Here is a 56,661-nt window from a genome sequence, read left to right on the forward strand (position 1 = left end):
TGACTTCACCGCCATGACCGAGGCCGACTGGGCCCTTCGGGCCGACGATTTCCGGATGCTGCCCGGTGAGACGTTGGCGGGTGTGCTGGACAACTACGCCGAGGTGGCCCGTCGGACCGACGAACTGGTCGCCACCCTGCCCGATCTGGACGCCACCCAGCAGCTGCCCAAGGCGCCCTGGTTCGAGTCCGAGGAGCGGTGGTCTGCGCGCCGGGTGCTGATGCACATCATGTCCGAAACCGCCCAGCACTCCGGCCACGCCGACATCATCCGCGAGTCCCTGGACGGCGCCAAGAGCATGGGCTGACCAACGGCACGGGGAAGCCGGCCGGAGCGACCGGTCAGGTGAGGTCCCACAGGCGCCGGTAGAAGTCGGTGCGTTCCGGGTCGGGAGTGATGCCGTAGGCGTCGAGGAGGGCGTCCTCCCAGCCCGGGCCGTAGTTCCACTCGGTGCTCCAGGTGGCGACGGCGAGGTCGGCCCAGCGGTCACCGACGCCGAGCGCGCCCAGGTCCACATGACCGGACCAGGAACCGTCCTCGCCCAGCAGCGTGTTCGGTGCGCAGGCATCTCCGTGGCATACGACGAGGCGGTCGACCGGCGGCGCCGGCAGCCCCGCCGGGACGTCGCATCCCGCGCTCCGGGCCCGTTCCAGGCGGTCGGCGACCGACCAGCTGAAGGGGCAGTCGGCCACGGGCAGCCGCTCGTGCAGGGCACGCAGCCCCGACCCCAGCGCCCGTACGGCCGTGCCGGGATCGGCCGTCCAGCGAGGGCTGACGGCGTTCTCACCGGGCAGCCCGCGGGTGACGAGCCAGGCCCCGCGCTCGTCGGCTCCGTATTCCAGGACGCGGGGCACGGGTGTGAAGCGGCCGGCCCAGTTCAGGCGAGTGACCTCGGCGGCGATGTCCAGTCCGGAGCCTGCCGGTGCCCACTTGGCGAACAGTCGGGCATCTCCGGTGCCGATCCGGAAGGTCAGGCCGCCGAGCTCGTTCTGCCAGACGGGCAGCAGCGGCCTGTCTCCGGCCACGGCGGCGATCGGGGCGGGGACGCGCACCTCGCAGGTGGGCGGTCCGGAAAGGCTCATCCGCTCATGCTGCTCCTCCGGTGGCGCCCGGGGCGAGAGGTTTTCGGCGAACCGGAGCTCTGGCTCCACCGGACCGCACTCGGGGCCTCACTGCCCCAGGCAGCTCAGCGCCTGCATGGCCGCGCGCTCCATGCGGGAAAGGTCGCCGAGGACGGTGCCTGCCCGTACGAGGCGCTGTGCATCGCCTGCTTCACCGGCCTCTGTGACCAGGGCGGCGACCTCCGTCCACAGGGTGGCCGCCTCGGCGTACAACCGATGGCCGGTGCGCAGGTGGCCGCTGTCGAGCAGCTGGGTGCATTCGGCGAGGAAGTCGCGGTAGAGGTTACGGAACAGGGCGCCTCCGGTGCCGGCCTGCTCCATCAAGAGGGCGGCCCGCGGCAGGTCCCGCTGCGGGTTGTCCGTGCGCTGGAGCCAGGTGGGCACCAGCTTGCCGGCCTTCTCGATGCCCCGGTGACCGAGGTTGGCGATGGGCGGGCTGAGGAAGGCGTCGGCGCAGGCGGTGATGGCGGCAACGATCCGGCCCTGTGGGGAGGGCAGGTTATTCGGAGCGGTCTTCGGGGCGGTGAGGGTGAAGGACCGGTGCTTGGCGGTCATCGGGCCGCGCGCGGCCCTGGCCCGGGCGAGGCCGGTCAGGCTGGTGGATACCGCTCCGCCCTGCTGGTCGGTGTCCACCAGGTAGGCGTCGTGGTCGTCGTAGCCGTACATGGCGACGATATGACCGCCGAAGTGCACCTTCGACCCGAAGTAGTCGAGGTGGTGGCTGTCGAGCTGCAGCCCGACGGGGTGACCGGCGGCGAGGGCGGCCGCCACGTTCTCCCATGCCCTGCGGGGGGAGGCGGTCTCCTGGACCAGGAGCTCCAGCCCGAGTCCGGTGGCCAGGTTTCTCGTGAGCTCGAACGGCTTGACCCGCCCCCCGAGGAAGGGGAAGCCCATGTTCTTGCTGTCCCAGTAGATGAAGGACAGCCCGGAGCCGAGGCCGAAGAGCATGGGCTCGGTCAGATCGATTCCCTCGTGCCGCAGCAGCACCCCCAGAGCCGTCGTCTCGCAGTGCTGCGTACCGCGGGCATCGATGTCCGGCACCTTCGTCATGCCATGCTCTCCTGAACGGGAATGATCAGACGGGTCATCAGTTCCTCTCGCGGTGCCTCTGCCGGCCCGACGAGATAGGCCTCACGAACGGGCGCCAGCGGGCGCAGTCCGCGCTCGTGGACGGCGGCGAAGAGCGCGTTGTAGGCCAAGGGCAGCTGGGCATAGGGCCCGATGTGCACGGTCTCGGCAACCGGCCCGCCGGCCAGCGCCTCGAACTCCAGGCCGGCTGCCCCTCCTCCCTCCCCTGTTTCCACGCCGACGGCGATGGTCATCCGCTCGTCCAGATCCAGCGGGTACAGCGCCCACAGCGGCGGCTCCGCTGCGATTCCCGCCTTCCCGATCACGGGCAGCAGCCGGCCCACGCACTCCTGGACCTTCTCCCCGATCTCCGCACGGCTGCAGACCGCTCGCACCACTGACAGCCGGCGCTCCGGCTCGCTGCCCATCGTCACCTCATAGCCGGGCAGGCCGCCCTCGGCCAGCCGCTCCAGCATCTCCAGCCGTTCCTGATCCCTGCGGATCCGCTCGGCCAGCCGGTCCCGCTCAGCGCGCAGGAGCTGTGCCCTGGACTCGGGCTCGGCAGCCAGCGCCCGGGCGATCACCGCCAGCGGAAGATCCATCTCGCGGAGCAGGGCGATGGTCAAGGCATCGCGTGCCTGCCCAGGCGCGTAATAGCGGTACCCGGAGCCGGCGTCCACGCGGACCGGAGCCAACAGCCCCAACTCGTCGTAGTGCCGTAGCTGCTTGACGCTGAGCCGGCACAGGCGGGCGAAGCGCCCGATGGTCAGAAGTTCGCCTTGCACACCGTCATGGTGGACCCTCCCACGGTGGGAGAGTCCACCGCTTCCCGAATGAGCCCCAACGCACTCCGCGACGCATCTGATCGGTCATCTGCGCCCGAGGGCACGGCTCCTGGACGTCGGCCGCGCCGGGCCGGCCCGACGGCGCGGGGCCGCTCGTCAGCGGCCGCCGCCACGCCATGGCAACCGCCTGGTGGACCTGGGCGTCTACCCGGCTGACCGCAATGATCACGAGACGTACCGGGGGACCGAGGATCCCATCACGCTGGCCGAGGAGATCATGCTGCTCTCCCTGAACGATGAGTCCGGCGTGCCGGAGCAGCGCCAGGCGGCGGGCTGGGCCGCCGCGGGCGGGATCCTGCTGGAGCTGGTTCTCGCCGGAAGGGCATCCGTCGAGGGCAAGTACCTCAAACTGACGGACCGGACGCCGACCGGTGAGCGATTGCTCGATGACCGAATGGCGCTGCTCGACGCCTGGCTGCGCGGTCGCGAAAAGCGTCGAGTGACGGAGTGGCTGACAAAGGACCAGGGCAAGGCCGGCAACGCGGCGGTGGAAAGCCTGTGTGCGCGCGGCGTGGTCGTCGAGCGGCAGCACAGGGCCCTCGGCCTCTTCCCGACGCGCCGCTACCCCGAGGCCGACGGTGCGCCCGAGACGGAGCTGCGCCGGCGGCTCCAGGCCGTCGTCCTGGGCGGCGTCGCCCCGGACGAGCGCACGGCGGGCCTCATCGCCCTGATCCACGCAGCCAAGCTGCACCGCCTGGCGTTCCCCGATGTCCCGCGCAAGCCGGTGGCCGACCGGATGGCAGGGGTCGCGTCCGGCCAGTGGGCGGCCGAGAGCGTGCGTGCCGCGATCGCCGACATGCAGGCGGCCATGGCCGCGGTCGTCGTCGTCACGGCCGCAAGCTAGGGCCCCAACCCGGCCCACCGGCCGTGAGAACCGCCGGACCGGACCGGTGGGCCGTCATCCCCCTGCCGTCGTGGCCCCCGGGTTGTGGCCCCGGGGTGTGGCCCCGGCGACTGTGCATTCATTTCTCCTCGAGTCATCCGCGATTTTCCGCGGTTCTCCCCGGGTCATCCGCGATCTTCCGCATTCAGCGCTGATGAGCGCTCTCGCCCGCTTCGGCTGCGTGTGAAGTCGGCCTCATGGAATTGCGCCTCGGTTTTCTGTTATCCGGCCGGGGCGGAAGGATCCCCAGGCATAGAACGACCGATTGCACAGCGAGGAAGGAAGCCGGAACGTGAACCCACATCCTGGAACAGCGACTGTGGTGGCCGCGCGCGCTGGGGATCAGCAGGCGCAGGACGAGCTTGTGGCCGGCTTTCTGCCGTTGGTCTACAACATCGTGGGCCGGGCACTTCGCGGCCACGCCGATGTCGACGACGTGGTGCAGGAGTCCATGCTCCGCATGCTTCAGGGGCTCGACGGGCTGCGCGATCCCGAACGGTTCCGCTCATGGCTGGTGGCCGTGACGATGAACGAGATACGCCGGCACTGGCGCAGGCGACAGGCGTCGCCGGCCGATACCCGGGTGGACGACGTCACCGACCTCGCCGATCCCGCGACCGACTTCGTCGATTTGGCCATCCTCCGCCTGGGCCTTGCCGGCCAGCGCAAAGAGGTCGCCGAGGCGACCCGGTGGCTGGACGAAGACGACCGCGCACTGCTGTCGCTGTGGTGGCTGGAGGCCGCGGGCGAACTCACCCGTGAAGAGGTGGCCGCCGCCCTGGAGCTGTCCCCGCAGCACACGGCGGTACAGGTGCAGCGGATGAAGATCCAGCTGGAGACGGCCAGGGTCGTCGTGCGTGCGCTGTCGGCGGAGCCGCGCTGCGGGGAACTGCTGGCGATGGTGGCCCACTGGGACGGCGTCCCCTCCGCGCTGTGGCGTAAGCGAATAGCCCGGCACGCGCGTGGCTGCTCGGCGTGTTCGGGGTACTGGATCGGCCTGGTGCCGGCGGAAGGGCTTCTCGTCGGCCTCGGCCTGGTGCCGCCGGCGGCCGGGCTGGCCTGGCTGATATCCGGCAGCCACAGCGCGTCCGTCGTCAACCTCGCCTCCCATCAGGCCATTTCCGGCAACGGCGGCCAGCAGGTGGCCAGGGCGGCGGTGCGGCGCGGAGCGCATCGCGCGCACAAGCCGGGCGGGGGTGTCCGCCGCATCCTCCAGGCCCGCCCCCGGGGCATGACCGCGGTCGCCGGAGGCGCCGCGGCGACCGCCACCGCCGCCGCCTTGTCCCTCGCTCTCGTCTCCTCCGGTGGCGGCCACGACACCACGAGCGCGGCGGCTGCGCCCCGGCAGGCGCCGACGGCATCGTCGAGCGCGCCCAGCCCGACGCCCTCGGTCCGCCGTCCCACCAGCACGCCTTCGCCGCACCCCACGGCTGCGCCGAGCCGCAAGGCGACCACCGCGGCGAGCCGGGACGAACGGCCCGCCCGCCCGCCGCTGACCGCGTCGCCGACGCAGACGCCCCGGCCGAGCCGTACGGCCGACGCTGTCCAGCAGGTCCTCGCCGTGATCAACAAGGCGCGTGCCGACAACGGTCTGCCGCCCTACACCCTCACCTCAGGACTCACCCGCAGCGCAGAGTCCCACAACACCGTGATGGCCGGCGGATGCGGCCTGTCCCACCAGTGCTCTGGTGAAGCGCAGCTGGGGGATCGGGTGACGGCTCAGGGCGTCCATTGGGGAGCGGTCGGAGAAAACATCGGGCAGGCATCAGCGGGGCCGGATCCTCAGCAGATCGCTTCCGCCGCCGTTGGCCTGACGCAGTCCATGCTGAACGAGAAGCCGCCCAACGACGGGCACCGGCAAAACATTCTCAGCACGGCGTTCCGCCATGTCGGCATAGGCGTCCACCGGGACGCCACGGGCAATGTCTGGCTCACTCAGGACTTCTCCGACTGAGTGCTTGGACCGACGATCCACCGGCAGCCGACCACCCAACTTGCCGGCGCCTAGCCGGAGTTACCTGCCCATTGCCAGGAATTGGCATGCCGGTGCATTTCGCCGTGTGGCCCTTGCTGGGGTGCAGCGAAAACCGCGCCGATTTCCTGTTATCCGTCGCGACCCGAGGGATCTCCCAAGGCGGAGGCGTCATCCAGCCCCGCGGAAAAGGGCGTTGCGGAGCGAAGACGCCGACCCCCCCCGGCGGCCCGGCTCACACCCGGGCCGCCGTAATCCCATCCCTGTCAGGTCCCTGACAGCACTTCCCCTCGAAGGAATGAGGACATCGATGAGTCACGGTTCGCACCGGTGGAAGGCGATGAGCGGCAGGACGCGTGCGGTGATTGCGCTTGCCTCGGCAGGCGTGGTCGGCGCCGTCGCCGTCGGCGTCTCCTCGGCGGCCTCCCTGACGACCGCCGGCCACCCCGCGGCAACCGACCGGGCCTCGCAGATACCGCGTACGGCGGCCGAAAAGCCGAAACGCTTCGCCACCGGCGCGGTGCCGTCCCGGGAGAACGGGCGGACGACAGTGCTCGGCAAGGCCCTCACCCCCAGGCTGGCGGCGCTCGCACCCGGCGGGACGGTCGGCGCGAAGCCTTCGGCGAGGCAGATCACCCTGCCCGAAAGCGTCGACCTGAGTAAGTACGCGCCCGCCCCCGGCAACCAGGGGCAGGTCGGCTCCTGCGCCGCATGGGCCGTCGACTACACGGCCTACGGCCTCCTGGAGCGCGAGCAGAAGATCTCCGGCGGGCCCCAGGCGCCCATGTTCACCTACGCGCAGGTCGTCAAGGGGCAGCAGCGGGGGACCTCCTTGGCCGATCACTTCAGGATCGCCATGAAGCAGGGCGTCGATTCGAAGTCCCACTACTGGCAGGGGGACTTCGACTACACCACCCAGCCGACCGCCGGCGAGACGAGAAACGCGGCGAAGTGGAAGCTGTCCGGCTACACCCCGCTGCACACCGGAAGCCGGATGAAGGACGAGGTGAAGGCGGCGCTCGCCAAGGGCCTGCCGGTCGCCGTCGCGATGCCGGTACACAACAGCTTCTTCGGCGTCACGCCCCGGGCGGCCGCCTCCTACAGCTACTCCCCGACGGCCGGTGACCCCATGGCCGGTGGTCACGCGATGGCCATCGTCGGCTACAACAGCAAGGGAGTACGGGTGGAGAACTCCTGGGGCTCCGGCTGGGGCGACCACGGATTCATCAACCTCTCCTGGAAGTTCCTGACCGACCAGGCATGGGAGGCCGACGCGGTCGGCAAACTCATCAAGCGCTGAGCCCCACGAGCCGACGACCCCGACGCCGTCGGCCTCCTCCGGCACGGTGCGTGGGGCCGCAGGCCGCACTGCCCGTGCCGGTGCGGCCCCACGCAAGCGGGTACTCAGGCGCTGCCGGCGAGCCGGCGGCGGTGAACCCGACGGCCTGCTGGAGCTGTTCGTCCGGCATCGCCTCCAGCGCATCGGCTCCCAGGGCCGGCATCGTCAGGTGCTCGGCCGGCGGCAGTTCGCGGTTGCGTGACTCGGCCGGCCTGCGCCAGATCGGCAGGGCCGCTCAGGCGGGGAGGGCGGGGTAGTCGGTGTAGCCGCGGTGGTCGCCGCCGTAGAACGTGGCCTTGTCGGGGGTGTTGAAGGGACCACCGGAGGCGAGACGCCGGGGCAGGTCGGGGTTGGCCAGGAACAGCGCGCCGTAGGCGACCATGTCCGCGCTCCCGTCCTCGATCAGCCCCAGCGCATCGGGGCCGGTGACGTCGGGGTAGGTGAACGGGTTGACGACGAACGTGCCGGGCCACACCTTGCGCAGCCGCGGGGTCAGGTCGCGGTTCGGCCCCTCCATCAGGTGCAGATAGGCCAGGTCCAGGCCGGCGAGCCGGTCCAGCAGGGCGAGGTAGACCTCGTCCGGGCTGTCCTCGGAGATGTCGTTGAACTGGTTCCCGGGCGAGATCCGCAGCCCCACCCGGTCGCTGCCGATCGCCTCGGCCACGGCCGTGGTGACCTCGACGGCGAAGCGGATGCGGCCCTCGGTGCCGCCGCCCCAGGCGTCGGTGCGGTGGTTGGTGTTGGGCGCGAGGAACTGATGGATCAGGTAGCCGTTGGCGCCGTGGAGCTCCACGCCGTCGAACCCGGCCGCGACCGCGTTACGGGCTGCCTCGGTGAAGTCGGCGATGGTCTGCCGGATCTCCGCCTCGGTCAGCTCCTTCGGCGTGACGAACTCCTTCGGCCCCTCGTGGGTGAAGACCTGGCCCTTGGCGGTCACCGCCGACGGTCCCACCGGGACCAGTCCGTCGGGCAGCAGGCTGGGGTGGCCGATGCGGCCGGTGTGCATCAGCTGCGCGTAGATCGCACCGCCCTCGCGGTGCACGGCGTCGGTCACCGTCCGCCATGCCCGCACCTGCCCGGCCGTGTGCAGACCGGGGGTGTCGGGGTAGCCCTGGCCGAGCGGCGAGGGCTGGATGCCCTCGGTGACGATCAGCCCGGCGCCGGCGCGCTGCGCGTAGTACGTCGCCATCAGCTCGGTCGGCTCGGCGCCCGGCCCGTAGGCGCGGCTGCGGGTCATCGGCGCCATCACGAGGCGGTTCGCCAGGTGCTTGCCGCCCAGGACGATCGGATCGAAAGCAGTGGTCATGGTCTTCTTCCTCGGGAGATGTGAGGTGTCGCGGGCACGGGCTCGCGGGAGCCCGGGCCGGCAGATGCCTGTCCGAACAAGTAAATCAAATCACCTGTCCGAACAGGTAATGCTCGAGGATTCATTCCCGCTGCCCAATGTGAAGCACGTAACACACACCTACCTGCCCGTATGTGCCTCGGGGGCGGCGTGGACGCTTCGAGGTACGGGGCTGGGCGGTAGGCTTAACCTGCCCAAACAGGAAAGCGAGATGCAGATGACGCAGTCCACGCCGGAACAGGGGAAGGGCTCCACAGGGGCGGGGCAGGAGGCCACCGTTCCGGTGCCGGCCGCGGCCGGCGGCGGACCGGTCAGCCACGCGATCTTCCGCCTGGCCCGTCTGCACCGCATGTTCGCCGGACAGCTCCTGCGCCGGATCGGCCTGCACCCGGGTCAGGAGCTGGTCATGATGCACCTGTGGGAACTCGGCCCCCAGCGGCAGGCCGACCTGGTGCGCCTGATGGACTCCGACGCCGCCACCATGACCCGCACCGTCCGGCGCCTGGAGCAGGCCGGCTTCGTCCGCCGCCGCCCCTCGCCCACCGACAAACGCGCCTCACTCATCGAGCCGACGACGGCCAGCCACGCCCTGCGCCGCGAGGTCGAGCAGGTCTGGAGCCAGCTCGAGGACCTCTCGACGGCGGGCCTCTCGGACGACGAGCGGACCGCGACCCTGCACACCCTGGAACGCCTGGAACAGAACCTCGTCCAGGCCGCGACCGATGCGACCGATGCGACCGATACCGCGGGCCTGAGCGGGGACGACTAGAGCCTCGCCGGCAGGAGAAGGACCACCGGGGCTCCCGCTTCGCGTGGGCCGGCCCATCTGTGAACGCGTCGCCGAAGCTGGACGAGCAGGGGCGGGGTGCTGGCCTCGGGGTGCGGTCAGTCTCCGGTCAACTACCGCTCTCCGAGGTCTTCGATGCCTCACGGACGGCTTGAAGCTACCCAGCCCGGGCTGCGAGCGTGCCCACCTTTCCTCACGCGACGGCGGCGAAGGGATCCAGGCGGCCCGATGGGACGTTGGTCGGCTGGGACGAGCAGACCAAATCCACCGCACCGGCTGCTCCGACCCGATCCACCTCACCGGCTGGACCCTCACCAAGGACCGCACCTCCGGCGAGACCCTGCACCACTACTCGACCGCGACCGAACCCGGCGGACGCCTACGCCTCGCCTGCGGCAACCGCCGCGCCTCCCGCTGCCCCTCCTGCGCCTGGATCTACGCCGGGGACACCTACCGCCTCATCCGCGCCGGCCTGGCCGGAGACGACCGCCGCGACATCCCTGCCACCGTCCGAGACCACCCCCGCGTCTTCACCACCCTCACCGCGCCGTCCTTCGGCCCCGTGCACAACCGGCCCGACCGAGGCATCTGCCGCTGCGGCACACAGCACCGCACGGATCCGGCGCTCGGCACCGCCCTGGCACCCGAGACGTACGACTACGCCGCGCCCTCCACTTCCATGCGCTGATCCGCATCGACGGACCGGACGGGCCCGGAACACCACCTCCGTCCTGGGCGAGCGTCGACCTACTGACGGATGCGATCCGCGCCGCCGCCGCGCACTCCTACACCTCGGTCACGGCCCCGGCCGCCGGGGAACAGCCCGCCCGCACCTTCCGCTGGGGCAAGCAGTTGGACGTACGGCCGGTCCAGGCGTTCGGCGACGGCTCCGACATCACCGAGCAGGCGGTGGCCTCCTACGTGGCGAAGTACGCGACCAAGGCCGCCGAGACCACCGGCACTCTGGACCGGCGCATCGGCGAACTCGCCGAGCTGGACCGCCACCAGGTCCCCGAACGCACCCGCCACCTGATCACCGCGTGCAAAACCCTGGACCCGCTCTACCCGGACCGCCGTCTCTGGGCCTGGGCCCACATGCTCGGCTTCCGCGGCCACTTCTCGCCCAAGTCCCGCCGCTACTCGGCCACCCTCAGCGAACTCCGCACGGCCCGCGTCGACTTCCGCGCCGCCCAGGAGCGCAAAGGCCTCGGCCTTGACGCCCCGGAGCCGGGCACCGTCCTCGTCCTGGCCGACTGGGACTACGCCGGTCACAGCCACACGCCCAAGGGTCTCGATTGGTTGGCCGGCAAGCTTGGCCCAGGGGTCTGGCTAACCGGGCGGGGTGACCGTGCAAGCGTCGCGACTGCTTCCCCGCTAGTCGAATGAGGGGGGCTGGTGCGGATCTGGTGCGCGACGCCTGAACTGGTCCAGACAACAAACAAGGCCCAGGTCGCTGACCTGGGCCTCAACTATGGAGCGGGTGACGGGAATCGAACCCGCGCTCTGAGCTTGGGAAGCTCATGTTCTACCATTAAACTACACCCGCGTGACTCGCTCGGATTTGAGCGGAGCATCGTCGCACACTCTACCCCATAGCCGCCCGTCGGTGCGTTTGCCCTTTGCGGGGTGCGTGGGAAGGGTGCGGTCGGGGGTCGCGCAGGGTGGTGTGGGACACGGTCGCCGGGGTGGGATGCGGCTGCGGGGCGCGGGAGTTGGGGCGTACGGTTGGGGCTCGGAGTGCCGCGTGTGAGGGCGCCCAGTTCATCCCCTAATGTGGCTTTTGTTGTCCACGCAGTTGGGAGAGGGACTTGATGGAGCGCACCGTCGTACGTTGTGCCGAGGGCCACGTGTTCAGCACCGCTTCGTTCCCCATGCAGACCACCGACCGGCTCGGTCCCGGGCGGTTGCTGCGTTGCCCGCGCTGCGCTCGGCTGCGGCAGTCGGTGCCCGTGGGGTACGCCAAGCGGTAGCGACGGAGCAGATGTAGCGGGAGCAGTACGGAAGCAGTAGGGGAGAGAAGTGAGACGGGCCCGGTCCCTTCGGGGGGCCGGGCCCTCGCCGTGCGGCGGCGGTGGTGCGGGCGCGTATCCTCGTCTGCGTGCTTCTCTCAGACAAGGACATCCGGGCCGAGATCGACGCTGGTCGGGTGCGCATCGACCCCTATGACGAGTCGATGGTGCAGCCGTCCAGTATCGATGTGCGCCTCGACCGTTATTTCCGGGTGTTCGAGAATCACCGCTACCCGCACATCGACCCCGCCGTCGAGCAGGCCGACCTGACCCGGGAGGTCGTTCCGGAGGGGGACGAGGCGTTCATCCTGCACCCGGGCGAGTTCGTGCTGGCCTCGACGTACGAGGTCATCACCCTGCCGGACGACCTCGCGTCGCGGCTGGAAGGGAAGTCCAGCCTCGGCCGGCTGGGACTGCTGACGCATTCGACCGCCGGGTTCATCGACCCGGGGTTCAGCGGGCACGTGACGCTCGAGCTGAGCAACGTCGCGACGCTGCCGATCAAGCTGTGGCCCGGCATGAAGATCGGGCAGCTGTGCATGTTCCGGCTGACCTCGCCGACCGAGCACCCGTACGGCAGTGAGCGGTACGGCTCGCGCTACCAGGGGCAGCGCGGCCCGACCCCGTCCCGGTCGTTCATGAACTTTCACCGTACGCAGGTCTGACTGAGCCGCGGCCGCGAGAGACGACGGAAGGTCTGAGAGAAATCGTGAGTGACGTGCGGGAGAACCTGACCTACGAGCGGTTCGGCGGGGCGATCCGCGAGCTGGCGCAGACGATCGCCGATGACGGGTACGAGCCCGATGTCGTGCTCTCGATCGCGCGCGGTGGGGTGTTTGTCGCGGGTGGCCTGGCGTACGCGCTGGACTGCAAGAACATCCACCTGGTGAATGTGGAGTTCTACACCGGGGTGGGGACCACCCTGGAGATGCCGGTCATGCTGGCGCCGGTGCCGAATGTGATCGACTTCTCGCAGAAGAAGGTGCTGATCGCCGACGATGTGGCGGACACGGGAAAGACCCTGAAGCTGGTGCACGACTTCTGCCAGGGGACGGTCGCTGAGGTCCGTAGCGCGGTGATCTATGAGAAGTCGCACTCGCTGGTGAAGTGCGAGTACGTGTGGAAGCGCACGGACGAGTGGATCAACTTCCCGTGGTCCGTGCTGCCGCCGTGCCGTAAGTCCGGGACGCCGATCACTCCGTCCAAGGATGCGCTGTAGGGCCTGGGCCGTTCTGGTCTCGTCTGGCTTGCCGGACCTTGCCGGACCTTGCCGGACCTTGCCGGACCTTGCCGGGCCTCGTCGGACCTTGCCGGGCCTCGTCGGACCTCGTCTGATCTGGAATTTCTTTGGCGCTGCGGGGCGGGGTCCGTTGTGCCCCGGCCTCCGTGCCCGGGGCGCTGCGTCGCCTCCCGGTAATGCTCCTTCCTGCCCAGCCGGGCATCGGCCCGGTATGCCTCCGGGCAGCGGCCGGCTTCGCAAACGGTCGCTGCCCGGAGGCCCTACCGGAGACCTTCACCCTCGCGCCAAGTCGGACGTCCCGCACCCCATGACCCGCCATCCGGGCCTGCGCCGCGTGAAAAGCGTCAGTCGCGCCCGTCAGCGCGTACGCCCCGGGTGCGCGCCCGGTGACCCTTGATGTCGGGGTGCCCGATGTGGCCCGGCTCCCGTTCCACCTCGCCGAGCCACAGGTGCGCGGCGTAGTGCCGGACGGCCGCGACGAGGGGTTCGCGGTCGACGCCCCTGGCAGGGAGTCGGTAGCGCAGGCGCGGCAGGGACGGGTGAAGGGGTTCCTCGTCGCGGACGAGGTTCCACACGACCGGGTGGTCGCGGTCTATCGGGCCGTTCGGGCACAGCTCGATCGAATATTGCTTCGGGGCGCCCCGCTTCACCCCCTTGCTCCAGTACAGGCCGACGCCGGCGAGGCCGTCCCAGGGGATGACCTTGTTGCCCTTCGGGTTGCTGATCCAGAGGCCGACGTGGTCGACGCAGATGACGGCGTGCCGCGCGTCCCAGAAGCCCTTCAGGATCGTCACGCCGAAGAAACCGGCCACCAGGCCGAAGAAGACCCCCACGAAAGCCCCGGGTTCGGGCTCCTTGCCGATGAGGCCGAAAGCCGCCGCGAGGCTGCCCGCGATGACGATCAGGCCGCCCCCTGCGCATCCGATCCCGGCAGAGAAGCCGCCTTTCAACTGGTTCCGGCCGGTCTTGATCAGCGTCGCGTCGGGCGCGGGGCCCTGCGGAGAGGAGCTCGTCATGGACATGGAGTGTAGGTAAGGGAGCCGAGACACCGGCCCCGCCGGTCCCGCCCCGGCGCGGTCCAGTTCACCGGGAGGCGGCCTCAGGGGTTCTGCTCCATGGGCACGTGGAGGATCCGTATCCGCAACAGGCTCATCAGGAAAACGAGTTGGACATCGACCGCCGGAGGATGGGAAGGCCGGTTCGCCGTTGCCGCGACGGTGGAATCGGGCTCTTGGCGTCTTGGTGATACCCGACTCCGGTGTTTTGTAAGGGAGTTGACAGGCGCGATGCCTGCCGCCGCGGCCGGTTGCGCGGCTTTCGGCCAATACCGTTCCGGGTGTTCCACCGGTGACTACCTCCGAGTAGAAACCGGCGGTAACAGCAGACCGGAGGGGAGGCCCAATGGTGCGTGCGGGATGGTCGAGTTCTTCGGGAGCGGCGGGTACGCCGAGACGGGTGAGACGGGCGGGCAGGCCCAGATGGCTGGCCTTGTGGGCGGCGGTCGGTGCGGCGGGCCTGGTGGTGAGCGGGGCCGGCGGTGCCACGGCGGCCGGTGCCGGTCCGGCGGTCCATTCGGCCACCGTGGCCGGGAAGCCGTTGCCGCCCGAGTTGGAGAAGATCCGGGCCGAGGAGGCCACCAAGCTGTACGGCGACCCGGCGGAGCGGCCGGTCGGGGAGCGGAAGACCTCGTTGATCTCGCTGGGCGACAGTGAGATCTCGGGGGAGGGCGTCGGGACGTACGAGCCGGGGACCGATGGGCCCAGCAATTGGTGTCACCGGTCGCCGGATTCCGCGATTCACCGGACGGGCATTGCGGCGGATGTGACCTACAACGTCGCCTGTTCCGGGGCGTACAGCGGGAATATCCGGATCGGCGGGAGCAAGCAGTACGCGGATGAGCTGGTGCAGAGCGACAGCCTGGCGATCAAGGCGCGTAATACGCGGCTGAAGATGGTGTTGCTGGTCGCCGGGGCCAATGATGACCTGCAGTTCGGGCCGGTGATGACGGACTGCGTCGAGCGCTGGTTCCTGTTGCAGGGGACCTGCGAGCCGAAATACCAGCCGGGGTGGCAGGCGCGGGTCGACGGACTGGTGCCGAAGGTCGAGCAGACGGTGAACGATCTGCGGACCGTGATGCGGGACGCGGGATACGCGGACGGCGACTACAAGCTCGTGGTCATGTCGTATCCGAGTCCGATCGGCCCGGATGTGGAGGACAATCCGCATTTCCCCGGGAAGATACCGGGCGGCTGTACGGGATACACGTCGGACGCGGGGTGGGGCCGTAATGCCGCGGTGCCCGCATTCGAGGCGGGAACGCGGAAGGCCGCGCGGGATACCGGGGCGGTTTATCTCGATGCCTCGCGGCTCTTCCACGGGCACGAGGTGTGCATGGAGGACGCCTGGGCCCGGGGGCTGTACGTCAACATCTCCAACCCCTTCCCGCCGGACTCGAATTCGGTGCGGCAGTCGTTCCATCCGAACGTGCGCGGGCACGGCGCGTTCGCCTCGTGTCTGACGCAGCTGTACGCGGCGTCCGGGCTGCGGGAGGCGTCGTGCGCGGATCCGGCGAGCACCGGGCAGCCGAAGCTGTACCCGGGGGCCTGGGACGACGCGTACCGGCCGCTGAAGAATGCCGGTACGGGCAGCTGTGTGGATGCCACGGGCGCGTCGAGCCGTAATGGGACGGCGGTCGGTGGCTGGGACTGCAACGGGCAGCGGAACCAGAGCTGGTGGTACGACCCGGACCCCGGCCAGAAGTCGGTGCACGTGGGGCTGACACAGGACCGGTGCCTGGACGTGCCCGGCGGGAAGTACGAGCCGGGTGCCGCACTGGTGCTCTGGAACTGTTCGGGCGCGGCCAACCAGCAGTTCGTGCGGGAGACGGGTGGCACCGGATCCATCCGGCCGGCCGCGGCCACCTCGCTGTGCCTGACGCTGGGCGGGGCGAAGGAGCCGCTGCGGTTGCGGGCGTGTGACGGGTCGGCGGGGCAGCGGTTCGCCTGACGGCTCCCCTCCGTCTGACGGCTCCGGCCTGACGGCTGCGGTACGCGAAGGGCCCGCTACGGGATTCCGTAGCGGGCCCTTCGGTGTGCGTGCGGCCGGGGGAGGGCGGCGGTCAGAGCGTGCCGAGCTTCAGCAGGCCCAGCAGCGCGACCAGCTGGATGGCGGAGGCGCCGAGCGCCTTGGGCCAGGGCAGGTCGTGCGACTTGTTGACCATGGAGGTGAGCAGGAAGCCGGTCGCGAGCCAGGTCAGCCAGCCCAGGACCTGGACGAGGGTGCTGTCGCCGCCGAGGAACATGGCGAAAAGCAGCCGGGGCGCGTCCGAAATCGTCATGATCAGCATGGCCATGCCGATGGTCGGCGCCCAGGCGCCGTCGCCACCGAGCTGGCGGGCCAGGGTGTGCGTGACCGTGCCCAGGATCAGGCTGCCGATGATGAACATCACGGCCGTGATCCCCACCCAGGGGATGCTGTTGGAGAGGGTGGCGTTGAGCACGTCCTCGCGGGCCTTGTCGAAGCCGAAGACCGCGAGCAGGCCGTAGATGAACGTGACGGTCAGCGCCGGGCCCCACATCGTGTGGTCGCGCATCTGCCAGAACGTGGGCGCGGGACGCAGCACGATGCCGGGCAGCAGCTGCTTCCAGTGCAGCCGGGGACCGGCCGGCGGCGCGGTGGTCTGGCCGGCGCGGTACGTGCCGCCGTCGTCGTACTGGCCGTCGGGGCCGCGACCGGGGCCGTCGTCGTACTGATCGGGGTAGGGGCCGTAGGCGTCCGGGCCGTGCGCGTCCGGGGCCTCGCCGATGCTGAACTGGCGGGTGCTGCCCGGGTTGTTGTCCTGGGAGTACGGGGCGTGTGCCGCCTGCTGGGGGTCGTAGCCGCCGTCGCCGAAGTACTCGGGCTCGCCGCCTCCGCCCTGGGGCCGCCCCTGGGGGCCGCCGCCGTACTGCTGCTGCGGCGCCGCCTGCCACTGCCCGTGCGGAGGCGGAGGCTGCTGCCCGTACGGCCCTTGTTGCCCGTACGGAGCCTGCTGCCCCTGTTGCGCCTGCTGCTGTCCGTCCTGTGCGGAGCGGGGATCCCGTCCGCGACCCATCCTGAATCCAGCCACGCCTTCGAAAGTACCTGGTCCGCGGGGATTCGGTGGCCGAGCACGGAGAGTGGGCGGGGGTTTGCTGCTGAGCTGTGACATCCCCTAGGGGAAGTCTCAGGGGGATCCCGGAGAAGAGGACGGGGCCGGGGTCCACCGGAGGGTCAGTTCCGGGAGGTTTTCCATGTTGTCGCTGCCGTCGCCGGTGGCGATGACCGTGAAGCCGTGGTGGGCGTAGAAGGCACGGGCATCGGTGTTGAGCTGGAAGACGTGGAGGGTCAGGCCGTTGGGGCTCAGCCGCTGGGCTTCGGCGAGGAGGCGCGTGCCGATGCCGCCGCGGCGGACGTCAGGGCGGAGATAGAGCTGGTCGAGGAGGTCGTCCTGTACGGCCGCGTAGCCGACGGTCTCCGGGCCGCGGACCGCCACCAGGGCGCGTGACTGCGGCAGCACGATCTCGCGGATCCAGCGGGTGACCTCGTCGTGGGTGCGCCGCTGGGGCGGGAGGTACGGCATGGTGGCGCGGCGCGAGGCCAGGTGGATGGCGGCGATGTCAGGGGCGTCGGTGGGGCGGGCGGGGCGGATGTGCAGGGGTGGGGCGGGGTTTACGGGGGTGTCGTCGGCCATACGGTCATGGTTGGGGCGGGGGTGAGTGGGGGGCAACCGGATTCTGGCGGCCGGGCCCCCTCCGGCTAGTTCCCCTCGGCCCCGCTGCGGCACGCCGGGTGCCCCCAGCCGTCGGTGTTCTTCGCGATGGGCTCGCCCGCCGCGTAGGACCGGCCGCAGCGGCAGCGGCCCGGGAACTTCGCGTCGAGGGTCCGCGACGAGGCCCCCGAGGTGCGCCGCCGGGCCGCCGACGCCCCGGCCTTCGCGGATGCCCCGGCCTTCGCGGACGGGCCGTCGGCACGGCGCCGGGCGCCGCCGGTCCGGGGGGTGTCGGGCGAGGGCGGCGGCACCGGGGAGCCCAGCTCGCTGCCGGCGGGCTCCTGGAGGACGGCGGCCTGGCTCGCGGCGCGGTCGGCGAAGTCGTTGAGCGGGTCGCCGTCCACCTGGTGCGCGGGCACGTACCGGAATTCCACGGAGCGCCCCGTGAGCAGCGCATCGATACGCATGACGAGGTCCTGGTTGGCGACCGGCTTGCCCGCCGCGGTCTTCCATCCCTTGCGCTTCCAGCCGGGCAACCAGGTGGTGACCGCCTTCATCGCGTACTGCGAGTCCATCCGGATCTCCATCGGCACGGCCGGGTCGGTGGTCGCCAACAGGCGCTCCAGCGCCGTGAGTTCGGCGACATTGTTGGTCGCGGTCCCCAGGGGTCCGGCCTCCCAGCGGTCCGCCGTGCCCCCGTCATCGCCGATGACCCAGGCCCAGCCCGCGGGTCCGGGGTTTCCCTTCGAGGCACCGTCACATGCGGCGATCACGCGTTCAGCCATGCGGGCGATGATGTCAGGTGGCGGGCGGGTGGGCGAAACCGTGCCGCGGCGGCTCGCGGCACCAGTGGATGCGGAGTTCGCCTGACGTCGTGCGCGCGTCGCGGCGAGGATGCCAGCCATGACCTTCAAGTTCGCGCCTGTCATCGCCGCGGGGAGCCTCCGCGGCTCCGTTCAGCCCTCGCTGCCGTCGCAGGACGGGGAGTTGGTGCTGCGGCCGTGGAGCGAGGCGGACGCCGACGCGGTGTGCCGGGCCTACGAGGACCCGGTGCTCCGGCGGTGGCAGTCGCGGCATCTGGGGACGCCGGAGGAAGCGCGGGAGTGGATCGCGGCCTGCGGGCGGGGCTGGCGGGAGGAGCGGGCGGCCCAGTGGGCGGTGACGGAGGCCGTCGGGGGCGAGGTCCTGGGGCGGATGGCGCTGCGCCGGATGGATCTTCAGTGCGGGCTCGCGGAGTGTGCGTACTGGGTGGTGCCGCAGGCGCGGGGGAAGGGTGTGGCCTCGCGTGCCCTGGCCACGCTCGCGGACTGGGCGCTGCACGAGGTGGGGTTCCACCGGCTGGAGCTGGTGCACTCGGACCGTAACGAGGCGTCCTGCCGGGCGGCGCACAGGGCCGGCTTCGCGGCGGAGGGCGTACGGCGGAGCGCGCAACTGCTCGAGGACGGGTGGCACGACATGCATCAGCACGCCCGGGTGCAGGGCGACGGCTGAACCGCGCCCGGCGCCGCCTCAGCCCTGTACGGTGCGGCCGCCCCGCCCCCGTACCGCCCGTTCGTACAGCGCCCGCGCCCGCCGGTCGAAGAGCACCGCGACCGACTCGTGGTCGGTGTCGCCGCCGCTCAGGACGCCGATGAGCCGGCCGGGCCGGGCCGCGTCGCGGTGGTCCGCGAGCCAGGGGCCGCCACTGGTGCCGGGCCAGAAGCCGGGGCATTCCATGTGGATCATGTAGGGCTCGTCGGGGTCGCGGCGGGTGCGGGTGGTGCAGGAGACGGGGCGGTTGCGGGGGTTGTGGTCCTCGTTGGGGTAGCCGACGACGGTGACGCGGCGGCGCGGGGGCGAGGACCAGTCGGGGGCGGCGGCGCCGACGACGTCCTGGAGGCGGCGGCCGTGCTTGTCGGGGGCGACGGTCAGGAAGGCGTAGTCGCCCCGGTCGTCGTTGTCGTCCGTCCACAGGGTGGGGATGTGGAGGGACGTGACCTTCCAGGTGCCGTACGGGTGGCGGGCGGCGCGGGAGGCGGAGCCGGCTCCGGAGAACCCGGGGGCGAAGCGCAGATCGCCCTTGAACGGGCCCGGGTCGTAGCCGTCCGCTTCATCGTCCTCGTGGAAGTAGACGCAGTGGGCGGCGGTGGCGAGCAGGCTGCGGCCGGGGCTGTCGATGACGCTCGCCGTGCACCAGTGGTCGTTGTCGCTGGTGAGGACGCCGACGAAGGGGAGCGGGCCATCTGCCCGGGGTGGCGCCGGGGCGGCGCAGCCCGCGAGGAGGGCGGCCAGGAGGGGGAGGGCCAGGAGGCGGGCGCGCGGCGGGGCGGTGTGGTGCGTAGGCATGACGTGCGGCAAGAGGGCGAAGCGGCGCCGCGGGTTCCGCCCGCCGGGGCGGGAAACGCCGACGGCCGGCCCCGCAGCGAGCGGGACCGGCCGTAGGTCGAAGGGCGAGCGGCGCTACTTCACCGGCTCGGGCTCCGGCGCGTCCTCGGACTCCGCGTCGCCCGACGGGTCGACCGGGGTCTTGACGGAGTCCAGCAGGAGCTGGGCGACGTCGACGACCTGGATGGACTCCTTCGCCTTGCCGTCGTTCTTCTTGCCGTTGACCGAGTCGGTCAGCATGACGAGGCAGAAGGGGCAGGCGGTGGAGACGATGTCCGGGTTGAGGGAGAGGGCCTCGTCGACGCGCTCGTTGTTGATGCGCTTGCCGATGCGCTCTTCCATCCACATCCGGGCACCACCGGCGCCGCAGCAGAAGCCGCGCTCCTTGTGGCGGTGCATCTCCTCGTTCCGCAGGCCCGGCACCTTGGCGATGATCTCGCGCGGCGGCGTGTAGACCTTGTTGTGGCGGCCCAGGTAGCAGGGGTCGTGGTACGTGATCAGACCCTCGACCGGGGTGACGGGGATGAGCTTGCCCTCGTCGATGAGGTGCTGCAGCAGCTGCGTGTGGTGGATGACCTCGAACTCGCCGCCCAGCTGGGGGTACTCGTTCGCGATGGTGTTGAAGCAGTGCGGGCAGGTGGCGACGATCTTCTTCGACGACTTGGGCTTCTTCGTCGACTCGTCCTCGCTGTCCTCGCCGAAGGCCATGTTCAGCGATTCGACGTTCTGCTGGCCGAGCTGCTGGAACAGGAACTCGTTGCCGAGGCGGCGGGCCGAGTCACCGGTGCAGGCCTCGTCGCCGCCCATGATCGCGAACTTCACGCCCGCGATGTGCAGCAGCTCGGCGAAGGCCTTGGTGGTCTTCTTCGCCCGGTCCTCCAGGGCGCCCGCGCAGCCGACCCAGTACAGGTACTCGACCTCGGTGAGGTCCTCGATGTCCTTGCCGACGACCGGGATCTCGAAGTCGACTTCCTTGGTCCAGGCGAGGCGCTGCTTCTTGGCCAGACCCCAGGGGTTGCCCTTCTTCTCCAGGTTCTTCAGCATCGTGCCGGCCTCGCTGGGGAAGCTGGACTCGATCATGACCTGGTAGCGGCGCATGTCGACGATGTGGTCGACGTGCTCGATGTCCACCGGGCACTGCTCGACGCAGGCGCCGCAGGTGGTGCAGGACCACAGCACGTCCGGGTCGATGACGCCGTTCTCTTCGAGGGTGCCGATCAGCGGGCGCTCGGCCTCGGCCAGGGCAGCCGCCGGGACGTCGGCGAGCTGCTCGGCGGTCGCCTTCTCCTCGCCCTCGGCGTCCTTGCCGCCGCCCGCGAGCAGGTAGGGGGCCTTGGCGTGCGCGTGGTCCCGCAGCGCCATGATCAGCAGCTTGGGGGAGAGCGGCTTGCCGGTGTTCCAGGCGGGGCACTGCGACTGGCAGCGGCCGCACTCGGTGCAGGTGGAGAAGTCGAGCAGGCCCTTCCAGGAGAAGTGCTCGACCTGCGAGACGCCGAACTGGTCGTCCTCGCCCGGGTCCTCGAAGTCGATCGCCTTGCCCTCGCTGGTCATCGGCAGCAGCGCGCCGAGCGCCACGTCACCGGACGACTCGCGCTTGAACCAGATGTTGGGGAAGGCCAGGAAGCGGTGCCAGGCCACGCCCATGTCGGTCTTGAGGGCGACCGTGATCATCCAGATGAAGGACGTCGCGATCTTCAGGCCGGCGAAGAAGTACGTGAGGTTCTGGAGCGTGGCGACGTCCATGCCCTCCAGCCACGAGACGACCGGGTACGAGATGAAGAACGAGCCCTCGTAGCCGTCGACGTGGTGCTGGGCGCCTTCCAGGGCGTGCAGCATGAAGATGCAGATGCCGACGATGAGGATGACGGCTTCGACGAAGTACGCCTGGCGGAAGTTGGAGCCGGCGAAGCGGGACTTGCGGCCCGGCTTGTTCGGCTTGGACATCTGCCGGATGACGATCAGGGTCAGGATGCCGAGCGTCGTCATGGTGCCGAGGAACTCGACGAAGACGTTGTACGGCGTCCACTCACCGATGATCGGCAGGAGCCAGTCGGCCTTGAAGAGCTGGCCGATGGCGTTGACGATCGTCAGCAGCAGCGAGAAGAAGCCCACCGCCACGAACCAGTGCGCCACTCCGACGACGCCCCAGCGGTTCATGCGGGTGTGGCCGAGGAACTCCTTGACCACGGTGACGGTGCGCTGCGTGGGGTCGTTGGTCCGGGAGCCGGCGGGCACGGGCTGGCCGAGCTTCACATAGCGGTAGATCTGTGCGATGGCTCGGACGAACAGTGCGACGCCCACCACGATGAGGACCAGCGACACGATGATCGCGGCGAGTTGCATGGATGGCTCCTCGGGCCTGCGAGAGCGGGGAACTACTGGGGATTACTGCGATTACTAAGCGGTAACTTTTCAGGTCTGCGCTGAGAGTACCCAGTATCCGCCGCCCCATGAAGCCGCTCGGCCGGTGATCTGTGTCGCGAAGGCAACCCTCAGGCCCGCATCGGTCGTCGTGGAACCCTTTCCGGCGCGCCGGCGTCCTTGCATACGCGCTGGTGAGGATAACCATCGTATAAAACTTGAGTGCCCTCGACTCAGCTCTGTTGACAGGTTTTCTTCCGTGTTGCACTCTTGAGCCTGTTCCACTCAAGTCAGCTGGAGGAATTGAAATGGCACGTGCGGTCGGCATCGACCTGGGCACGACGAACTCCGTCGTCAGTGTTCTCGAAGGCGGTGAGCCCACCGTCATCACCAACGCCGAGGGCGCCAGGACCACGCCGTCCGTTGTCGCCTTCGCCAAGAACGGCGAGGTGCTGGTCGGCGAGGTCGCGAAGCGCCAGGCGGTCACCAACGTCGACAGGACCATCCGGTCGGTCAAGCGCCACATGGGCACCGACTGGAAGATCGACATCGACAGCAAGGGCTTCAACCCGCAGCAGATGAGCGCCTTCATCCTGCAGAAGCTCAAGCGCGACGCCGAGTCGTACCTGGGTGAGAAGGTCACGGACGCGGTCATCACCGTTCCTGCCTACTTCAACGACTCCGAGCGTCAGGCCACCAAGGAGGCCGGCGAGATCGCGGGCCTGAACGTCCTGCGCATCGTCAACGAGCCGACGGCGGCCGCCCTGGCCTACGGCCTCGAGAAGGAAGACCAGACCATTCTGGTCTTCGACCTCGGTGGCGGCACCTTCGACGTCTCGCTGCTGGAGATCGGCGACGGCGTCGTCGAGGTGAAGGCCACCAACGGTGACAACCACCTCGGTGGTGACGACTGGGACCAGCGCATCGTCGAGTACCTGGTCAAGCAGTTCAGCAACGGCCACGGCGTCGACCTGTCCAAGGACAAGATGGCCCTCCAGCGCCTGCGTGAGGCCGCTGAGAAGGCGAAGATCGAGCTGTCCTCGTCCACCGAGACCTCGATCAACCTGCCCTACATCACCGCCTCCGCCGAGGGCCCGCTCCACCTGGACGAGAAGCTCACCCGGGCGCAGTTCCAGCAGCTGACCGCGGACCTCCTGGAGCGCTGCAAGACGCCGTTCCACAACGTCATCAAGGACGCGGGTATCAACCTGTCCGAGATCGACCACGTGGTCCTGGTCGGCGGTTCGACCCGTATGCCGGCCGTCGCCGAGCTCGTCAAGGAGCTGACCGGCGGCAAGGAAGCCAACAAGGGCGTCAACCCGGACGAGGTCGTGGCCATGGGCGCCACCCTCCAGGCCGGTGTCCTCAAGGGTGACGTCAAGGACGTCCTCCTGCTGGACGTCACCCCGCTGTCCCTCGGTATCGAGACCAAGGGCGGCATCATGACCAAGCTCATCGAGCGCAACACCACGATCCCGACCAAGCGGTCCGAGATCTTCACGACGGCCGAGGACAACCAGCCGTCCGTGCAGATCCAGGTCTACCAGGGCGAGCGCGAGATCGCGGCGTACAACAAGAAGCTCGGGATGTTCGAGCTGACCGGCCTGCCGCCGGCCCCGCGTGGCGTCCCGCAGATCGAGGTGTCCTTCGACATCGACGCCAACGGCATCATGCACGTGACCGCCAAGGACCTGGGCACGGGCAAGGAGCAGAAGATGACCGTCACCGGCGGCTCCTCGCTGCCGAAGGACGAGGTCGACCGCATGCGCCAGGAGGCCGAGCAGTACGCGGACGAGGACCACAAGCGCCGCGAGGCCGCCGAGGCCCGCAACCAGGGCGAGCAGCTGGTCTACCAGACCGAGAAGTTCCTCAAGGACAACGAGGACAAGGTCCCCGGTGAGGTGAAGACCGAGGTCGAGACCGCCGTCGGCGAGCTGAAGGAGAAGCTCAAGGGCGAGGACACGGCCGAGATCCGCACCGCCACCGAGAAGGTCGCGGCCGTCTCGCAGAAGCTGGGCCAGGCCATGTACGCCGACGCCCAGGCCGCGCAGGCCGCCGGTGGCGCCGAGGGCGCCCCCGCCGGTGAGCAGGCCGAGGCCGCCGACGACGTCGTGGACGCCGAGATCGTCGACGACGAGAAGCCCAAGAAGGACGGTGCCGCGTGACGGAGGAGACCCCGGGCTTCGACGAGAAGCCTGACGTCCCTCCCTCCACGCCCGCCGGCGCGGAGGGGCCCACCTCCGCCGCTCCCGAAGACGCGGCGCAGGAGGCCGGGTCCGCCGACAAGGCGGGCTCGGCCCCGGCCGGGGACGCCAACGAAAGCACCCAGGACGTGGCCGTGACGGCGCAGCTGGACCAGGCCCGTTCGGCGCTCAACGAGCGCACGGCGGACCTCCAGCGGCTCCAGGCCGAGTACCAGAACTACCGCCGTCGGGTGGAACGGGACCGGATCACGGTCAAGGAGATCGCCTCGGCGAGTGTCCTGTCCGAGCTCCTGCCCACCCTCGACGACATCGGCCGTGCCCGCGAGCACGGCGAACTGGTCGGTGGTTTCAAGTCGGTGGCCGAATCGCTGGAGGCCGTGGTCGCCAAGCTGGGTCTGACCCAGTTCGGTAAGGAGGGCGAGCCCTTCGACCCGACGATCCACGAGGCACTGATGCATTCGTACGCACCGGATGTCACGGAGACCACGTGCGTGGCGATCCTGCAGCCCGGGTATCGCATCGGTGAGCGAACGATCCGCCCCGCGCGGGTCGCCGTCGCCGAGCCGCAGCCGGGCGCGCAGAGCGCCAAGTCCGGATCCGAGGACGACGCCAAGGGCGCCAAGGCCTCGGACGAGGAGAGCGGTGGCCCGGAAGAGGGCTGACGTGAGGACACACAAGGAAATCGCGCGGAAGGAGGGACGTCGAGGATGAGCACCAAGGACTTCGTTGAGAAGGACTACTACAAGGTCCTCGGCGTCCCGAAGGACGCCACCGAAGCGGAAATCAAGAAGGCGTACCGCAAGCTCGCCCGCGAGAACCACCCGGACGCCAACAAGGGCGACGACAAGGCCGAAGAGCGCTTCAAGCAGATCTCCGAGGCCAACGACGTCCTGGGCGACCCCAAGCGCCGCAAGGAGTACGACGAGGCGCGCGCGCTGTTCGGCAACGGCGGGTTCCGGCCCGGTCCCGGCGCCGGCGGCGGCAGCTTCAACTTCGACCTGGGCGACCTCTTCGGAGGTTCCCAGGGCGGCGGCCAGGGGGGCGGCGGCTTCGGCGGCGGCCTCGGGGACGTCTTCGGCGGCCTGTTCAACCGGGGCGGCGCGGGCACCCGTACGCACCCGCGGCGCGGCCAGGACATCGAGTCCGAGGTGACGCTGAGCTTCACCGAGGCGGTCGACGGGGCCACGGTCCCGCTGCGGATGTCCAGCAAGGAGCCGTGCAAGTCGTGTGCGGGCACCGGCGACAAAAACGGTACGCCTCGGGTCTGTCCGACCTGTGTCGGCACCGGCCAGGTCAGCCGGGGCGCGGGCGGCGGCTTCTCGCTCACCGACCCGTGTGCCGACTGCAAGGGCCGGGGCCTGATCGCCCAGGATGCCTGCGAGGTCTGCAAGGGCAGCGGACGCGCGACGAGCGCCCGCACCATGCAGGTACGCATCCCCGCGGGCGTCTCCGACGGGCAGCGCATCCGGCTGCGCGGCAAGGGCGGACCGGGCGAGCAGGGCGGCCCGGCGGGCGATCTCTATGTCGTCGTGCATGTCCACGCCCACCCGGTCTTCGGCCGCAAGGGCGACAACCTCACCATCACGGTGCCGGTCACCTTCCCGGAGGCCGCGCTGGGCGGCGAGGTCAAGGTGCCGACGCTGGGCGGCCCGCCGGTCACGCTCAAGCTGCCGGCCGGCACTCCCAACGGACGCACCATGCGGGCCCGGGGCAAGGGCGCCGCCCGTAAGGACGGCACCCGCGGCGATCTGCTGGTCACCATCGAGGTACAGGTTCCCGGTGACCTGAGCGACAAGGCGAAGGAATCGCTGGAGAGCTATCGAGAGGCGACCGTGGGATCCGACCCGCGGGCGGAGCTGTTCCAGGCCGCGAAGGGAGCTTGAGATGGACAGCCGGGGCGGGCAGCGTCGTAACCCGTATGAACTGACCGAAGAGTCGCCGGTGTACGTCATCTCCGTCGCGGCCCAGCTCTCGGGCCTGCATCCGCAGACCCTGCGTCAGTACGACCGGCTGGGTCTGGTCTCGCCGGACCGCACGGCCGGGCGGGGCCGCCGCTATTCGGCCCGGGACATCGAACTCCTGCGTACGGTGCAGCAGTTGTCCCAGGACGAGGGCATCAACCTCGCCGGCATCAAGCGCATCATCGAGCTGGAGAACCAGGTCGCGGCCCTTCAGCAGCGCGTCGCCGAGCTCCAGGGCGCCCTGGAGGGCGCGGCCAGCGCGATGCAGCAGCGGGAGGCGGCGGTGCATGCCTCGTACCGCCGCGATCTGGTGCCGTATCAGGATGTGCAGCAGACCAGCGCGCTGGTGGTGTGGCGGCCCAACAAGCGCTCCGAGTAGCGCGCGTGGCGCGGCCATGGCCGAACGCATGACGGAGGGCCGGGGGTTTCACGTGAAACCCCCGGCCCTCCGTCATGCGTTCGGCGCCTCAGCAGCCGTTGTACCCCGCCGTCGGCATCGACAGCCGCCGGTGCACATGGGACTTCATCGCCAGCGTGTAGACCGGCTCGTCGAGGTCGGCGGTCTCCAGACGGACGCCCGCCGCCGCGCAGCGCGCGCTGAATTCGTCGGCCCCGTCGATGGCGTTCTCCAGCGCCCGGCGGTTGGGCGCCACGAACACATCGACCAGGCCGTCTTCGACATCGCTCCACAGCGCACTGTGGTCGGCGCGCAGCTGGTGCAGGCTGAGCCGGCAGGTCAGGCGGTAATCACGGGCTGCCGCCCACTGTTTGCACATGTCGTGCTGGCTGCGGTCGTCGACCAGAAACGGATCCTCGTCCAGCTCGGACAGCGGCATCAGGCAGGCGATCGCCGTCACTCGGACCGAGTTCATCGTGCCCTCCGGGGCGTGGCGACTGTGGGGGCGACGATACCCCGCAGGCGCCCCGGGGTGGAGGGGTGGCGCCGGGTGGCGAGGCATAGCCGCAGGCGTGGCAGATCTTCCAGCCGTCCTGGTTGACGGCGAGTTGGCCGCCGCACCGGGGGCAGAGCTCCGCGCGGGGCCGCGGAGGGGCGAGTGCCGGGCGGCGGGGAACCGGCGGGGGGACGGTGGTCGCGTTGCACAGCGCCTGCGGCATGCGGGCCTCCAGCTGCCGTCTTGTGCTCGAAGGAGGGCCGAGAAGGTCCGCTTGCGTGCGGAACTATTCCATTCCTGCTCGGTGCCTGCCGTTTCTCTTTCTCCTGAGTACCAGGTGAGCGCAAGACGCCGGATGCGGACCGTCCGTTTTCAGCCAGGCCCGGGCGGGGTCCGCAGGGGGCTCAGGCCCGCCCCATCGCCCTGGTCACGGCGATCTCGATCATGACGCGGTCGGGGTTCGGCTCCGGCGTACGGCCGTACCGCTCGGCGTACCGGTTCACCGCGTCGGCCACCGACTCGGCATCCGTACGCACCCGGGCGATCCCCTCCAGCGTCGCCCAGCGGCCGCGGTCCACCTGGCACACGGCGACGGTGGCGCCGTCGGCCCCGGCGGCGAGGATGTTCTTGACCTTGGCGCTGTCCTTGCGCGTGATGATCCGCGCGATCCGCTGCCCGGCGTCGTAAGTGACGCCTACCGGGACGACATGCGGGGTCCCGTTCGTACGCAGCGTGGTCAGGGTCGGCATCAGGTACTCGCCCCAGAAGGCGAGGTACTCGGGCGTGAGGGCGGAGAGGTCATGGGCCATGGGGGAAAGGGTAGGCCCGCGTCCCTTCGGGGTTCACGGGCCGTTCGGGAAAGTCAGAGGAAGTCGGTCGTCTCGAGGTCGAAGGAGAAGGGGGCGGGGAGGGGAACTGACTTACCGAAGGGAACTCGGTGGATCACGGTGTAGTCCTCGCCTTCAGGCTCGCTGAACAGCGTCATCGTTGACTTCTCTCGATCGGCGAGCAAGTAGAGCGGGATTCCAGTGCGGGCGTAGCAGTGTCGCTTTTCGACTCGGTCCCTATGCGGGCTGCTTGAGGTCACTTCGAGGACCAAGGCGATCTCGGAGCTGGGGATCCACATGCCTGGAAGATCGAAGATATCCGCTTCGCTGGGCACGAATGTGGCATCAGGGATCACGTAGTCCTTGGCGGGCAGGTCGCCGTGGGACAGCGACACCCCCTTGTTTCCGGAGACATCCATGTCGGTTTCGGACTTCGCCAAGATCTGCTTGATGATCCTGCTGAAAAACCGCTCATGCCTGTTGTCCGGCGGTGGCGTCACAACGATCTCCCCCTCGATCAGCTCGGCCCGGAAGCCCTTGGGGGTTTCCAGGGCGAGGAAGTAATCCAGGAGGGTCTCTTCGTCGGTAGCCATCGGCTCGTGTGCCATAGCCGTCATGCTGCACCTCCTTGTGGTCGAAGGCCAGTGTCACGAGGCGCGGCCGCCGGCGAAGACGCGTTCGCGGCCGTTCACGCGCAAGGGTGGGGTGGTTCGTCGTGAGCGTGGCGCGGAGTTGCGCCGGCGGCGGAAAACGCGAACGGGTTCCCGATGGGGCGTGTCAGCAGAGATTGAGTGGAATAGACTCAACTTATCGCACGTTGGTACCTGCAAGACGTATCGGAACAACACACAGGGAGGACACCGGGCCGTGGATGCCGAGCTGACCAACAAGAGCCGGGAGGCGCTGGCCGCCGCCAATGAGCGGGCGGTCACCGCCGGGCACGCGGACATGACGTCCGCGCATCTGCTGCTCGCGCTGCTGGCCGGGCAGGACAACGAGAACATCATGGACCTGCTGGCGAGCGTCGAGGCCGACGCCGCCGCGCTGCGCAACGGCGCCGAGCGTCAGCTGGCCGGGCTGCCCAGCGTCCAGGGTTCGACCGTCGCGCCACCGCAGCCGGACCGCGACCTGCTGTCCGCCATCGCGGACGCCACGCAGCGCGCCCGCGATCTCGGTGACGCCTATGTCTCCACCGAGCATCTCCTCATCGGCATCGCCGCCAAGGGCGGCCGCACCGGCGAGCTGCTGGAGCAGCAGGGCGCCGGCGCCAAGAAGCTGATGGCCGCGTTCGAGGCGAGCCGGGGCGGGCAGCGGGTGACCAACGCCGACCCGGAGGGCACGTACAAGGCGCTGGAGAAGTTCGGTACGGACTTCACGGCGGCCGCCCGCGAGGGCAAGCTCGACCCGGTGATCGGTCGTGATCATGAGATTCGGCGTGTGGTGCAGGTGCTCTCCCGCCGTACGAAGAACAACCCGGTGCTCATCGGTGAGCCCGGCGTCGGCAAGACCGCCGTCGTCGAGGGGCTGGCGCAGCGCATCGTCAAGGGCGACGTCCCCGAGTCGCTGCGCAACAAGCGGCTGGTCGCGCTCGACCTGGGCGCGATGGTCGCGGGTGCCAAGTACCGCGGCGAGTTCGAGGAGCGCCTGAAGACCGTCCTGGCGGAGATCAAGTCCAGCGAGGGCCAGATCATCACGTTCATCGACGAGCTGCACACCGTCGTCGGCGCGGGCGCCGGCGGGGACTCGTCCATGGACGCGGGCAACATGCTCAAGCCGATGCTGGCCCGCGGCGAGCTGCGGATGGTCGGCGCGACCACCCTCGACGAGTACCGCGAGCGGATCGAGAAGGACCCGGCGCTCGAGCGCCGCTTCCAGCAGGTGCTGGTCGCCGAGCCGACCGTCGAGGACACGGTGGCCATCCTGCGCGGGCTCAAGGGCCGCTACGAGGCCCACCACAAGGTGCAGATCGCCGACTCCGCGCTGGTCGCCGCGGCCACCCTCTCCGACCGCTACATCACCTCCCGTTTCCTGCCCGACAAGGCGATCGACCTCGTCGACGAGGCCGCCTCCCGGCTCCGCATGGAGATCGACTCCTCGCCCGTCGAGATCGACGAGCTCCAGCGGGCCGTGGACCGCCTGCGCATGGAGGAGCTGGCCCTCAAGAACGAAACCGACGCCGGCTCCGTCCAGCGCCTGGAGAAGCTCCGCAAGGACCTCGCCGACAAGGAGGAGGAGCTGCGGGGACTGACCGCCCGCTGGGAGAAGGAGAAGCAGGGGCTCAATCGCGTCGGTGAGCTGAAGGAGAAGCTGGACGAGCTGCGCGGGCAGGCGGAGCGCGCCCAGCGGGACGGCGACTTCGACACCGCCTCCAAGCTGCTGTACGGCGAAATCCCCAGTCTGGAACGGGAGTTGGAGGAGGCCGCCGCGGCCGAGGCGGAGCAGGAGGCGTCCAAGGGCGCCTCGGGCGGCAAGGAGTCCATGGTCAAGGAGGAGGTCGGCCCGGACGACATCGCGGACGTGGTCGGCTCCTGGACCGGCATCCCGGCCGGCCGCCTTCTGGAGGGCGAGACCCAGAAGCTGCTGCGCATGGAGGACGAGATCGGCAAGCGGCTGATCGGTCAGGCCGAGGCCGTACGGTCGGTCTCCGACGCGGTCCGCCGCAGCCGCGCCGGCATCGCCGACCCGGACCGCCCCACCGGCTCGTTCCTCTTCCTCGGCCCGACCGGCGTCGGCAAGACCGAGCTGGCCAAGGCGCTCGCGGACTTCCTCTTCGACGACGAGCGGGCCATGGTCCGGATCGACATGTCGGAGTACGGCGAGAAGCACTCCGTCGCCCGTCTGGTCGGCGCCCCGCCCGGCTACGTCGGCTACGAGGAGGGTGGCCAGCTCACGGAGGCCGTCCGCCGCCGCCCCTACAGCGTCATCCTCCTGGACGAGGTCGAAAAGGCCCACACCGAGGTCTTCGACGTCCTCCTCCAGGTCCTCGACGACGGCCGCCTCACGGACGGCCAGGGCCGGACGGTCGACTTTCGCAACACCATCCTCATCCTCACCTCCAACCTCGGCTCCAACTTCCTCATGGACCCCCTCCTCAAGGAGGACCAGCGGAGGGAAAAGGTGCTGGAGACGGTCCGGGCGTCGTTCCGTCCCGAGTTCCTCAACCGCCTCGACGACGTGGTGGTCTTCCACCCGCTGGGCACCGACCAGCTCCAGCGCATCGCCCGGATCCAGCTCGACCACCTCCAGCGCCGCCTGGCCGGCCGCCGCCTCACGCTGGACGTCACCGACCGGGCCCTGGCCTGGCTCGCCTGGCTCGGGCAGGAGCCGGTCCTCGACGCCCCGGCCCCGGACCTCTCCTACGGCGCCCGGCCGCTGCGCCGCCTGGTCCAGACGGCCATCGGCGACCAGCTCGCGCGGGCCATCCTGGCGGGCGAGGTCCTCGACGGGGACACGGTGCGGGTCGATGTGGACGGTGATCGCCTGTCGGTGGAGCCGGCCCGGCCGGGTGCGGCCTGACCAGGAGCGATCGCATGGCTTGACCGACACCTTGCCCGCATCCGCACCCTCTGGGGTTGCCAGGACGGGGCGGATGTGGGGGAGGATGGCAGAGACCATACGAAGGGAATTCCACGGTGAGCATCGACCCGTCCTCGATTCCGAATTTCGGGGGCCAGCCCGAACCCGAGCCGTCGGGGCCTGATGGTCCCGTCGTGCCTGACCAGGACCTGGTAAAGCAGCTCCTCGACCAGATGGAGCTGAAGTACGTAGTCGACGAGGAGGGTGACCTCGCCGCCCCGTGGGAGCAGTTCCGCACGTACTTCATGTTCCGCGGTGAGGAGGAGCAGGAGATCTTCTCCGTCCGCACGTTCTACGACCGCGCCCACGGCATCGACGACAAGTCGAAGCTGCTGGAGGCGATCGACGACTGGAACCGCCGGACCCTGTGGCCCAAGGCCTACACCCACACCCACGACGACGGCACGGTCCGTCTGATCGGTGAGGCATCGATGCTGATCGGCACCGGCGTCTCGCTCGAACACTTTGTGTCGAGCACGGTCAGCTGGGTCCGCGCCTCGATCGAATTCGACAAGTGGCTCGTCGAGCAGCTCGGCCTCGAAGCCGAGATCGAAGGCGACTCCGACGACAAGCCGGGGGACGGCGAGGCCTGAGCCCCGCCCCTCGATTTCCCGGCTGCGCGGGCCCCGGAGCTACTGGCTCCGGGGCCCGCGTCCGTGTGTGCGGGCCTCCCGGGGTGACCCGCAACGGGAGGGTGCCGCCGGTGGCCCCACCGCCTCAGAGCTTCCGCAGCCGCCCGACCGCCTCCCGCAGGACCTCCTCCTGCTTACAGAACGCGAAGCGGACGTACGGCGCGCCCTGGTCCTTGTGGTCGTAGAAGACGGCGTTGGGGATGGCGACGACGCCGGCGCGTTCGGGGAGGGCGCGGCAGAAGGCGAAGCCGTCGCCCTCTTCGGACAGGGCGGTGCCGAGGGGGCGGATGTCGGTGGTGATGAAGTAGGTGCCGGAGGGGCGGAAGACCTGGAAGCCGGCCTCGGTGAGGCCGGTGGCGAGGATGTCGCGCTTGGTGCGGAGGTCGTCGCGCAGGGCCGTGTAGTACGTGTCGGGGAGGGCGAGGGCCTCGGCGACGGCGTACTGGAAGGGGCCGGCGGAGACGTAGGTGAGGAACTGCTTCGCGGAGCGGACCGCGGCGGTCAGCTCGGGGGCGGCCGTCACCCAGCCGACCTTCCAGCCGGTGAAGGCGAAGGTCTTGCCGGCGGAGGAGATGGTGACCGTGCGCTCCCGCATGCCGGGGAACGAGGCGAGGGGGGTGTGCTCGCCCTCGAAGACCAGGTGCTCGTAGACCTCGTCGGTGATGACGAGGAGGTTGCGCTCCACGGCCAGCTGGGCGACGGCGGCGAGTTCGTCGTGGGTGAGGACGGTGCCGGTGGGGTTGTGAGGGGTGTTGAGGAGGATGAGGCGGGTGTCGTCGGTGACGGCGTCGCGGAGTTCGTCGAGGTCCAGGTGGTAGGAGGCGGTTGACGGGTCCGGGCGCAGGGTGACGGGGACGCGGCGGCCGCCGGCCATGGCGATGCAGGCGGCGTAGGAGTCGTAGTACGGCTCCAGGGCGATGACCTCGTCGCCGGGCTCCAGCAGCGCCAGCAGGGACGCGGCGATCGCCTCCGTCGCGCCCGCGGTGACCAGAACCTCGGTGTCGGGGTCGTAGGACAGGCCGAGGTGGCCGTAGAAGCGCTGCTGGTGGGCGGCGACGGCGGCGCGCAGTTCGGGGATGCCGGGGCCGGGCGGGTACTGGTTGCCGCGGCCGTCGCGCAGCGCGCGGACCGCCGCCTCTCTGACCTCCTCCGGGCCGTCGGCGTCGGGGAAGCCCTGGCCCAGGTTGATGGAGCCGGTCCGTACGGCGAGTGCGGACATCTCGGCGAAGATCGTGGTGCCGAATTCGGCGAGGCGGCGATTGAGCAGCGGTCGGTCCATGCGCGCCATCCTCCGCCGAACCTCTGGACTTCCTCAACTGTGCTTTGGGGTCCGAGGGCCCCGGGCATCAGTCCCGCACAACAGACATGGACGGCCGGCGACGAGGGCGGTCAGCGGCGCACGGGGCGCCGGACGGGGCGATGCTCCCCCACTGCCTGAAGGGCGTGGGAGGTACCCCCCGCTTCGGGGGAACGAAAGGGGTGTGGGGCAGATGACGGGTTTTGTGATCTTTCTGGTGATCTTCGTGGTGGTGTTGTGGCTGGTGTCCCTGGCGTCGCGGGGCGGTGGCGGCGGCCGCAAGCGGAGCGGGTACTCGCGGTCGGGCGGCGGTAGTTGGTGGGCCGCCGGCGGTGGGGGCAGCAGCTGCGGATCGTCCGGCGGGCATCACGGCGGGCATCACGGCGGTGGCGGCTGCGGCGGCGGCTCCTCCTGCGGGGGCGGTGGCTGTGGTGGCGGCGGCGGTGGTGGCGGCTGCGGCGGCGGGGGCTCCTGAGCCGGGACGGGTCCGAGGGGCGGCGGGGGCGCCCGGCCCGTCTTCGTACGGCCGCGATCGAGGCCGTGGCGGTGCCCCTCCGGCGGCCGTGCCGACCGCGTCCGGCGGCCCGTTCCACGGCCGCCAGGGCCTCGCCAGCTGCACACATGCATACGGCTCATGCTTGACCGCATATGCGCCCGGCGGACCGCGACCTGACGGTCAACATCCGCCGGGCGCTTGCGTGTTGAACAACTGAACTGAGGGGCCCTCTAGGGGATGGAAACCCATCGAAGATGGGTAAAACGGCTGTGGTCGACCTGCCATCCATGATTCCCTCTCCCTTAGAGAATCCCCCAGTTCTCGCATCCCACGTGGGCACGAGCCGGCAGGCAGTCGTACATCCCTGATCCTTCTCGGGCGGGCCGGCCCACCATCCACTGCGTGTTTGCGGAGCCGACCCATGCTCACCACCCTGAAAACGGCGTACACCGATACCCGTGCCTCCGACCTCGCCTGGGCCCTGGGCAGGGAACCCCTGCCGGCCCTGGCGGTACTGGATCTCCAACTCGACGACGCTCAGGTGCAGTTGAGACTGCTAGGGGCTTCTCATCAGGTGCTTCTCGAAGAGGAGCGCGGTACGTGTTCCGAGACCGTCGCCTGTATGCCGGGCTCCAGTACGCCGCTGCCGCTCGGCGTGGCCAAGCGGCTGGGCGACTGGGAGTACGAATTCGCCGCGCATGTCGAGACGCTGTCGCGCGGCTCCTTCGCGGGGCGCGCGCAGGAATTGCTCGCACTGGTCGCCGAGCATCCGCACGGTCTGGCGGGGACCTTTCCGGGCTCGCCGCATGCGTTCACCGCGATGCTGGCGCAGCGTCAGCACGGCCAGGTGCGCTGGCGGACCTGGCACGCGTACCCGCAGGAGGGCCGACTGGTGGCCACCCGCACACGGGTGGGCGTACGGACGGCGGTCGCGGCCGTCTAGGCGCGGGTCCGGCGGGGGGCGTGCCGCCCCTGGTCGCGCACCGCTGCCGTGGGTGCGGTGAGCCGAGGCCCGGGGCGCGACGCGTACATATGCCCTGTGCATGAGGGTGTCGGCGACACGTCCCGCGCGCGCAACAACATGGCCGGCAATGATCATGTGTAGAACGGAGAGTGCACTCGTGTGGGTGACAAAAGGGCACGGAACCGTCACGTAGCGTTCGTTTCATGATCGACCCGCCAGATACCGCCCCCTCCGGGGCGCTCGGGCCGCCGGAGGCCATGGAGCCGGCGCGGCTGCCCGTGCCGTCCGGGCTCGGCCGGCTGCTCGTCCTCGCCGTCGTCTTCGTCTGCGCCGCCTGCGGTCTGGTCTACGAGCTCGAACTGGTCGCGCTCGCCACGTACTTGGTCGGCGACTCCGTCACTCAGGCGTCGGTCGTGCTGTCCGTCATGGTCTTCGCCATGGGCATCGGCGCGCTGCTGGCCAAGCGGCTGCGCTGCCGGGCGGCGGTCGGCTTCGGCGCGGTCGAGGCGCTCCTCGCGCTGGTCGGCGGCGGCTCCGCGATGGCGCTCTACGCCTGCTTCGCCTGGTTCGGCCAGTCCCGCTCCGCGCTCGTCGGCTTCTCGCTGGCCATCGGGGTCCTGATCGGCGCCGAGGTGCCGCTGCTGATGACGCTGATCCAGCGGGTGCGCCGCCAGGACGCGGGCGGCGCGGTCGCCGACCTCTTCGCCGCGGACTATGTGGGCGCGCTAGTCGGCGGGCTGGCGTTCCCCTTTCTGCTGCTGCCCTGCCTGGGCCAGCTCACCGGTGCGCTGGTCACCGGCGGGGTCAATGCGGTGGCGGGCGGCGCGCTGGTGCTGTGGCTCTTCCGCCGTGATCTGAGCCCCCGTTCGCGCTGGCTGCTGCTCCTGACCAATGTGCTGGTGCTCGCGCTGCTGGCCACCGGCGCGCTGCTGGCCTCGTCCTTCGAGCGGGCCGCCCGGCGCGCGGTGTACGGCGCGGCGGTGCGGGTCGCGGTGCAGACCGGCGTCCAGGAGGTGGTGCTGACCGGCGGCACCGGCGGCACGGGTGGCGCGGGCGGTGCGGGGCGGGGGAGGAAAGGTTCCGGCCGCCCGCTCGAGCTGTATCTGGACGGCCGCCTGAGGGTCAGCGCGGACAACGAGTACCGCTACCACGAGGCGCTGGTGCACCCGGCGATGGCGGGCGGCCCGCACGGCCGGGTGCTGGTCCTCGGCGGCGGCGACGGCCTGGCGGTCCGCGAGATCCTGCGCTACCGCGCGGTCCGCTCGGTCACCGTCGTCGAACTCGACCCCGGAGTCCTGAAGCTGGCCCGCACGGACCCCGGTCTCTCGAACCTCAATCACCACTCGATGAGCGATCCCCGGGTGCACACGGTGACGGCGGACGCCTTCGACTGGCTGCGGGAGCCGGGGAGAAGCCGAGGGCGGCGGAGGCCGTACGACGTCATCCTCACCGACCTCCCCGATCCCGGGATCACCGCCAGCACCAAGCTCTATTCGCAGGAGTTCTACGGGCTGGTCGCGCGGATGCTGGCCCCCGGCGGGCGGCTGGCGGTGCACGCCGGGGCGCCGGCGCAGCGGCCGCGGTCGTACTGGACGGTGGAGGCGACGATGCGCTCGGTGGGGCTGGCGACCGTCCCGTACCGCGTCCCGGGGCGGCTCGCCGACTTCTCCGGTGCCCCGGACCGCGCCGTCGGCCTGATCGGGCCGGAAGGTCCGCCGACGCCACTCGCGCCGGAGGCCGATGCACGGTCGACGGGCCGGGTCAGGTTCTGGGGCTTCGTGCTGGCCGCGCGGCGCCCGCCCCGGCTGGGCCTGGCACCGGACGTGCCGCCGCTGGCCTCCGTCACCCGCGAGGCGCTGCGGGCCGACGAGCAAGGGGCGGCCGCCGGCCGGATCCGCTCCGTGGTGCCCTCCACCCTGATGCATCCGCGTTATCAGGAGTGAGGGCGGCACAGGCTACGCCGCGGCGGCGGTCCGCGGGCCGGTCCGGCGCGGGTGCGCAGAAAGTTGTACGCGGCGGGCACTGCTCCGGGAGGCGCTGGGTAGGCTCAGATCCCATGGAGCATGAGGTGTACGTTCCGTTTCCCGTAGGGACCGTGCGGCAGGCACTCACCGAGCCGGAGCGCGTGGCGCGCTGCGTCCCAGGAGTCCAGCTCGACGCCGATGCGGCCCCGCGCATCCCCGAGGGCCGACTCCGGCTGCGTATCGGCAGCTCCACCATTACCTATCGCGGCACGCTGACGATCGCCGACGAGGGCGGCAAGGACGCTTCCGAGGACGCCGCGTTGGTCTTCGAGGCGAAGGCCACCGAGGCGCGCGGCGACGGCGTGGTCGCGCTGACGCTGACCGTACGGCTGACCCCGGTCACCGAGCCCGCTCCCGGGACGACCCTGGTCTGCTCCGGCGAGCTGCGCGGCGACGGCCGGCTCGCCGAGGCGACCGACCGGTCCGCCGAGGCCGCGGGCCGACGTCTCCTCGACCGCTTCGCGGAGAACCTGGCGGCGGATCTGGAGCAGCGGCCGGTGGCGGCCCCGTCCGGGGAACCGTCCGAGGAGCAGTCGGGGAAGCCGTCGGGGCAGGGGATCTTCGAGACCGAGGTGCCGCCGCCGTCGCTCGATCCCCACAGCGATGCGGACGAGGCCCACGACGGGGGCGAGACCCCGGACCACGGGGACGTGCCCGGTCTCGGCGACGTCCATGGCCTCGATGACGTCCATGAACTGGATGACGTGGATGACGTGGATGCCGCGCTCGACGGCGGCGGCGCGCGCGACGCGGACCATGCCTACGACGGCGATGCCGAGGGTGATGCCGACGGCGATGCGCCCGCCGAGGCCGCCCACGCGCGCCGGACGATGATCGGGCGCAGCGCCGAAGAGGTCGACCACGCACCGCCGCGCGGGCGGTATGCGCCGGTGCCGCCGCCCGAGGTGAACACGGCCTCGGCGACGCTGCGCTGGGCGGCGCCCGCCGCGGCGGTGGTGCTGGCTTCGGCCGTGGTCGTCGGCCGGGTACTGCGCCGCCGCCGCTGAGCGCGGTGGCGAGGTCGGGGCCGGTCGGCGAGGGCACCGGCGCCGTGCCCGGGCCCACCGTTAGGGTCGTGCCGTGAGTACCGACAACACCACGCAGAGTGCCTCGCGGACGCGGCCGGACGGCGTACGACTGGCCGCAGGGGACGCCGAAGTGACCGTCCATCCGGACAACGGCTGCCGCCTCGGCAGCCTCCGCGTCGGCGGCCTGGAACTGCTGCGGCAGGGCGACCACTACGGCAGCTTCCCGATGGTTCCGTGGTGCGGCCGGATCGACCACGGCCGTTTCCGCAACGGCGGCGAGCTGCATCAGATGCCGGTCAACGCCGCGCCGCACGCCATCCACGGCACCGGCCGCAGCCTCAGCTGGCGGACCGCGCGCTCGAGCGCGACGGCGGCCGCCTTCACCTACGACCTCGCCGATCCGGCCGCCCCCTGGCCGTACCCGGGGACGGTGACCCAGCTCGTCGAGCTCGCCGAGGACGGCTCCTCGCTCACCCTGACCATGGGCATCGAGACGATCGGCGACTCCTTTCCGGCACAGGCCGGCTGGCACCCGTGGTTCCTGCGGAATCTGGGGGACGGCGGCGCGGACGTCACCGTCGACTTCGAGGCCGAGTGGCAGGAGGAGCGGGGCGCGGACCACCTTCCGACCGGCCGCCGGATCCCGCCGAAGCCGGGGCCGTGGGACGACTGCTTCGGGATGCCGCAGGGCGTGGACGTCACGCTCACCTGGCCGGGGCGGCTCCGGCTGACGGTGACCAGTCGCGCCGAGTGGGTCGTGATCTACGACGAGCAGGAGGCGGCGGTCTGCGTGGAGCCGCAGTCGGGCCCGCCGAACGGGCTCAATACGCTGCCGCGCCTGGTCACGCCGATCGACCCGCTGGAGATCTCCACGACCTGGAGCTGGCGGACGCTGTCGTGAGCCGGTGGTCTTAAGCTCGTGGCCATGAGTGACGACGTGCGCGGCGCGCTGCTGCAGCAGATCAAGGACAAGGCCGTGGTGCACGGCAAGGTGACGCTTTCCTCCGGCAAGGAAGCCGACTACTACATCGACCTGCGCCGGATCACCCTGGACGGCGAGGCCGCGCCGCTGGTCGGTCAGCTGATGCTGGACATCACCGCGGACCTGGACTACGACGCGGTCGGCGGGCTGACGCTCGGCGCCGACCCGGTCGCGACCTCGATGCTGCACGCGTCCGCCGCCCGTGGCCGCCGGCTGGACTCCTTCGTCGTCCGCAAGGCGCAGAAGGCGCACGGTATGCAGCGCCGTATCGAGGGTCCGGACATCAAGGGCCGCCGGGTGCTGGTCGTCGAGGACACCTCCACCACCGGCGGCTCGCCGCTGACCGCCGTCGAGGCGGCGCGCGAAGCGGGCGCCGAGGTCGTTGCGGTGGCAACGATCGTGGACCGGGGCGCGGCGTCGGCCATCGCCGAGGCGGGCCTTCCCTACATCACCGGCTACCAGCTCGGCGACCTCGGCCTGGGCTGAGCACGGTCCGGGCGGCCCCGCCGGGGCCCTCACCTGCGGCGTTCACAGAGGGCGGTTGGTTTCACGTGAAACCGGCCGCCCTTTCGCATGAAGGCCGGATGGGCGATGTGGAGCAACCGACCGAGTCTGGGAAGATGGCCCCGGCGAAGTCCTCGCCCCCTGGTCAGGGCCAAGAACGCACACCCGCATACACAAGGAGCGGACAGATGCCCATCGCAACCCCCGACGTCTACAACGAGATGCTCGACCGGGCGAAGGCAGGCAAGTTCGCCTACCCGGCCATCAACGTCACGTCGACGCAGACGCTGCACGCCGCGCTGCGGGGCTTCGCCGAGGCCGAGAGCGACGGCATCATCCAGATCTCCACCGGTGGTGCGGAGTTCCTGGGCGGCCAGTACAACAAGGACATGGTGACCGGCGCCGTGGCGCTCGCCGAGTTCGCGCACGTGGTGGCCGCCAAGTACGACATCACCGTTGCGCTGCACACGGACCACTGCCCCAAGGACAAGCTCGACGGCTATGTTCGCCCGCTGCTGGACGTCTCCGCGGAGCGCGTCGCCAAGGGCCTGAACCCGCTCTTCCAGTCGCACATGTGGGACGGCTCGGCCGAGACCCTCGCGGACAACCTGTCCATCGGCCAGGAGCTGCTCGCCAAGGCCACCGCCGCCAAGATCATCCTCGAGGTCGAGATCACCCCGACCGGCGGCGAGGAGGACGGCGTCACCCACGAGATCAACGACGAGCTCTACACCACGGTCGACGATGCGCTGCGCACCGCCGAGGCGCTGGGCCTGGGCGAGAAGGGCCGCTACCTGCTCGCCGCCTCCTTCGGCAACGTCCACGGCGTCTACAAGCCGGGCAATGTCGTCCTCCGCCCCGAGCTCCTCAAGGACCTCCAGGAGGGCGTCGGCGCCAAGTACGGCAAGACCGCGCCGTTCGACTTCGTCTTCCACGGCGGCTCCGGCTCCACCGAGCAGGAGATCGCCACCGCGCTGGAGAACGGCGTGGTCAAGATGAACCTCGACACCGACACCCAGTACGCGTTCACCCGCCCCGTCGCGGACCACATGTTCCGCAACTACGACGGTGTGCTGAAGGTCGACGGCGAGGTCGGCAACAAGAAGACCTACGACCCGCGCAGCTGGGGCAAGCTGGCCGAGGCCGGCATGGCCAAGCGCGTGACCGAGGCCTGCGCCAACCTGCGCTCCACGGGTACCAAGATCAAGTAAGGCCGCCGCGGCTTCTGGCCGCCGAGGCACGCGGGGCCCCGCATCCTCCGGGATGCGGGGCCCTGTCGCGTCCCGCCGGGCGGGCGAACGGGCATGGATGCGGGCATGCTCACCGTATGAGCGAACCGAGCGCGCCCGGCGGGGTCCGGCTGGCCTCGGCGCAGGGCCGATGGGTGCTGACGACGGCCGTGCTGGGCTCCGGCATGGCGATGCTCGACAGCACGGTCGTCAATGTCGCGCTGCCCACCATCGGCCGCGACCTCAACGCCGACCTGGGCGTCCTCCAGTGGACGGTCTCCGCGTACATGCTCACCCTCGCCTCGCTGATCCTGCTGGGGGGCTCCCTGGGCGACCTGTACGGGCGGCGCCGGATCTTCGTCATCGGCGTGGTGTGGTTCGCGGCGGCCTCGCTGCTGTGCGGGCTGGCGCCGAACGCCGGGGTGCTGATCGCGGCCCGTGCGCTGCAGGGCGTGGGCGGGGCGCTGCTCACGCCGGGTTCGCTGGCGCTGATGCAGGCGGTCTTCCATCCGGACGACCGGGCGCGGGCGGTGGGCGCCTGGTCGGGGCTCGGCGGGGTGGCCGCGGCGGTCGGGCCGTTCATCGGCGGCTGGCTGGTGGACGGGCCGGGCTGGCGCTGGGTGTTCTTCGTGAACGTGCCGCTGGCGGCGGTGTGTGCACCGGTCGCGATGCGGCACGTCCCCGAGACCCGGGAGCGGGCGGCCCGCGCGCGCCACGGGTTCGATGTGCTGGGCGCGGTGCTGGGGGCGCTGGCCCTGGCCGGGGTGACCTATGCGCTGATCGCGGCGCCGGCCGGGGGAGCGACGCCCGGGGTGATCGTCCCGGCGGTGCTCGGTCTGCTGCTCGGGGCGCTGTTCGTACGCGTCGAGCGGCGGCGTCCGGATCCGATGCTGCCGCCGTCGATCTTCGCCATCCGGCAGTTCACCGCCGTCAACGCCGTGACGGTCTGCGTCTACGCCGCCTTCGGCGGTTTCTTCTTCCTCGCCGTGCTCCAGCTCCAGGTCGTGTCGGGCTATTCGGCGCTGCAGGCCGGTACGGCGCTGCTGCCCACGACCGTGCTGATGCTGCTGTTCTCCGCCCGCTCCGGGGAGCTGGGCCAGCGCATCGGGCCGCGGATCCCGCTCACGGTGGGGCCGGTGCTGTGCGCCGCCGGGATGCTGCTGATGCTGCGGGTCGGCGAGCATGCGTCGTACCCGGCCGATGTGCTGCCCGCGCTGGTGGTGCTGGGCATCGGCATGGTGACGCTGGTCGCGCCGCTGACCGCGACCGTGCTGGCGGCGGTGGACGTGGACCGGGCGGGCCTGGCCAGCGGCATCAACAACGCGGCGGCGCGGGCCGCGGGACTGCTGGCGGTCGCCGCGCTGCCGCTGCTCGCGGGCGTCAGCCCGGAGGCCTACCGCTCGGCGGACGAGTTCGCGGCCACCTTCCGGCGTGCCATGCCGCTGTGCGCGGGGATTCTGCTGGCCGGGGCGCTGATCGCCTGGCTCACCGTACGGACCGATGTGCTGCGCGGCGCGGCACCCGAGGCACCCGAGCGGTGTCACGCGGAGTGCCAGTACCACTGCGGAGTGAGCGCTCCGCCGCTGGACCCGGGCGAGGCCCGGTCCCCGAAACCGGGCGAAGGGTAGCCGTCGGGCGGGCCGGGCCGGGGACCAGGCAGACTTGAGACATGGCCATTCACGAGAATCTCCTCGGGGGACCGCCCCCGACCCATCTGCCCGACGACCCCGAGCCCCGTGAGCTGCTCGCCGCGGGCACGGCGCCGTCCGATGTCGCCGCGAAGTACCCGACCTCCTCGCTGGCCTGGGCGCAGCTCGCCGACGACGCGTTCGAGGGAGGCCGGGTCGTCGAGTCGTACGCCTACGCCCGCACCGGCTACCACCGCGGCCTGGACGCCCTGCGCCGGGCCGGCTGGAAGGGCCACGGCCCGGTGCCGTTCGAGCACGAGCCCAACCGCGGCTTCCTGCGCGCGCTGCACGCCCTCGCCCGCGCCGCGCAGACGATCGGCGAGCAGGAGGAATACGAGCGCTGCACGGCGTTCCTGCGCGACTCCTCGCCGACCGCGGCCGACACGCTGTCCTGACGTCGCCGGACGGAGACTTCCAGGGGCCGGCCGCATGATCGCGGTCGGCCCTTGCGCGCCCGGAGAACAGCACCGATGATTTCAGGTGGGCGGGGTCGTCACCTCGCCCGAGGGGACCGGGGCTCCCGTGCCGACAAGGAAGGAGCGGACCGCTACCCGGTAGTTCGCACCTGAGGAGTCCCTCATGTCGCAACCTTCTCCGATTTCTCCGGCCAAGTCCGGCTCGGCCGTGATGTGCGGCCGCACTGTTTCACGTGAAACAGCGGCGGATCTTCCGTTCGCCCCCGATCTGAGCATCGGCAGCAGCACCACGACCCCGTACGAGGACTACGTCCAGGCGGGCGTCCTCACCCACCTCCAGCACCCGCTCTCCGAAGACCCCGGTGAGATGGCCTTCCTGGTCACCACCCAGGTCATGGAGCTGTGGTTCACGGTCATCGTCCATGAATGGGGCACCGCCGCCGAGGCGCTGCGCCGCGACGATCTGACGGTGGCGATGGACGCGCTGCGCCGCTCCACCTACGAGCTGGAGGCGCTGAACGCCGCCTGGAAGCCGCTCGCCCGGCTGACCCCGGAGCAGTTCAACGCCTACCGCGCCGCGCTCGGCGAGGGTTCCGGATTCCAGTCCGCGATGTACCGGCGGATGGAGTTCTTGCTGGGCGAGAAGTCCGCATCGATGCTGGTCCCGCACCGCGGCGCGCCGCGCGAGTACGCCGAACTGGAGAAGGCGCTCCAGGAACCGAGCCTGTGGGACGAGGTGCTGCGGCTGCTCGCACGCCGCGGCCACGCCGTCCCCGAGGCCGTGCTCCAGCGGGATCCGGAGCTGCGCTACGAGCCCGACCCGGCCGTCGAGGCCGTCTGGGCCGAGATCTACGCCGGCTCGCAGGAGGACGAACTGGTCCGTCTCGGCGAGGCGTTGACCGACGTCGGCGAGCTGGTCTGGCGATGGCGCAACGACCATCTGGTCGCGACCCGGCGGGCGATGGGCTCGAAGATGGGCACCGGTGGCTCCGCGGGGGTGGCCTGGCTGGAGAAGCGGGCCCGTAAGAACGTCTTCCCCGAGCTGTGGACGGCGCGCAGCCATGTCTGAGACCCCCGAGAACACACCACAGGACCGCGAACACACCGCACGGGCCGGTCAGCTGGACGCCGCCGACCCGCTCGGCGCGACGGTCCGCGACCGCTTCGTGCTCGACGACACGGTCTACCTCGACGGCAACTCGCTCGGCGCGCTGCCCTGCGGGGTGCCGGGCCGGATAGCCGACGTCATCACCCGCGAATGGGGCGAGCTGCGCATTCGCTCCTGGGACGAATCCGGCTGGTGGACCGCGCCCGAGCGGATCGGCGACAAGATCGCACCGCTCATCGGGGCGGCGCCGGGCCGCGTCGTGGTCGGCGACTCCACCAGCATCAATGTCTTCAAGGCCGTGGTCGGCGGCATCCGGATGGCCGGGAAGGGCTGCACGGAGATCCTCGTCGACGCCACGACCTTCCCGACCGACGGCTATATCGCCAGGTCAGCGGCCCGGATGACCGGCCTCGCGGTGCGCCCGGTCGAGCCCGCGCGGATCGCCGACGAGGTCACCGAGCGGACCGCGCTCGCGCTGGTCAACCATGTCGACTACCGGACCGGACAGCTCAACGACCTGCCCGGCATCACGACCGCGCTGCACTCCGCCGGCGCGCTCGCCGTCTGGGACCTGTGCCACAGCGCCGGTGCGCTGCCGGTCGGGGTGGACGCGCACCACGTCGATCTCGCCGTCGGCTGCACGTACAAGTACCTCAACGGCGGGCCCGGTTCGCCGTCGTATCTCTATGTGCGCGAGAGCCTCCAGGAGCGCTTCGACTCGCCGCTGCCCGGCTGGAACTCCCACGCCGAGCCGTTCGGGATGGCCCCCGGTTACACCCCGGCCGAGGGCATCGTCCGCGGCCGGGTCGGCACCCCCGACATCCTGTCGCTGCTCGCCCTGGAGGCGGCGCTGGATGCCTGGGACGGCGTCTCGATCGAGGACGTCCGCGCCAAGAGTCTCGCCCTGACCGACTTCTTCCTCGACTGCGTCGACGCCTACACGCCGCCCGGCCTGGTCCGCTCGGTCACGCCGCGCGACCACAGCCGGCGGGGCAGCCAGGTGTCGCTGACGTGCTCCCCCAAGCGCGCCGGTTCCGTCGAGCAGGGAAGCACCCCGATCGCCGCCGAGGTGATGGCCGAACTGATCCGGCGCGGGGTGGTCGGAGACTTCCGCCACCCCGATGTGCTGCGCTTCGGCTTCACCCCGCTCTACACCTCCTTCGCGGACGCGGAGCGGGCGGCGTGGGTGCTGGGCGAGGTGCTGCGGGCGCTGCCCGAGGGCCCGGCGGCGGCCGGACCCGGCGCGTGAGCGCACCGGACGAGGAGACGGCGCTGCTGGGGCTCGCCCCGGTGGCGCCGGACCGGACGCTGGCGTACGGGGCGCATCCGGACCAGGTGGTGGACCTGTACGGGCCGTGGGGCGGGGGCCGTGGCCCGCTCGTCGTGCTGCTGCACGGCGGCTTCTGGCGCGCCGCGTACGACCGCCGGCATCTCTCGCCCCTGGCTGCCGAGCTGGCCGGGCGGGGGCTGCCGGTCGCGCTGGCGGAGTACCGCAGGGTGGGGGCGGGCGGGGGCGCGCCGCAGACGTTCGAGGACGTGGCGGCCGCGGTCGAGGCGGTTGCGGCCGAGGCGGCGGCGTCCGGGGTGGACGTGGACGGCGGTGCCGGGGCCGGGCACGGCCTCGTCCTGATCGGGCACTCCGCGGGCGGCCATCTCGCCCTGCTCGCCGCCGCCCGCCCCGGCACGGCGGTCACCCGCGTCCTCGCCGTCTCGCCGGTCGCCGATCTCGCCCGCGCCCATGAGCTGGGCCTCAGCGGCGGCGCGGTCGCCGAACTCCTCGCCGCCACCGGCCCCGACGGTGATGAGGAACCGGCCGGCGGGGGACCGGCCGGGGGCGCCGGTTTCCGGGAGCGTCTCGCCGCCGCCGATCCGCTGCACCACCCGCCACCCGCCGCCCTCTCCGTCACGATCCTGCACGGCACCGCCGACCCCGACGTTCCGCCGGAGCTCTCCCGCCGCTACGCCGCCGCCCACCCCGCCGCGACGGACCTGCACGAACTGCCCGGCGTCGGCCACTACGCCCCGGTCACCCCCGGCACCGCGGCCTGCCGCACCCTCCTCGACCACCTCCGCCCGAGCCCGCCGGGCGCGTCGTCGTCGGGCTCGTCGGCGTAGTGCTGGGTCGTACTGGGTCCTACCGAGTCCTACTGCGCCCTACTGCGTAGTACCTGCGAAGGAGGCGGAACATACACGTCGCAGCGGACGCCGCGGCGGCCGCTCTTGCTTACCGTTGTCTGCGTGAACCAGACGACCCACACCTCCCAGACGCAGGACAACCTGCGCTCGGAGGCCCGGATAGCCCGCGGCGCGCTGCACTGGCTGCGCCAGGACCTCTTCGTCGATGCCTTTGCCTTCCACCCGATGCCGCCGCTGGAGGACGCCAAGGTCGCCCGGTGGGTGCCCTGGCTGCCGGAGCGGCTACGGCACGGGGCGCGCTGGCTGCCGCACTCCATCGTCGGGCTGTTCGCCGGCTGCGTCTTCCTGGCGACCTTGGCCGAGCGTCACGGGCTGGGCCCGGTGCACGGCGTGTTCAACTGGATCGTCTGCGTGCTGCTCGCGGGCCCGGTGGCGCTCACCCTCTTCCGCCCGGTGGGCGCCTTCTGGCTGTCGCTGATCGGATTCGTGCTGGCCCTGGGCGGCTCCGGCCTCTCCTCGCCGCTCGCCTACCTCACCCACCTCGCCGTGATGACTTTGGTGGTGCTGCGCACCCGGCCGCGGCTGGCGCTGGAGATGTGGCTGGTCACCTTCGCGGTGGCGGCCGTGCTGACGTCCGTCGTCAGCGCCAATGCGGGCGATCTGCCGCCGGTGGCGGTCTTCTCCGGGTTGATGCTGACAGCCGTGGCCGCGGTACGGGCCTGGCGGGAGGAGCGCCGGCACGTCGTCGAGACGCAGACCGCCACCGCCGAGGAGCGCTCCCGGCGCACGCTCCTGGAGGAGCGGGCCACCATCGCCCGCGAGCTGCACGATGTCGTCGCGCACCATATGTCCGTCATCGCCATCCAGGCCGAGGCCGCCCCGTACCGCGTCAAGGACACCCCGCCCGAGCTGGCCACCTCCTTCGCCACGATCCGCGAGAACGCCGTGGCCGCGCTCACCGAGCTGCGCCGCATCCTGGGCGTGGTCCGCTCCGAGGACCCGGACGCGTTCGCCGAGAGCGACCCGGAGGCGCCGCAGCCGACCCTCGCCAGCCTCGAATCGCTGCTGGACAGCGTCCGCAGCGCCGGGCTGATCGTCGAGGCCGTGATCACCGGCGCGCCCCGGCCGCTGCCGCAGGGCGTCGAGCTGTCCGCGTACCGGATCGTGCAGGAGGCGCTCAGCAACGCCCTGCGGCACTCGCCCGGAGCCGATGCCCGGGTGGAGATCTCCTACGTCCTGGGCGGGCTCGGCCTGCGGATCATCAACGGCGCCCCGAGCCGGCTGGCCAAGCCGTCACCGGGTGCGGGGCACGGTGTGCTGGGGATGCGCGAGCGGGTGCAGATGCTGGGCGGCGAGATGACGGCCGACCACACCGAGGACGGCGGCTTCGAGGTCGCGGCGTTCCTGCCCGTGGCGAAGACGTCGACGAAGGCAGCAGGGGAGACCACGGCATGATCCGCGTACTGATCGTCGACGACCAGGTGATGGTCCGCGAGGGATTCTCCGTCCTGCTCAATGCCATGCCGGACATCGAGGTCGTCGGCGAGGCCGTCGACGGCCGCCAGGCGGTGGCCAAGGTCGCGGAGCTCAAGCCGGACGTCGTCCTGATGGACATCCGGATGCCGGAGATGAACGGCCTGGAGGCGACCCGCGAGATCGTGGCCGCCGACGCGGAGGCCAAGGTTCTGGTGCTGACCACCTTTGACCTGGACGAATACGTCTACCAAGCGCTGCGCTCCGGAGCCAGCGGCTTCCTCCTCAAGGACGCCTCGGCCGGCCAGCTCGCCGAGGGCGTCCGCATCGTCGCCTCCGGTGAGGCGCTGCTCGCCCCCACGGTCACCAAGCGCCTGATCTCCGAGTTCTCCCGTCTCGGCACCCCGCGCGCCCCCGCCCAGGAACGCATCGGCGATCTGACGGAACGCGAGACGGAGGTGCTGGTCCTGGTCGCCCAGGGGCTGTCCAACGGCGAGATCGCCGAGCATCTGGTCGTCGCCGAATCGACGGTGAAGACGCACGTCAGCCGCATCTTGGTGAAGCTGGGGCTGCGCGACCGGACGCAGGCGGCGGTGTTCGCGTACGAGGTGCGGCTGGTGACGCCCGGGGGCTGACCGCGGCCCGGCCGGGCGCCCGGCGCGGAGGGGCTGCGGCTGACGGGCCGGGCGGCGCGCGCTCTGCCCACAGCCTGTGGACAGCGTTTCGCGCGCCCCGCCCCCCCCAGCGACCGGGACCGGGTGAACGTACGAAAAGTGCGCCGCCGGAGTCCGCTACGGCTCCGGCGGCGCACGCCTTGGGGCGGCCCGCGGGTCAGCCCATGTCGCGCCGGCGCAGCCCCGCCAGGCCCGCGGCCAGGAAGAGCACCGAGAGGGCGGCCAGCCAGACGAACGGGGCCGCCGCGACCTCGCCGCCCGGCAGCTTGGGCAGATGACTGAACGGGGACAGGTCCATCGCCCACTGCGGAAGCTTCAGCGCCGGGCCGATCCAGCCGATCGCGAGGCAGCCGCTGACCACCGCCCAGGTGGCGCCGGACGCCTTCGGGAGCAGCCCGTAGACGAGGACGGCCACGCCGGTGAGGGCCCAGACGGCGGGGACCTGGGAGAGCGTCGCGCCGAGCACCGGGCCGAGCTGTCCGCCGACGTCATGGACGGTGAGGCCGTAGCCGATGCCCAGGGCCAGGCCGCCGCAGGCGAGGATCACGGCGGTGCCGAGATAGGCGATGGCCAGATGGCCGCAGGCCCAGCGCAGGCGGCCGACGGCGCCGGCCAGGATCGGTTCGGCGCGGTCGCCGGTTTCCTCGCCGCGCAGCCGGATCACCGAACCGGCCGCGTAGACCGATGCGATCATGCCGAGCATGCCGGCCATCGTGGCCAGGAAGGCGTCGGTCAGGCCCTGTTGGCCGCCCATCCGCTGGACGATCTCCAGGGTCTGGCGATTGCCGCCGACCAGGTCGGCGGCGCCCTTGGCGATGCCGCCGAAGAGGGCGCCGGCGCAGAGGAAGCCGAGCGTCCAGCCCATCAGGGTGGCGCGCTGAAGTCGCCAGGCCAGGCCGAACGGGCCGCTCAGCGAGCGGGGCGCGCGGGCCGGGCCGGGGCGGGCCGGCAGAAAGCTCATGCCGATGTCGCGACGGGCCGTCAGGACGTAGGCCACGGCGATGGCCAGGGCCGTCGCGCCGACGAAGAGAAGGAGGACCCACCAGCGTTCGTCGGCGTAGGCGCGGACGTTCTCGGCCCAGCCGACCGGCGAGCTCCACAGGAGCGGCGACGACGCCCCGGCGGTGGCGGCGTCGCCGGCGGCGCGCAGCGCGAAGGCCAGGCCGAGGAGCGCACCGGTCAGGCCCTTGGCCGGCCGGGCGCTCTCGGTGAGCTGGGCGGCGATGGCGGCCAGGCCCGCGAAGAGCATGCCCGTGCAGCAGACGGCGAGCCCGAGGGCGAGCGAACCGGTCGCCGGCTGCCCTGACTTGACCAACCCGCCCGCGATCAGCGCCGCGAGCACGGCATTGGCGATCAGGGCCGCGAGCAGCGCCGCCGTCAGCGGCGCGCGACGCCCCACCATCGCCGCGGAGAGCAGCTCCTGACGCCCGGTCTCCTCCTCCTCGCGGGTGTGCCGTACGACGATCAGCAGGCTCATCACCGCGGCGAGAACCGCGCCGAGGCCGGCCATCCGCCAGGCGACCAGACCACCGATGGAGTCGCTGAAGACCGGGCCGTACAGGGCGCGCAGCGAGGCGTTGGCGTTCATCGACGTGGCCAGCTGCGCGCGCTTGGCGGCGGTGTCGTACAGGGCCGCGAAGGAGGAGCCCATGCCGGCCACGGCCAGTCCGAGGCCCAGCGCCCAGGCCGGGATCATCACCCGGTCGCGGCGCAGCGCGAGGCGCAACAGGGCGCCGGTACCGGCCAGATGGCGGGGGCCGCGGACCGGGGCGAGGGCGGCTGCGGCCGCTACGGCGGTCATCGCGCGCTCGCCTCCTCGCCGCGGACGTCGTCCTGGTAGTGGCGCAGGAAGAGCTCTTCCAGGGTGGGCGGGGTGCTGGTGAGGCTGCGCACGCCGGATGCGCTGAGCGAGCGCAGCACGGCGTCGAGCTTGTCGGTGTCGACCTGGAGCCGAATGCGGTGTCCTTGGCCCCGGTCGATCGGCCGGGCGGTGACGTCGTGCACGCCGGGGAGGTGGGCGAGGCCGTTGGGCGGGCCCGCCAGCTCGGCGATGACGGAGGTGCGGGTCAGATGCCGCAGCTGCCCGAGGGAGCCGGTTTCGACGGTCCGTCCCTTGCGGATGATGCTGACGCGGTCGCACAGCGCCTCGACCTCGGACAGGACGTGGCTGGAGAGCAGGACGGTACGGCCCCGGTCGCGCTCTTCGGCGACGCAGCTCTGGAAGACCTCCTCCATCAGCGGGTCCAGTCCGGACGTCGGCTCGTCCAGGATCAGCAGGTCCACATCGGAGGCGAAGGCGGCCACCAGGGCGACCTTCTGCCGGTTGCCCTTGGAGTACGTCCGCCCCTTCTTGGTCGGGTCCAGATCGAACCGCTCCAGCAGCTCGTCCCGGCGCGCGGTGTCCAGCCCGCCCGCCCGTCGCCCGCCGGCGCCCCGACCGAAACGCTTCGCGCCGCTGCCTTGGTGCAGCCGCCCGTACAGGTCTATGACCTCCCCGCCGGAGAGGTTGCGCCACAGGGTGACGTCCCCGGGTACGTAGGCGATGCGGCGGTGGAGCGCGACCGCATCGCGCCAGGGGTCCTTGCCCAGGAGCTGCGCGGTGCCGCCGTCGGCGCGCAGCAGGCCCAGCAGGACGCGGATCGTGGTGGACTTCCCGGCGCCGTTGGGCCCGAGGAAGCCGTGCACCTCACCGGCCTCGACGCTGAGGTCGAGGCCGTCCAGCGCGTGGGTCCGGCCGAACGACTTGTGGAGCCCGGCCACCCGGATCGCGACAGAGGGAGAGATTGCCTTCGTCATGATTTTGAAGCTACGCTTGTTTCACAAATTTGTGAAGTTAAGAAACTGCATTAAGTTGGAGCCGCGGTTCTGATCAGGGGAGATGATGCGGATATGGCAGAGCAGGGGCAGGAACAGCGGCCGGCGCAGCGGGATCCGGAGAAGCGCGACGCCGGGGCGGTCTCGGAGTTCGTCGAACGGTTCGCCTCGCAGCTCGTCGACGCCGGAATGCCGCGGATGCCCTCCCGTGTCTTCGCCTGCCTGCTGGCCTCCGACTCCGGCGTCCTGACCTCGGCCGAGCTCGGCGAGCGCCTCCAGGTCAGCCCCGCCGCCGTCTCCGGCGCCGTCCGCTACCTCTCCCAGGTCAACATGGTCGGCCGCGAACGCGAGCCCGGCTCCCGCCGCGACCGCTACCGCGTCCACAGCGACCAGTGGTACGAGGCCCTGACCCGCCGGGACAGCGTCATCACCCGCTGGGAGGCCACCCTGCGCGACGGCGTCGAAAGCCTCGGCGAGACCTCCCCGGCCGGCCACCGGATCGGCGAGACCCTCGCGTTCTTCGAGTTCATACAGGGCGAGCTCGCCGGGATGATGGAGCGCTGGCGCAACCACCGCGACCAGCTGCGGGCCGGCGCCAAGGAGAGCTGACCGCCCAGGAGCCCGGCAGCCCGGCACGGAGCGGGGGACCGGGCGGGCGCTCAGCCGCGGTCGAACGGGAACGGCGCGTTCACCGGGGCACCGTCAGCCGCCAGGCCCCCGCCTGCACCGTCCAGGTACGCGTCCTGACGGGCCCGCCCACGACCGCGTCCGCCCGGTAGTGGAAGTCCGCCCCGGACACCGTCACGGCCCGCGCCCGCGCCCGTACGGGCCGCGCCTCCCCGGGCCAGCGCACCTCGATCTGGGCCAGCCCACGAGGCCCGGACCCGGACCCCGCCGCCCCAGGCACCACCGAAACCGCCCGCACCGGCCGGTCCAGATCCGCCAGCACGACCCCGTCCGCCTCGATCCGCAGCCGGTGCGTCGGCACCTTTCCCCAGGCTCTCAACAGCTCCCCCACCCTCGGCTTCGCGCGAGCGGGGGGACCATCATGCGCAGGGGAGTCCCCGACGCGCCGCCCGCCGAGCCCGAGCCCGGCCGCCGGAGCCAGCAGCCCCAGCGCCGTACGGGCCGTCCGCGCCGCCGGCTCCCACCAGGGCCGATGGCCGTCGACCGCCCGCGCCCCCGGCACCGGATGCGCCCCCGACCCGCACCCGCCCTGCTCCTGCGCCTCGCCGCAAGGGATCCGCAGCCCGCCGAGCACGATCCCGTCACTTTCGTCGGTCAGCAGATCCAGGGCCCGCTCCCCGCCGTCCAGGACGGTCCGCGCCGCCGCCACCGTGTCCGTGGGCACGCCCAGCGCCCGGCTCAGCGAGACCGTGGCCGGTGCGCCCACCGGAACCATGGACACCGACACCCGGTCCAGCTCCCGCTCCTTGTGCAGCAGCCCCACGACCCGCAGCAGCGCCCGGTCGTCCCCGATCACCACCGGCCGCCGCTGCCCCCGCCGGGCCAGGGCCCTGGCGAACTCCTCCGGACCCTCCGGCAGGCAGATCTTCGCCCCGGCCCCCGCACACAGCACATCCCGCGCAATCCGTACGGATTCCCCGTCCGTGCGGCGCGCGACCGGGTCGATGACCACGAGCAGGGGGTACCCCCGAACGGGGTCTGCGGGGGTGTGCCCAGAAGGCTGCGCCGACACCTCGGTCCTTCCTCAGGTAGCATCTCGGTGCAAGAGCCCCTTGCGCTATTGCGCCAGGGGCTTCGTCTATTCCGGGGCACCGGTCCAACGGCTCTGGCGATGACGTATGCGTGAACACGCAGCGCCACGCCATCCGTGCACGTTGGACATGCCCCGCCCGGAAGGGGTGTACGCCTGTGCCCGCACTTGTGCTGCTCGGTGCTCAGTGGGGTGATGAGGGCAAGGGAAAGGCCACCGACCTGCTCGGTGGATCCGTCGATTATGTGGTGCGCTACCAGGGCGGCAACAACGCCGGCCACACCGTCGTCGTGGGCGACCAGAAGTACGCGCTGCATCTTCTCCCTTCCGGAATCCTCTCGCCGGGGTGTACCCCGGTCATCGGCAACGGCGTCGTCGTCGACCCTGCGGTCCTGCTCTCCGAGCTGAGCGGACTCAACGAGCGCGGTGTCGACACGTCCAAGCTGCTGATCAGCGGTAACGCGCATCTGATCACGCCGTACAACATCACCGTCGACAAGGTGACGGAACGCTTCCTCGGAAAGCGGAAGATCGGCACCACCGGCCGCGGCATCGGCCCGACCTACGCCGACAAGATCAACCGCGTCGGCATCCGGGTCCAGGACCTCTACGACGAGTCGATCCTGCACCAGAAGGTCGAGGCGGCCCTCGACGTCAAGAACCAGCTGCTCACCAAGCTCTACAACCGCCGCGCCATCGAGGCCGGCCAGGTCGTCGAGGAGCTGCTGACCTACGCGGACCAGATCAAGGGCTACGTCGCCGACACCACCCTGATCCTCAACAACGCCCTCGACGAGGACAAGGTCGTCCTCTTCGAAGGCGGCCAGGGCACCCTGCTCGACATCGACCACGGCACGTACCCCTTCGTGACGTCGTCGAACCCGACCGCGGGCGGCGCCTGCACGGGCGCGGGCGTCGGTCCCACGAAGATCAGCCGCGTCATCGGCATCCTGAAGGCGTACACCACCCGCGTCGGCGCCGGCCCGTTCCCGACGGAGCTGTTCGACGAGGACGGCGAGGCGCTGCGCCGCATCGGCGGCGAGCGGGGCGTGACGACGGGCCGCGACCGCCGCTGCGGCTGGTTCGACGCGGTCATCGCGCGGTACGCGACCCGGGTGAACGGCCTCACGGACTTCTTCCTCACCAAGCTCGACGTGCTCACCGGCTGGGAACAGATCCCCGTCTGCGTCGCGTACGAGATCGACGGCAAGCGCGTCGAGGAGCTCCCGTACTCGCAGAGCGACTTCCACCACGCGAAGCCGGTCTACGAGATGCTGCCGGGCTGGTCCGAGGACATCACCAAGGCGAAGTCCTTCTCCGACCTGCCGAAGAACGCGCAGGCGTACGTGAAGGCGCTGGAGGAGATGTCGGGCGCCCCGATCTCGGCGATCGGCGTCGGCCCCGGCCGCGACGAGACGATCGAGATCAAGTCGTTCCTGTCGTAGCGACAGCCGGCCGGCGCCGCCCGTAGGGGCCGCCGGTACGACCGAGGGCCCGCGCACCGTTTTCGGCGGTGCGCGGGCCCTCGCGCGTACGGGGCGGCCGGGGGCAATTCCCGTATCCACTCGGTCAGTTGGCGAGCATCCGTCCCCCCGTGCGGTGGCGGCGCGGGAGGGCGCGAGGGGCCCGGCCCTACGAACCCCTGGAGTACGTCCGCGGCTGCTTGTCCCGGCCCAGGAAGTCGCGCCGCAGCGTCCCGTCCCCGTTCCGGCGGAGGACGGAGGTGCTGCTCGGCTCGCAGCCGGGGGCGGGGTGGTCGATGACCGACGGGCCGACCGTGAGGCGGCCGTGCTCCGCCGCGTAGAGGTAGGCGTGGGCGGTGCAGCGGCCGGCGGGGCCGTCGGCGACCGTGGTCAGGACCGTGCTGCCGGCCGGGGCCTGCTCGATGGTGATCTGCTGGGTGCCGTTGCCGTCCGCATCCGGCCGCCGCCAGGTGCCGAGGAAGGCGGCCGGGACGGTCTCGGTGGCGGGGCCGGAGCGGTGGAGGGTGGCGGTGCGGCCCGCCGCGGCCCAGCGGAGCGTGCCCGCTTCGCCCGCTTCCAGGGTGTGTTCGCCCAGAGCGGCGCAGCGGCCCGCCGGGATGGACCGGACGACTTTGGTGTCCAGGCGGAGGGCGGGGCGGCCGTCGGGCGCCGTGACGGACACCAGCTTGCCGTCGCTGCGGCACTCGTAGGTCGCGCCGAGGCTGGTGCTGTTGGCGACCACCTCGCCGACCTTGCCGTTGGTGATCACAAAGCGGCGCTGCTGGCCGGTGGGGTCGCCGTCGCGCAGCACCGGACCGGACCAGGTGCCGAGGTAGCGGGCGGGGATGTCGGAGGGGGAGTCGTCCCCGTTGTCCGCGCCGCCGGTCAGCAGCGGGACGGCCACGGCCGTTGCGGCCGCCGCGATGACGGCGGTGGCGGCGAGCGGGAGCCAGCGGCGTCGCCCGGAGGCGGGGGTGGGCTCGGGGGAGGCGGGGGCGGGCTCGGGCCGGGACGCCTCCCTGGGGGCGATCCGGGTGGTCGTCAGCGTCGGCGGCTGCCCGCCCGGCGGGGTGTCGGTGTCCAGGAGGCGTACGGCGTGCCGGCCCAGGCTCGCGATCAGCTCGCCGGGCAGCCAGGGGGAGTCGGGGCCGTCGCCGGTTTCCGGACCGAGCCGGGCGGCGATCTCCTCGGGGGCGGGGCGTGTGGCCGGGTCCTTGGCCAGGCAGTCGCCGATCAGCGCGCGCAGGGCTTCCGGCACGCCGGTCAGATCCGGATCCTCCTGCGCGATCTTGAACATCACCGCGTGCACGCCCGACCCGGCGCTGCCGAACGGCTGCCGCCCGGTCGCCGCGTACGCCAGCACCGAGCCGACGCAGAAGACATCGCTGGCCGGGCCGACGCGATGCCCCCGCACCTGCTCGGGCGACATGAAGCTGGGCGAGCCGACGACCGTGCCCGTACGGGTCTGGGTCTGGTCGCCGACCGCATCCAGGGCGCGCGCGATGCCGAAGTCGATGACCCGGGGGCCGTCGATGGTCAGCAGCACATTGGACGGCTTGAGGTCGCGGTGGACCAGGGCGACGCCGTGGATGTCGAGGAGGGCGGCGGCGAGGCCGTAGGCGAGGCGGCGGAGGGAGTGCTCCGGGAGCGGGCCGTACGTTCCCGTCCGGCCGTACTCGTCGTGTGGGTGGCCGACGACCTCGGTCAGGCTCGGGCCCGCGATGTAGCCGGTGGCCACCCACGGGATGTCGGCCTCGGTGTCGGCGTCGAGCACCGGCGCGGTCCAGCGGCCGCCGACCCGGCGCGCGGCCGCGACCTCGGCGCGGAAGCGTTCGCGGAACTCCTCCTCGGCGGCCAGTTCGGCCTTCACCAGCTTCACGGCGACGGTCCGGCCGCCCTCGGAACGGGCGAGGTAGACCCGGCCCATCCCGCCGCTGCCGAGGCGGCTGAGCAGCCGGTAGTCCCCGATCCACTGCGGATCGTCGGCGGTCAGCCCGCGCAGACCCTCCATCCGGGCGCCCTCCCCTGTGTCGTTCCGTGCCCCTGGCGCGTTCCGGCGGCAGGCGTCCCATCCGTGTGAGCGTAGGCCCGCTCCGTAGGAGCCTAGGCTCCTACGGATTGCGCAACGGCCGACGCGGCGTCACGAGCGGAAAACGATCGACGGTGCTGGGGGGCGCACGGGGCCGACGTCCCAGGGGTGTACGGGACTTCGGGGGTCAGCCCGCCTTGCTGTACGTCAGCGGCGGCTGGCCGTCGTCCATGGTGCGCCGCAGTTTGCCGCCCACCATCTCCAGGGTGCTGGGGGCTCCGGGGCTACAGGTCCCGGGCGCCCCCGACACCGACACCATCTTGGACGGCCCGAGACGGACCGGTGGGCCCGCCTTCTCCAGGGTGGCCTTGAACTCGCAGCGGAACGATTCCCCGGTGGCCGTCATCGTCAGGACGGTGTCGCCCGGCGCACCCTGTTTGAGCGTGAAGCGGCGGATGTTGCC

Annotated in this window: 50 protein-coding genes, 1 tRNA gene and 1 pseudogene (2 of these 52 cut by a window edge); 32 read left to right on the forward strand and 20 right to left on the reverse strand. The window is 71.1% G+C overall.

Translation table 11 applies throughout. The features are described 5' to 3' along the window. Window positions 1-307: the 3' portion of a DinB family protein gene (locus ACIRPT_RS22760; protein WP_403829822.1), read on the forward strand. Its footprint begins 251 nt before the window's first position; only the last 307 of its 558 coding nucleotides appear in the window; its start codon lies beyond the left edge, outside the window; the stop codon is at window positions 305-307. 34 nt (window positions 308-341) lie between these two features. Here the strand turns inward: ACIRPT_RS22760 and ACIRPT_RS22765 are convergent, their stop codons facing one another. From ACIRPT_RS22765 to ACIRPT_RS22775, 3 genes are all read right to left on the reverse strand, one after another. After that, window positions 342-1,082: an aminoglycoside 3'-phosphotransferase gene (locus tag ACIRPT_RS22765; RefSeq protein WP_403829824.1), complete on the reverse strand. Its 741-nt coding sequence runs from the start codon at window positions 1,080-1,082 to the stop codon at window positions 342-344. A gap of 87 nt (window positions 1,083-1,169) precedes the next feature. Continuing rightward, window positions 1,170-2,171, reverse strand: coding sequence for a BtrH N-terminal domain-containing protein (locus tag ACIRPT_RS22770; protein ID WP_403829826.1), 1,002 nt, complete (start codon window positions 2,169-2,171; stop codon window positions 1,170-1,172). Further along, complete coding sequence (locus tag ACIRPT_RS22775) at window positions 2,168-2,974, reverse strand: MerR family transcriptional regulator (protein ID WP_403829828.1); 807 nt, start codon at window positions 2,972-2,974, stop codon at window positions 2,168-2,170. The genes ACIRPT_RS22770 and ACIRPT_RS22775 overlap by 4 nt, the downstream gene beginning before the upstream one ends. 196 nt (window positions 2,975-3,170) lie before the next feature. On the opposite strand from ACIRPT_RS22775, the gene ACIRPT_RS22780 reads away from it, so the two are divergent. From ACIRPT_RS22780 to ACIRPT_RS22790, 3 genes are all read left to right on the forward strand, one after another. Beyond that, a complete protein-coding gene (locus ACIRPT_RS22780) occupies window positions 3,171-3,878 on the forward strand; it encodes a GPP34 family phosphoprotein (protein ID WP_403830021.1) in 708 nt (235 codons plus the stop codon). A gap of 331 nt (window positions 3,879-4,209) precedes the next feature. Further along, window positions 4,210-5,871 carry a sigma-70 family RNA polymerase sigma factor gene (locus ACIRPT_RS22785; protein ID WP_403829830.1) on the forward strand — a complete coding sequence of 554 codons (1,662 nt, stop codon included), beginning with the start codon at window positions 4,210-4,212 and terminating at the stop codon, window positions 5,869-5,871. A gap of 328 nt (window positions 5,872-6,199) precedes the next feature. Then, window positions 6,200-7,189: a C1 family peptidase gene (locus ACIRPT_RS22790; protein ID WP_403829832.1), complete on the forward strand. Its 990-nt coding sequence runs from the start codon at window positions 6,200-6,202 to the stop codon at window positions 7,187-7,189. A 274-nt stretch (window positions 7,190-7,463) separates the two neighbouring features. Here ACIRPT_RS22790 and ACIRPT_RS22795 read toward each other — a convergent pair whose 3' ends face one another. Continuing rightward, on the reverse strand, window positions 7,464-8,534 hold the full coding sequence (locus tag ACIRPT_RS22795; protein ID WP_403829835.1) for an alkene reductase: 1,071 nt from the start codon (window positions 8,532-8,534) through the stop codon (window positions 7,464-7,466). A gap of 256 nt (window positions 8,535-8,790) precedes the next feature. On the opposite strand from ACIRPT_RS22795, the gene ACIRPT_RS22800 reads away from it, so the two are divergent. Together ACIRPT_RS22800 and ACIRPT_RS22805 are read left to right on the forward strand one after the other, a co-directional pair. Further along, window positions 8,791-9,342, forward strand: a complete 552-nt coding sequence (locus ACIRPT_RS22800; RefSeq protein WP_403830024.1) for a MarR family winged helix-turn-helix transcriptional regulator — start codon at window positions 8,791-8,793, stop codon at window positions 9,340-9,342. Window positions 9,343-9,574: 232 nt separating this feature from the next. Beyond that, window positions 9,575-10,746: pseudogene (locus tag ACIRPT_RS22805) on the forward strand (replication initiator). Window positions 10,747-10,832: 86 nt separating this feature from the next. Here ACIRPT_RS22805 and ACIRPT_RS22810 read toward each other — a convergent pair. Next, a tRNA-Gly gene (locus tag ACIRPT_RS22810) sits at window positions 10,833-10,906 on the reverse strand. Between the two features lie 552 nt (window positions 10,907-11,458). On the opposite strand from ACIRPT_RS22810, the gene dcd reads away from it, so the two are divergent. Then, entirely contained in the window at window positions 11,459-12,034 is a 576-nt protein-coding gene (dcd, locus tag ACIRPT_RS22815; protein WP_400072241.1) for a dCTP deaminase, read from the forward strand. A gap of 44 nt (window positions 12,035-12,078) precedes the next feature. Then, window positions 12,079-12,588, forward strand: a complete 510-nt coding sequence (locus ACIRPT_RS22820; RefSeq protein ID WP_403500327.1) for a phosphoribosyltransferase — start codon at window positions 12,079-12,081, stop codon at window positions 12,586-12,588. 365 nt (window positions 12,589-12,953) lie between these two features. Here ACIRPT_RS22820 and ACIRPT_RS22825 read toward each other — a convergent pair whose 3' ends face one another. Next, entirely contained in the window at window positions 12,954-13,625 is a 672-nt protein-coding gene (locus ACIRPT_RS22825; RefSeq protein WP_403829838.1) for a hypothetical protein, read from the reverse strand. A 385-nt stretch (window positions 13,626-14,010) separates the two neighbouring features. Between ACIRPT_RS22825 and ACIRPT_RS22830 the strand changes: the two genes are divergently transcribed. Continuing rightward, on the forward strand, window positions 14,011-15,615 hold the full coding sequence (locus tag ACIRPT_RS22830; protein ID WP_403829840.1) for a ricin-type beta-trefoil lectin domain protein: 1,605 nt from the start codon (window positions 14,011-14,013) through the stop codon (window positions 15,613-15,615). 112 nt (window positions 15,616-15,727) lie between these two features. On the opposite strand, the gene ACIRPT_RS22835 is transcribed toward ACIRPT_RS22830, so the two are convergent. The 3 genes from ACIRPT_RS22835 to ACIRPT_RS22845 all read right to left on the reverse strand — a co-directional run bounded on the left by ACIRPT_RS22835 (window position 15,728) and on the right by ACIRPT_RS22845 (window position 18,135). After that, a complete protein-coding gene (locus ACIRPT_RS22835) occupies window positions 15,728-16,702 on the reverse strand; it encodes a Yip1 family protein (protein WP_403830026.1) in 975 nt (324 codons plus the stop codon). Window positions 16,703-16,813: 111 nt separating this feature from the next. Next, a complete protein-coding gene (locus tag ACIRPT_RS22840) occupies window positions 16,814-17,320 on the reverse strand; it encodes a GNAT family N-acetyltransferase (protein WP_403829842.1) in 507 nt (168 codons plus the stop codon). A 65-nt stretch (window positions 17,321-17,385) separates the two neighbouring features. Further along, window positions 17,386-18,135 carry a ribonuclease H gene (locus ACIRPT_RS22845; protein ID WP_403830028.1) on the reverse strand — a complete coding sequence of 250 codons (750 nt, stop codon included), beginning with the start codon at window positions 18,133-18,135 and terminating at the stop codon, window positions 17,386-17,388. Between the two features lie 106 nt (window positions 18,136-18,241). Here ACIRPT_RS22845 and ACIRPT_RS22850 point away from each other — a divergent pair, with 106 nt between their 5' ends. Further along, the gene (locus ACIRPT_RS22850; RefSeq protein ID WP_403829844.1) at window positions 18,242-18,829 is read left to right on the forward strand and encodes a GNAT family N-acetyltransferase; all 588 of its coding nucleotides are present in this window, start codon (window positions 18,242-18,244) and stop codon (window positions 18,827-18,829) included. Window positions 18,830-18,847: 18 nt separating this feature from the next. Here ACIRPT_RS22850 and ACIRPT_RS22855 read toward each other — a convergent pair whose 3' ends face one another. Both ACIRPT_RS22855 and ACIRPT_RS22860 read right to left on the reverse strand, forming a co-directional pair. Continuing rightward, window positions 18,848-19,663: a trypsin-like serine peptidase gene (locus ACIRPT_RS22855; RefSeq protein ID WP_403829846.1), complete on the reverse strand. Its 816-nt coding sequence runs from the start codon at window positions 19,661-19,663 to the stop codon at window positions 18,848-18,850. A 114-nt stretch (window positions 19,664-19,777) separates the two neighbouring features. Beyond that, window positions 19,778-22,045: a (Fe-S)-binding protein gene (locus ACIRPT_RS22860; protein ID WP_403829849.1), complete on the reverse strand. Its 2,268-nt coding sequence runs from the start codon at window positions 22,043-22,045 to the stop codon at window positions 19,778-19,780. 326 nt (window positions 22,046-22,371) lie between these two features. Here ACIRPT_RS22860 and dnaK point away from each other — a divergent pair, with 326 nt between their 5' ends. The 4 genes from dnaK to ACIRPT_RS22880 are packed head-to-tail and all read left to right on the forward strand — an operon-like array spanning window position 22,372 to window position 26,607. Continuing rightward, a complete protein-coding gene (gene dnaK, locus ACIRPT_RS22865) occupies window positions 22,372-24,228 on the forward strand; it encodes a molecular chaperone DnaK (protein ID WP_403500349.1) in 1,857 nt (618 codons plus the stop codon). Further along, window positions 24,225-24,929, forward strand: coding sequence for a nucleotide exchange factor GrpE (gene grpE, locus ACIRPT_RS22870; protein ID WP_403829851.1), 705 nt, complete (start codon window positions 24,225-24,227; stop codon window positions 24,927-24,929). Before dnaK ends, grpE begins: the two co-directional genes overlap by 4 nt. Before the next feature lie 45 nt (window positions 24,930-24,974). Beyond that, window positions 24,975-26,150: a molecular chaperone DnaJ gene (gene dnaJ, locus ACIRPT_RS22875; protein WP_403829853.1), complete on the forward strand. Its 1,176-nt coding sequence runs from the start codon at window positions 24,975-24,977 to the stop codon at window positions 26,148-26,150. A 1-nt stretch (window position 26,151) separates the two neighbouring features. Beyond that, a complete protein-coding gene (locus tag ACIRPT_RS22880; RefSeq protein ID WP_403500357.1) occupies window positions 26,152-26,607 on the forward strand; it encodes a heat shock protein transcriptional repressor HspR in 456 nt (151 codons plus the stop codon). Between the two features lie 88 nt (window positions 26,608-26,695). On the opposite strand, the gene ACIRPT_RS22885 is transcribed toward ACIRPT_RS22880, so the two are convergent. From ACIRPT_RS22885 to ACIRPT_RS22895, 3 genes are all read right to left on the reverse strand, one after another. Continuing rightward, window positions 26,696-27,100 carry a hypothetical protein gene (locus ACIRPT_RS22885; RefSeq protein ID WP_403500360.1) on the reverse strand — a complete coding sequence of 135 codons (405 nt, stop codon included), beginning with the start codon at window positions 27,098-27,100 and terminating at the stop codon, window positions 26,696-26,698. A gap of 425 nt (window positions 27,101-27,525) precedes the next feature. Then, window positions 27,526-27,930 (reverse strand): pyridoxamine 5'-phosphate oxidase family protein, encoded by a 405-nt coding sequence (locus ACIRPT_RS22890; RefSeq protein ID WP_403829856.1) that lies wholly within the window; start codon window positions 27,928-27,930, stop codon window positions 27,526-27,528. A gap of 53 nt (window positions 27,931-27,983) precedes the next feature. Beyond that, window positions 27,984-28,565, reverse strand: coding sequence for a Uma2 family endonuclease (locus ACIRPT_RS22895; RefSeq protein ID WP_403829858.1), 582 nt, complete (start codon window positions 28,563-28,565; stop codon window positions 27,984-27,986). Between the two features lie 250 nt (window positions 28,566-28,815). Between ACIRPT_RS22895 and clpB the strand changes: the two genes are divergently transcribed. Both clpB and ACIRPT_RS22905 read left to right on the forward strand, forming a co-directional pair. After that, window positions 28,816-31,464 (forward strand): ATP-dependent chaperone ClpB, encoded by a 2,649-nt coding sequence (clpB, locus tag ACIRPT_RS22900; protein ID WP_403829861.1) that lies wholly within the window; start codon window positions 28,816-28,818, stop codon window positions 31,462-31,464. Window positions 31,465-31,580: 116 nt separating this feature from the next. Further along, complete coding sequence (locus ACIRPT_RS22905) at window positions 31,581-32,117, forward strand: YbjN domain-containing protein (RefSeq protein WP_403829863.1); 537 nt, start codon at window positions 31,581-31,583, stop codon at window positions 32,115-32,117. A gap of 124 nt (window positions 32,118-32,241) precedes the next feature. Here the strand turns inward: ACIRPT_RS22905 and ACIRPT_RS22910 are convergent, their stop codons facing one another. Continuing rightward, window positions 32,242-33,435: a pyridoxal phosphate-dependent aminotransferase gene (locus ACIRPT_RS22910; protein ID WP_403829866.1), complete on the reverse strand. Its 1,194-nt coding sequence runs from the start codon at window positions 33,433-33,435 to the stop codon at window positions 32,242-32,244. 211 nt (window positions 33,436-33,646) lie between these two features. Between ACIRPT_RS22910 and ACIRPT_RS22915 the strand changes: the two genes are divergently transcribed. From ACIRPT_RS22915 to ACIRPT_RS22980, 14 genes are all read left to right on the forward strand, one after another. Next, window positions 33,647-33,928: a hypothetical protein gene (locus tag ACIRPT_RS22915; RefSeq protein ID WP_403829868.1), complete on the forward strand. Its 282-nt coding sequence runs from the start codon at window positions 33,647-33,649 to the stop codon at window positions 33,926-33,928. A 442-nt stretch (window positions 33,929-34,370) separates the two neighbouring features. After that, window positions 34,371-34,892, forward strand: a complete 522-nt coding sequence (locus ACIRPT_RS22920; protein WP_403500380.1) for a DUF2617 family protein — start codon at window positions 34,371-34,373, stop codon at window positions 34,890-34,892. A 224-nt stretch (window positions 34,893-35,116) separates the two neighbouring features. Next, window positions 35,117-36,856 carry a polyamine aminopropyltransferase gene (locus ACIRPT_RS22925; protein ID WP_403829871.1) on the forward strand — a complete coding sequence of 580 codons (1,740 nt, stop codon included), beginning with the start codon at window positions 35,117-35,119 and terminating at the stop codon, window positions 36,854-36,856. A 113-nt stretch (window positions 36,857-36,969) separates the two neighbouring features. Beyond that, window positions 36,970-37,944, forward strand: a complete 975-nt coding sequence (locus ACIRPT_RS22930) for a carbon monoxide dehydrogenase subunit G (RefSeq protein ID WP_403829873.1) — start codon at window positions 36,970-36,972, stop codon at window positions 37,942-37,944. Window positions 37,945-38,017: 73 nt separating this feature from the next. Next, window positions 38,018-38,866 (forward strand): aldose 1-epimerase, encoded by an 849-nt coding sequence (locus ACIRPT_RS22935; protein WP_403829875.1) that lies wholly within the window; start codon window positions 38,018-38,020, stop codon window positions 38,864-38,866. Window positions 38,867-38,890: 24 nt separating this feature from the next. Beyond that, window positions 38,891-39,433, forward strand: coding sequence for an orotate phosphoribosyltransferase (gene pyrE, locus ACIRPT_RS22940; protein ID WP_403500391.1), 543 nt, complete (start codon window positions 38,891-38,893; stop codon window positions 39,431-39,433). 206 nt (window positions 39,434-39,639) lie between these two features. Then, on the forward strand, window positions 39,640-40,662 hold the full coding sequence (fbaA, locus tag ACIRPT_RS22945; RefSeq protein WP_403500394.1) for a class II fructose-bisphosphate aldolase: 1,023 nt from the start codon (window positions 39,640-39,642) through the stop codon (window positions 40,660-40,662). A gap of 116 nt (window positions 40,663-40,778) precedes the next feature. Beyond that, window positions 40,779-42,308: an MFS transporter gene (locus tag ACIRPT_RS22950; protein ID WP_403829878.1), complete on the forward strand. Its 1,530-nt coding sequence runs from the start codon at window positions 40,779-40,781 to the stop codon at window positions 42,306-42,308. Window positions 42,309-42,349: 41 nt separating this feature from the next. Beyond that, on the forward strand, window positions 42,350-42,763 hold the full coding sequence (locus ACIRPT_RS22955; RefSeq protein WP_403500400.1) for a DUF3151 domain-containing protein: 414 nt from the start codon (window positions 42,350-42,352) through the stop codon (window positions 42,761-42,763). 232 nt (window positions 42,764-42,995) lie between these two features. After that, window positions 42,996-43,853: a tryptophan 2,3-dioxygenase family protein gene (locus ACIRPT_RS22960; RefSeq protein WP_403830030.1), complete on the forward strand. Its 858-nt coding sequence runs from the start codon at window positions 42,996-42,998 to the stop codon at window positions 43,851-43,853. After that, window positions 43,846-45,141: a kynureninase gene (locus ACIRPT_RS22965; RefSeq protein WP_403829880.1), complete on the forward strand. Its 1,296-nt coding sequence runs from the start codon at window positions 43,846-43,848 to the stop codon at window positions 45,139-45,141. The genes ACIRPT_RS22960 and ACIRPT_RS22965 overlap by 8 nt, the downstream gene beginning before the upstream one ends. Next, complete coding sequence (locus ACIRPT_RS22970; RefSeq protein WP_403829882.1) at window positions 45,138-46,007, forward strand: alpha/beta hydrolase family protein; 870 nt, start codon at window positions 45,138-45,140, stop codon at window positions 46,005-46,007. The genes ACIRPT_RS22965 and ACIRPT_RS22970 overlap by 4 nt, the downstream gene beginning before the upstream one ends. Before the next feature lie 123 nt (window positions 46,008-46,130). Continuing rightward, window positions 46,131-47,483 carry a sensor histidine kinase gene (locus ACIRPT_RS22975; RefSeq protein ID WP_403829884.1) on the forward strand — a complete coding sequence of 451 codons (1,353 nt, stop codon included), beginning with the start codon at window positions 46,131-46,133 and terminating at the stop codon, window positions 47,481-47,483. After that, window positions 47,480-48,136 (forward strand): response regulator, encoded by a 657-nt coding sequence (locus ACIRPT_RS22980; protein WP_403500411.1) that lies wholly within the window; start codon window positions 47,480-47,482, stop codon window positions 48,134-48,136. Before ACIRPT_RS22975 ends, ACIRPT_RS22980 begins: the two co-directional genes overlap by 4 nt. 196 nt (window positions 48,137-48,332) lie before the next feature. Here ACIRPT_RS22980 and ACIRPT_RS22985 read toward each other — a convergent pair whose 3' ends face one another. Continuing rightward, window positions 48,333-49,976, reverse strand: a complete 1,644-nt coding sequence (locus ACIRPT_RS22985) for an ABC transporter permease (RefSeq protein ID WP_403829886.1) — start codon at window positions 49,974-49,976, stop codon at window positions 48,333-48,335. Next, on the reverse strand, window positions 49,973-50,971 hold the full coding sequence (locus ACIRPT_RS22990) for an ATP-binding cassette domain-containing protein (RefSeq protein WP_403829888.1): 999 nt from the start codon (window positions 50,969-50,971) through the stop codon (window positions 49,973-49,975). Before ACIRPT_RS22990 ends, ACIRPT_RS22985 begins: the two co-directional genes overlap by 4 nt. Window positions 50,972-51,064: 93 nt before the next feature. On the opposite strand from ACIRPT_RS22990, the gene ACIRPT_RS22995 reads away from it, so the two are divergent. Further along, window positions 51,065-51,598, forward strand: coding sequence for a GbsR/MarR family transcriptional regulator (locus ACIRPT_RS22995; RefSeq protein ID WP_403829890.1), 534 nt, complete (start codon window positions 51,065-51,067; stop codon window positions 51,596-51,598). Between the two features lie 79 nt (window positions 51,599-51,677). On the opposite strand, the gene ACIRPT_RS23000 is transcribed toward ACIRPT_RS22995, so the two are convergent. Then, entirely contained in the window at window positions 51,678-52,628 is a 951-nt protein-coding gene (locus tag ACIRPT_RS23000) for a hypothetical protein (RefSeq protein WP_403829892.1), read from the reverse strand. Between the two features lie 236 nt (window positions 52,629-52,864). On the opposite strand from ACIRPT_RS23000, the gene ACIRPT_RS23005 reads away from it, so the two are divergent. Then, window positions 52,865-54,151, forward strand: a complete 1,287-nt coding sequence (locus ACIRPT_RS23005) for an adenylosuccinate synthase (protein WP_403829894.1) — start codon at window positions 52,865-52,867, stop codon at window positions 54,149-54,151. 187 nt (window positions 54,152-54,338) lie between these two features. Here ACIRPT_RS23005 and ACIRPT_RS23010 read toward each other — a convergent pair whose 3' ends face one another. Both ACIRPT_RS23010 and ACIRPT_RS23015 read right to left on the reverse strand, forming a co-directional pair. Then, window positions 54,339-56,180, reverse strand: a complete 1,842-nt coding sequence (locus ACIRPT_RS23010; protein ID WP_403829895.1) for a serine/threonine-protein kinase — start codon at window positions 56,178-56,180, stop codon at window positions 54,339-54,341. A 205-nt stretch (window positions 56,181-56,385) separates the two neighbouring features. Next, window positions 56,386-56,661: the 3' end of a serine/threonine-protein kinase gene (locus ACIRPT_RS23015; protein WP_403829897.1), read on the reverse strand. It continues 1,446 nt past the right edge of the window; only the last 276 of its 1,722 coding nucleotides appear in the window; its start codon lies off the right edge, out of view; the stop codon is at window positions 56,386-56,388.

This window comes from Streptomyces sp. NPDC101227, assembly GCF_044767545.1.
Lineage (GTDB): Bacteria > Actinomycetota > Actinomycetes > Streptomycetales > Streptomycetaceae > Streptomyces.

Coding starts and splice junctions, on each gene's coding strand:
- ACIRPT_RS22765 (WP_403829824.1), bottom strand. CDS start 1,082: ATGAGCCTTTCCGGACCGCCCACCTGCGAGGTGCGCGTCCCCGCCCCG.
- ACIRPT_RS22770 (WP_403829826.1), bottom strand. CDS start 2,171: ATGACGAAGGTGCCGGACATCGATGCCCGCGGTACGCAGCACTGCGAG.
- ACIRPT_RS22790 (WP_403829832.1), top strand. CDS start 6,200: ATGAGTCACGGTTCGCACCGGTGGAAGGCGATGAGCGGCAGGACGCGT.
- ACIRPT_RS22795 (WP_403829835.1), bottom strand. CDS start 8,534: ATGACCACTGCTTTCGATCCGATCGTCCTGGGCGGCAAGCACCTGGCG.
- ACIRPT_RS22800 (WP_403830024.1), top strand. CDS start 8,791: ATGACGCAGTCCACGCCGGAACAGGGGAAGGGCTCCACAGGGGCGGGG.
- ACIRPT_RS22825 (WP_403829838.1), bottom strand. CDS start 13,625: ATGACGAGCTCCTCTCCGCAGGGCCCCGCGCCCGACGCGACGCTGATC.
- ACIRPT_RS22830 (WP_403829840.1), top strand. CDS start 14,011: ATGGTGCGTGCGGGATGGTCGAGTTCTTCGGGAGCGGCGGGTACGCCG.
- ACIRPT_RS22835 (WP_403830026.1), bottom strand. CDS start 16,702: ATGGGTCGCGGACGGGATCCCCGCTCCGCACAGGACGGACAGCAGCAG.
- ACIRPT_RS22840 (WP_403829842.1), bottom strand. CDS start 17,320: ATGGCCGACGACACCCCCGTAAACCCCGCCCCACCCCTGCACATCCGC.
- ACIRPT_RS22850 (WP_403829844.1), top strand. CDS start 18,242: ATGACCTTCAAGTTCGCGCCTGTCATCGCCGCGGGGAGCCTCCGCGGC.
- ACIRPT_RS22855 (WP_403829846.1), bottom strand. CDS start 19,663: ATGCCTACGCACCACACCGCCCCGCCGCGCGCCCGCCTCCTGGCCCTC.
- ACIRPT_RS22860 (WP_403829849.1), bottom strand. CDS start 22,045: ATGCAACTCGCCGCGATCATCGTGTCGCTGGTCCTCATCGTGGTGGGC.
- dnaK (WP_403500349.1), top strand. CDS start 22,372: ATGGCACGTGCGGTCGGCATCGACCTGGGCACGACGAACTCCGTCGTC.
- dnaJ (WP_403829853.1), top strand. CDS start 24,975: ATGAGCACCAAGGACTTCGTTGAGAAGGACTACTACAAGGTCCTCGGC.
- ACIRPT_RS22880 (WP_403500357.1), top strand. CDS start 26,152: ATGGACAGCCGGGGCGGGCAGCGTCGTAACCCGTATGAACTGACCGAA.
- ACIRPT_RS22885 (WP_403500360.1), bottom strand. CDS start 27,100: ATGAACTCGGTCCGAGTGACGGCGATCGCCTGCCTGATGCCGCTGTCC.
- ACIRPT_RS22890 (WP_403829856.1), bottom strand. CDS start 27,930: ATGGCCCATGACCTCTCCGCCCTCACGCCCGAGTACCTCGCCTTCTGG.
- ACIRPT_RS22895 (WP_403829858.1), bottom strand. CDS start 28,565: ATGACGGCTATGGCACACGAGCCGATGGCTACCGACGAAGAGACCCTC.
- ACIRPT_RS22910 (WP_403829866.1), bottom strand. CDS start 33,435: ATGGACCGACCGCTGCTCAATCGCCGCCTCGCCGAATTCGGCACCACG.
- ACIRPT_RS22915 (WP_403829868.1), top strand. CDS start 33,647: ATGACGGGTTTTGTGATCTTTCTGGTGATCTTCGTGGTGGTGTTGTGG.
- ACIRPT_RS22920 (WP_403500380.1), top strand. CDS start 34,371: ATGCTCACCACCCTGAAAACGGCGTACACCGATACCCGTGCCTCCGAC.
- ACIRPT_RS22925 (WP_403829871.1), top strand. CDS start 35,117: ATGATCGACCCGCCAGATACCGCCCCCTCCGGGGCGCTCGGGCCGCCG.
- ACIRPT_RS22930 (WP_403829873.1), top strand. CDS start 36,970: ATGGAGCATGAGGTGTACGTTCCGTTTCCCGTAGGGACCGTGCGGCAG.
- pyrE (WP_403500391.1), top strand. CDS start 38,891: ATGAGTGACGACGTGCGCGGCGCGCTGCTGCAGCAGATCAAGGACAAG.
- fbaA (WP_403500394.1), top strand. CDS start 39,640: ATGCCCATCGCAACCCCCGACGTCTACAACGAGATGCTCGACCGGGCG.
- ACIRPT_RS22950 (WP_403829878.1), top strand. CDS start 40,779: ATGAGCGAACCGAGCGCGCCCGGCGGGGTCCGGCTGGCCTCGGCGCAG.
- ACIRPT_RS22955 (WP_403500400.1), top strand. CDS start 42,350: ATGGCCATTCACGAGAATCTCCTCGGGGGACCGCCCCCGACCCATCTG.
- ACIRPT_RS22960 (WP_403830030.1), top strand. CDS start 42,996: ATGTGCGGCCGCACTGTTTCACGTGAAACAGCGGCGGATCTTCCGTTC.
- ACIRPT_RS22965 (WP_403829880.1), top strand. CDS start 43,846: ATGTCTGAGACCCCCGAGAACACACCACAGGACCGCGAACACACCGCA.
- ACIRPT_RS22980 (WP_403500411.1), top strand. CDS start 47,480: ATGATCCGCGTACTGATCGTCGACGACCAGGTGATGGTCCGCGAGGGA.
- ACIRPT_RS22985 (WP_403829886.1), bottom strand. CDS start 49,976: ATGACCGCCGTAGCGGCCGCAGCCGCCCTCGCCCCGGTCCGCGGCCCC.
- ACIRPT_RS22990 (WP_403829888.1), bottom strand. CDS start 50,971: ATGACGAAGGCAATCTCTCCCTCTGTCGCGATCCGGGTGGCCGGGCTC.
- ACIRPT_RS22995 (WP_403829890.1), top strand. CDS start 51,065: ATGGCAGAGCAGGGGCAGGAACAGCGGCCGGCGCAGCGGGATCCGGAG.
- ACIRPT_RS23010 (WP_403829895.1), bottom strand. CDS start 56,180: ATGGAGGGTCTGCGCGGGCTGACCGCCGACGATCCGCAGTGGATCGGG.